Origin of the sequence: Paracoccus wurundjeri (genome assembly GCF_030678915.1) — a bacterium.
GTDB lineage: Bacteria > Pseudomonadota > Alphaproteobacteria > Rhodobacterales > Rhodobacteraceae > Paracoccus > Paracoccus onubensis_A.
Map to the genome: position 1 here is coordinate 1 of NZ_JAUUTZ010000019.1, position 56,970 is coordinate 56,970.

Annotated in this window: 53 protein-coding genes (1 of these 53 only partly in view); 27 read left to right on the forward strand and 26 right to left on the reverse strand. The window is 60.5% G+C overall.

The window, feature by feature from the left end:
- Positions 1-199: 199 nt before the first annotated feature.
- From Q0601_RS17040 to Q0601_RS17065, 6 genes are all read right to left on the reverse strand, one after another.
- Positions 200-2,014 (reverse strand): ABC transporter ATP-binding protein, encoded by a 1,815-nt coding sequence (locus Q0601_RS17040; RefSeq protein WP_305291084.1) that lies wholly within the window; start codon positions 2,012-2,014, stop codon positions 200-202.
- Position 2,015: 1 nt separating this feature from the next.
- Positions 2,016-2,861, reverse strand: a complete 846-nt coding sequence (locus Q0601_RS17045) for an ABC transporter permease (protein ID WP_305291085.1) — start codon at positions 2,859-2,861, stop codon at positions 2,016-2,018.
- Positions 2,858-3,808: an ABC transporter permease gene (locus tag Q0601_RS17050; RefSeq protein WP_305291086.1), complete on the reverse strand. Its 951-nt coding sequence runs from the start codon at positions 3,806-3,808 to the stop codon at positions 2,858-2,860. The genes Q0601_RS17045 and Q0601_RS17050 overlap by 4 nt, the downstream gene beginning before the upstream one ends.
- 5 nt (positions 3,809-3,813) lie before the next feature.
- Positions 3,814-5,331, reverse strand: a complete 1,518-nt coding sequence (locus tag Q0601_RS17055) for an ABC transporter substrate-binding protein (RefSeq protein WP_305291087.1) — start codon at positions 5,329-5,331, stop codon at positions 3,814-3,816.
- A 2-nt stretch (positions 5,332-5,333) separates the two neighbouring features.
- A complete protein-coding gene (locus Q0601_RS17060; protein ID WP_305291088.1) occupies positions 5,334-6,848 on the reverse strand; it encodes a M81 family metallopeptidase in 1,515 nt (504 codons plus the stop codon).
- 404 nt (positions 6,849-7,252) lie between these two features.
- The gene (locus tag Q0601_RS17065) at positions 7,253-8,341 is read right to left on the reverse strand and encodes a D-TA family PLP-dependent enzyme (protein ID WP_305291089.1); all 1,089 of its coding nucleotides are present in this window, start codon (positions 8,339-8,341) and stop codon (positions 7,253-7,255) included.
- Positions 8,342-8,500: 159 nt separating this feature from the next.
- Between Q0601_RS17065 and Q0601_RS17070 the strand changes: the two genes are divergently transcribed.
- The gene (locus Q0601_RS17070; RefSeq protein ID WP_305291090.1) at positions 8,501-9,364 is read left to right on the forward strand and encodes a MurR/RpiR family transcriptional regulator; all 864 of its coding nucleotides are present in this window, start codon (positions 8,501-8,503) and stop codon (positions 9,362-9,364) included.
- A gap of 29 nt (positions 9,365-9,393) precedes the next feature.
- Entirely contained in the window at positions 9,394-9,780 is a 387-nt protein-coding gene (locus tag Q0601_RS17075) for a RidA family protein (RefSeq protein ID WP_305291091.1), read from the forward strand.
- Between the two features lie 145 nt (positions 9,781-9,925).
- Here Q0601_RS17075 and Q0601_RS17080 read toward each other — a convergent pair whose 3' ends face one another.
- From Q0601_RS17080 to Q0601_RS17140, 13 genes are all read right to left on the reverse strand, one after another.
- Complete coding sequence (locus Q0601_RS17080) at positions 9,926-10,696, reverse strand: ABC transporter ATP-binding protein (RefSeq protein ID WP_305291092.1); 771 nt, start codon at positions 10,694-10,696, stop codon at positions 9,926-9,928.
- Complete coding sequence (locus tag Q0601_RS17085) at positions 10,693-11,688, reverse strand: ABC transporter substrate-binding protein (protein ID WP_305291093.1); 996 nt, start codon at positions 11,686-11,688, stop codon at positions 10,693-10,695. The genes Q0601_RS17080 and Q0601_RS17085 overlap by 4 nt, the downstream gene beginning before the upstream one ends.
- Before the next feature lie 29 nt (positions 11,689-11,717).
- Positions 11,718-12,548 carry an ABC transporter permease gene (locus tag Q0601_RS17090; protein WP_305291094.1) on the reverse strand — a complete coding sequence of 277 codons (831 nt, stop codon included), beginning with the start codon at positions 12,546-12,548 and terminating at the stop codon, positions 11,718-11,720.
- Between the two features lie 15 nt (positions 12,549-12,563).
- The gene (locus Q0601_RS17095) at positions 12,564-13,916 is read right to left on the reverse strand and encodes an LLM class flavin-dependent oxidoreductase (RefSeq protein ID WP_305291095.1); all 1,353 of its coding nucleotides are present in this window, start codon (positions 13,914-13,916) and stop codon (positions 12,564-12,566) included.
- Between the two features lie 34 nt (positions 13,917-13,950).
- Positions 13,951-14,847, reverse strand: a complete 897-nt coding sequence (locus Q0601_RS17100) for a TauD/TfdA dioxygenase family protein (protein ID WP_305291096.1) — start codon at positions 14,845-14,847, stop codon at positions 13,951-13,953.
- Positions 14,848-14,940: 93 nt separating this feature from the next.
- On the reverse strand, positions 14,941-15,510 hold the full coding sequence (locus Q0601_RS17105; protein WP_305291097.1) for an NAD(P)H-dependent oxidoreductase: 570 nt from the start codon (positions 15,508-15,510) through the stop codon (positions 14,941-14,943).
- Positions 15,511-15,635: 125 nt separating this feature from the next.
- Positions 15,636-17,021 carry an FAD/NAD(P)-binding protein gene (locus Q0601_RS17110; protein ID WP_305291098.1) on the reverse strand — a complete coding sequence of 462 codons (1,386 nt, stop codon included), beginning with the start codon at positions 17,019-17,021 and terminating at the stop codon, positions 15,636-15,638.
- On the reverse strand, positions 17,021-17,173 hold the full coding sequence (locus tag Q0601_RS17115) for a hypothetical protein (RefSeq protein ID WP_305291099.1): 153 nt from the start codon (positions 17,171-17,173) through the stop codon (positions 17,021-17,023). Before Q0601_RS17115 ends, Q0601_RS17110 begins: the two co-directional genes overlap by 1 nt.
- Before the next feature lie 120 nt (positions 17,174-17,293).
- Positions 17,294-17,881 carry an RBBP9/YdeN family alpha/beta hydrolase gene (locus Q0601_RS17120; RefSeq protein ID WP_305291100.1) on the reverse strand — a complete coding sequence of 196 codons (588 nt, stop codon included), beginning with the start codon at positions 17,879-17,881 and terminating at the stop codon, positions 17,294-17,296.
- A 333-nt stretch (positions 17,882-18,214) separates the two neighbouring features.
- Positions 18,215-20,422, reverse strand: a complete 2,208-nt coding sequence (locus Q0601_RS17125; protein ID WP_305291101.1) for a HAMP domain-containing methyl-accepting chemotaxis protein — start codon at positions 20,420-20,422, stop codon at positions 18,215-18,217.
- Positions 20,423-20,554: 132 nt separating this feature from the next.
- A complete protein-coding gene (locus tag Q0601_RS17130; protein WP_305291102.1) occupies positions 20,555-21,541 on the reverse strand; it encodes a dipeptidase in 987 nt (328 codons plus the stop codon).
- A gap of 87 nt (positions 21,542-21,628) precedes the next feature.
- A complete protein-coding gene (locus tag Q0601_RS17135; RefSeq protein WP_305291103.1) occupies positions 21,629-22,162 on the reverse strand; it encodes a 4-vinyl reductase in 534 nt (177 codons plus the stop codon).
- Between the two features lie 115 nt (positions 22,163-22,277).
- Positions 22,278-23,648 carry an MFS transporter gene (locus Q0601_RS17140; RefSeq protein ID WP_305291104.1) on the reverse strand — a complete coding sequence of 457 codons (1,371 nt, stop codon included), beginning with the start codon at positions 23,646-23,648 and terminating at the stop codon, positions 22,278-22,280.
- Between the two features lie 145 nt (positions 23,649-23,793).
- Between Q0601_RS17140 and Q0601_RS17145 the strand changes: the two genes are divergently transcribed.
- The 4 genes from Q0601_RS17145 to Q0601_RS17160 all read left to right on the forward strand — a co-directional run bounded on the left by Q0601_RS17145 (position 23,794) and on the right by Q0601_RS17160 (position 28,844).
- Positions 23,794-24,699, forward strand: a complete 906-nt coding sequence (locus Q0601_RS17145; protein WP_305291105.1) for a LysR family transcriptional regulator — start codon at positions 23,794-23,796, stop codon at positions 24,697-24,699.
- A 127-nt stretch (positions 24,700-24,826) separates the two neighbouring features.
- On the forward strand, positions 24,827-25,282 hold the full coding sequence (locus tag Q0601_RS17150; RefSeq protein ID WP_305291106.1) for a nucleoside deaminase: 456 nt from the start codon (positions 24,827-24,829) through the stop codon (positions 25,280-25,282).
- An 11-nt stretch (positions 25,283-25,293) separates the two neighbouring features.
- The gene (gene codB / locus Q0601_RS17155) at positions 25,294-26,571 is read left to right on the forward strand and encodes a cytosine permease (RefSeq protein ID WP_305291107.1); all 1,278 of its coding nucleotides are present in this window, start codon (positions 25,294-25,296) and stop codon (positions 26,569-26,571) included.
- Between the two features lie 182 nt (positions 26,572-26,753).
- Positions 26,754-28,844 (forward strand): OmpA family protein, encoded by a 2,091-nt coding sequence (locus Q0601_RS17160; protein ID WP_305291108.1) that lies wholly within the window; start codon positions 26,754-26,756, stop codon positions 28,842-28,844.
- A gap of 83 nt (positions 28,845-28,927) precedes the next feature.
- On the opposite strand, the gene Q0601_RS17165 is transcribed toward Q0601_RS17160, so the two are convergent.
- The 3 genes from Q0601_RS17165 to Q0601_RS17175 all read right to left on the reverse strand — a co-directional run bounded on the left by Q0601_RS17165 (position 28,928) and on the right by Q0601_RS17175 (position 32,123).
- Complete coding sequence (locus Q0601_RS17165; RefSeq protein ID WP_305291109.1) at positions 28,928-30,070, reverse strand: HPP family protein; 1,143 nt, start codon at positions 30,068-30,070, stop codon at positions 28,928-28,930.
- Between the two features lie 259 nt (positions 30,071-30,329).
- Positions 30,330-30,920, reverse strand: coding sequence for an outer membrane protein (locus tag Q0601_RS17170; protein ID WP_305291110.1), 591 nt, complete (start codon positions 30,918-30,920; stop codon positions 30,330-30,332).
- 180 nt (positions 30,921-31,100) lie between these two features.
- Positions 31,101-32,123 carry a LacI family DNA-binding transcriptional regulator gene (locus tag Q0601_RS17175; protein ID WP_305291111.1) on the reverse strand — a complete coding sequence of 341 codons (1,023 nt, stop codon included), beginning with the start codon at positions 32,121-32,123 and terminating at the stop codon, positions 31,101-31,103.
- 97 nt (positions 32,124-32,220) lie between these two features.
- On the opposite strand from Q0601_RS17175, the gene bglB reads away from it, so the two are divergent.
- The 6 genes from bglB (at position 32,221) to Q0601_RS17205 (ending at position 40,369) form a co-directional block, all read left to right on the forward strand.
- The gene (gene bglB / locus Q0601_RS17180) at positions 32,221-33,306 is read left to right on the forward strand and encodes a beta-galactosidase BglB (RefSeq protein WP_305291112.1); all 1,086 of its coding nucleotides are present in this window, start codon (positions 32,221-32,223) and stop codon (positions 33,304-33,306) included.
- A gap of 109 nt (positions 33,307-33,415) precedes the next feature.
- The gene (locus Q0601_RS17185) at positions 33,416-35,971 is read left to right on the forward strand and encodes a hypothetical protein (protein ID WP_305291113.1); all 2,556 of its coding nucleotides are present in this window, start codon (positions 33,416-33,418) and stop codon (positions 35,969-35,971) included.
- Positions 35,968-37,245, forward strand: a complete 1,278-nt coding sequence (locus Q0601_RS17190) for an ABC transporter substrate-binding protein (protein ID WP_305291114.1) — start codon at positions 35,968-35,970, stop codon at positions 37,243-37,245. The genes Q0601_RS17185 and Q0601_RS17190 overlap by 4 nt, the downstream gene beginning before the upstream one ends.
- 3 nt (positions 37,246-37,248) lie before the next feature.
- A complete protein-coding gene (locus Q0601_RS17195) occupies positions 37,249-38,259 on the forward strand; it encodes a carbohydrate ABC transporter permease (RefSeq protein ID WP_305291115.1) in 1,011 nt (336 codons plus the stop codon).
- Entirely contained in the window at positions 38,256-39,311 is a 1,056-nt protein-coding gene (locus tag Q0601_RS17200; RefSeq protein ID WP_305291116.1) for a carbohydrate ABC transporter permease, read from the forward strand. Before Q0601_RS17195 ends, Q0601_RS17200 begins: the two co-directional genes overlap by 4 nt.
- 8 nt (positions 39,312-39,319) lie before the next feature.
- Complete coding sequence (locus tag Q0601_RS17205; protein ID WP_305291117.1) at positions 39,320-40,369, forward strand: ABC transporter ATP-binding protein; 1,050 nt, start codon at positions 39,320-39,322, stop codon at positions 40,367-40,369.
- A 201-nt stretch (positions 40,370-40,570) separates the two neighbouring features.
- Here the strand turns inward: Q0601_RS17205 and Q0601_RS17210 are convergent, their stop codons facing one another.
- On the reverse strand, positions 40,571-41,500 hold the full coding sequence (locus tag Q0601_RS17210; RefSeq protein WP_305291119.1) for a LysR family transcriptional regulator: 930 nt from the start codon (positions 41,498-41,500) through the stop codon (positions 40,571-40,573).
- A gap of 210 nt (positions 41,501-41,710) precedes the next feature.
- Here Q0601_RS17210 and Q0601_RS17215 point away from each other — a divergent pair, with 210 nt between their 5' ends.
- The 10 genes from Q0601_RS17215 to Q0601_RS17260 are packed head-to-tail and all read left to right on the forward strand — an operon-like array spanning position 41,711 to position 50,046.
- Positions 41,711-42,541 carry a transporter substrate-binding domain-containing protein gene (locus Q0601_RS17215; RefSeq protein ID WP_305291120.1) on the forward strand — a complete coding sequence of 277 codons (831 nt, stop codon included), beginning with the start codon at positions 41,711-41,713 and terminating at the stop codon, positions 42,539-42,541.
- A complete protein-coding gene (locus Q0601_RS17220) occupies positions 42,522-43,313 on the forward strand; it encodes an amino acid ABC transporter ATP-binding protein (protein WP_305291121.1) in 792 nt (263 codons plus the stop codon). The genes Q0601_RS17215 and Q0601_RS17220 overlap by 20 nt, the downstream gene beginning before the upstream one ends.
- Positions 43,310-43,993, forward strand: a complete 684-nt coding sequence (locus tag Q0601_RS17225; protein WP_305291122.1) for an amino acid ABC transporter permease — start codon at positions 43,310-43,312, stop codon at positions 43,991-43,993. Before Q0601_RS17220 ends, Q0601_RS17225 begins: the two co-directional genes overlap by 4 nt.
- Before the next feature lie 3 nt (positions 43,994-43,996).
- Positions 43,997-44,662, forward strand: a complete 666-nt coding sequence (locus Q0601_RS17230; RefSeq protein WP_305291123.1) for an amino acid ABC transporter permease — start codon at positions 43,997-43,999, stop codon at positions 44,660-44,662.
- A 10-nt stretch (positions 44,663-44,672) separates the two neighbouring features.
- Positions 44,673-45,599 carry an N-carbamoyl-D-amino-acid hydrolase gene (locus Q0601_RS17235; RefSeq protein WP_305291124.1) on the forward strand — a complete coding sequence of 309 codons (927 nt, stop codon included), beginning with the start codon at positions 44,673-44,675 and terminating at the stop codon, positions 45,597-45,599.
- The gene (locus Q0601_RS17240; RefSeq protein WP_305291125.1) at positions 45,596-46,222 is read left to right on the forward strand and encodes a flavin reductase family protein; all 627 of its coding nucleotides are present in this window, start codon (positions 45,596-45,598) and stop codon (positions 46,220-46,222) included. The genes Q0601_RS17235 and Q0601_RS17240 overlap by 4 nt, the downstream gene beginning before the upstream one ends.
- Positions 46,219-47,154, forward strand: coding sequence for a dihydrodipicolinate synthase family protein (locus tag Q0601_RS17245; protein WP_305291126.1), 936 nt, complete (start codon positions 46,219-46,221; stop codon positions 47,152-47,154). The genes Q0601_RS17240 and Q0601_RS17245 overlap by 4 nt, the downstream gene beginning before the upstream one ends.
- Positions 47,154-47,942 carry an SDR family oxidoreductase gene (locus Q0601_RS17250; RefSeq protein ID WP_305291127.1) on the forward strand — a complete coding sequence of 263 codons (789 nt, stop codon included), beginning with the start codon at positions 47,154-47,156 and terminating at the stop codon, positions 47,940-47,942. Before Q0601_RS17245 ends, Q0601_RS17250 begins: the two co-directional genes overlap by 1 nt.
- 2 nt (positions 47,943-47,944) lie before the next feature.
- Positions 47,945-49,405 (forward strand): dihydropyrimidinase, encoded by a 1,461-nt coding sequence (gene hydA / locus Q0601_RS17255; RefSeq protein ID WP_305291128.1) that lies wholly within the window; start codon positions 47,945-47,947, stop codon positions 49,403-49,405.
- Positions 49,402-50,046 carry an aspartate/glutamate racemase family protein gene (locus Q0601_RS17260; protein WP_305291129.1) on the forward strand — a complete coding sequence of 215 codons (645 nt, stop codon included), beginning with the start codon at positions 49,402-49,404 and terminating at the stop codon, positions 50,044-50,046. Before hydA ends, Q0601_RS17260 begins: the two co-directional genes overlap by 4 nt.
- Before the next feature lie 116 nt (positions 50,047-50,162).
- Here the strand turns inward: Q0601_RS17260 and Q0601_RS17265 are convergent, their stop codons facing one another.
- Genes Q0601_RS17265 through Q0601_RS17275 form a run of 3 tightly spaced genes read right to left on the reverse strand, consistent with a single transcriptional unit; the run spans position 50,163 to position 54,273 of the window.
- Entirely contained in the window at positions 50,163-52,409 is a 2,247-nt protein-coding gene (locus tag Q0601_RS17265; protein ID WP_305291130.1) for a xanthine dehydrogenase family protein molybdopterin-binding subunit, read from the reverse strand.
- Positions 52,409-52,897, reverse strand: a complete 489-nt coding sequence (locus tag Q0601_RS17270; RefSeq protein ID WP_119744941.1) for a (2Fe-2S)-binding protein — start codon at positions 52,895-52,897, stop codon at positions 52,409-52,411. Before Q0601_RS17270 ends, Q0601_RS17265 begins: the two co-directional genes overlap by 1 nt.
- Positions 52,894-54,273, reverse strand: a complete 1,380-nt coding sequence (locus Q0601_RS17275) for a cytochrome c (protein WP_305291131.1) — start codon at positions 54,271-54,273, stop codon at positions 52,894-52,896. The genes Q0601_RS17270 and Q0601_RS17275 overlap by 4 nt, the downstream gene beginning before the upstream one ends.
- Positions 54,274-54,697: 424 nt before the next feature.
- Here Q0601_RS17275 and Q0601_RS17280 point away from each other — a divergent pair, with 424 nt between their 5' ends.
- The 5 genes from Q0601_RS17280 to Q0601_RS17300 all read left to right on the forward strand — a co-directional run.
- Positions 54,698-55,483 carry a sterol desaturase family protein gene (locus tag Q0601_RS17280; protein WP_119744945.1) on the forward strand — a complete coding sequence of 262 codons (786 nt, stop codon included), beginning with the start codon at positions 54,698-54,700 and terminating at the stop codon, positions 55,481-55,483.
- 104 nt (positions 55,484-55,587) lie between these two features.
- Positions 55,588-55,959: a hypothetical protein gene (locus Q0601_RS17285; protein ID WP_305291133.1), complete on the forward strand. Its 372-nt coding sequence runs from the start codon at positions 55,588-55,590 to the stop codon at positions 55,957-55,959.
- A gap of 52 nt (positions 55,960-56,011) precedes the next feature.
- Entirely contained in the window at positions 56,012-56,203 is a 192-nt protein-coding gene (locus Q0601_RS17290) for a hypothetical protein (protein ID WP_119744949.1), read from the forward strand.
- A complete protein-coding gene (locus Q0601_RS17295) occupies positions 56,200-56,508 on the forward strand; it encodes a DUF6166 domain-containing protein (RefSeq protein ID WP_305291134.1) in 309 nt (102 codons plus the stop codon). Before Q0601_RS17290 ends, Q0601_RS17295 begins: the two co-directional genes overlap by 4 nt.
- Positions 56,509-56,587: 79 nt before the next feature.
- Positions 56,588-56,970: the 5' end (the start) of a Zn-dependent alcohol dehydrogenase gene (locus Q0601_RS17300; protein ID WP_305291135.1), read on the forward strand. The gene runs 727 nt beyond the window's last position; 383 of the gene's 1,110 nt are visible here — the first part of the coding sequence; the start codon lies at positions 56,588-56,590; the stop codon falls past the right edge of the window.

Consider the following 56,970-nt stretch of genomic DNA (forward strand, 5'->3'; position numbering starts at 1 on the left):
CATTGATCGGCGTCCGCCCCGGGGGGGGGGGGGGGTCGCTCCGCCCGGGGGGTTTTTGGGCGCCCCGGGGGGGGGGGCGGCGCCGCCCCCGCACCCCCGAGGTATTTGGACAAAGAAGAAGGGGAGAAGGCGAATCCGGGCGGGTGCGGCACGTACAAGAGATGCCGCAGCCTGTTCTTTGCGTTTCGTTGCCCCGGGCTTATGCCGCCCCGACATGATCGTCCAGTTGGACCATATGGCCGGGCGAGACCTCGCGGTATTGCCGGGTCGGGTGGATATAATCCATCGGGCGCACCGGCGAGCGTATTTCGGTGGAATCGGCGGGCTGCATGATCCCCCGGCGCGATGGGTCGGGGATGGGAACGGCAGCGATAAGCCGCTGGGTATAGAGATGTTGCGGGTTGTCGAAGATTGCGGCCCTGGGGCCGATTTCGACGATCTCACCGAAATACATTACCGCAACCCGATGACTGATCCGTTCAACGACCGACATGTCATGCGAGATGAACAGATAGGCCAGATCATGTTCCGCCTGAAGATCCAGAAGCAGGTTCGAGACCTGCGCCTTGACCGAGACATCCAGCGCCGAAACGGCCTCATCCGCGACGATCACCTGCGGGCTAAGCGCCAATGCGCGGGCAATCGAGATGCGCTGCCGCTGGCCGCCCGAAAATTCATGCGGGAAGCGTTCCGCCATGTCGGGCGACAGGCCAACCTGCGACAACAGGGTCGCCACCCGGTCCTTTGCCTCTGATCCGGACATCAGGCGATGCGACAACATCGGTTCTTTGATGGCATCGCCGATCTTGATGCGCGGGTTCAGCGAAGCGAAGGGATCCTGAAAGATCATTTGCGCGGAACGCCGCAGCCGGCGCAGTTCCTGCCCCGAGATATCGGCGATATCCTTGTCGCCGATGAAGATATTCCCTTTGGTCGGCTTTTGCAGACGCATGATCGCGCGGCCGGTGGTGGATTTCCCGCAACCGGATTCGCCAACCAGCGCCAGAGTTTCGCCAGGATAGAGCTGAAAGGACACGTCCTCCACCGCGTGAACCCGCCCATGCGGCAGATCGAACCGGATGGACAGGTTCGAAACCGAGACCACCGGTTTCGCATCAGGGGATGTCCGGACCATTTCGATCCCTTCGCTTGCGATGCCGGTGGTCAGATCAACCTCAGGAAAGCGCCGCGGACCCTTGGCGTCGCCCATCGAGCCAAGACGTGGGATTGAGGCCAGCAGGGCCTTGGTATAGGGCCGGGTCGGGTTCGCGAAAATCCTGCCGGTTTCGCCGGTTTCGACGGTATCGCCGCGAAACACCACAAGGGTACGGTCCGCCACCTCGGCCACCACGCCCATATCATGGGTGATGAACAGAACGGCCATGTTCTCTTCTTTCTGAAGCTCGCGGATCAGCAACAGAATTTCGGCCTGAATGGTGACGTCCAGCGCGGTGGTCGGTTCATCCGCGATCAGCAGTTTGGGGCGGCAGGCCAGCGCCATGGCGATCATCACCCGCTGTCGCATCCCGCCCGAAAACTTATGCGGATATTCATGCAGCCGGTCTTTGGCGGCCGGGATCCGGACACGTTCCATCAGGCGCAGCGCCTCGGCCTCGGCTTCGCGCCACGACATGCTGCGATGCAGGACCAAAGCTTCGGCAAGCTGATTGCCGATGGTGAATACCGGGTTGAGCGACGTCATGGGTTCCTGAAAGATCATCCCGATATCGCCGCCGCGCACGCCGCGCATCTCTGACTCGCTGATCTTCAGCAGATCGCGGCCGTCCAGCAGGATCCGGCCCTCGATACGGGATTTGTCGCGCGGCAAAAGGCGCATCGTCGACAGGGCGGTGACGCTTTTGCCCGATCCGGATTCGCCGACGATGGCAAGGGTTTCGCCCGCGTTGATATGGAAGTTTATATCCCGGATGACGGGTTTCCAGCCGTCGCGGGTGTGAAACGAGGTCGTCAGGTTCTCGACCGCAAGGATCGGCTGGCTGTGAACATCATTCATATCAGCGTTCCTTCGTCAGACGTGGATCGACCAGATCGCGCAAACCGTCGCCAAGAAGTTGCAGCGACAGGACCGAGAAAACGATGGCAAGGCCGGGGAAAAGCATCAGCCAGGGCGCGTTGTTCATATATTCGCGCCCCGAGGCCAGCATCGTGCCCCATGTTGGCATATCGGTCGAAACGCCCACGCCAAGGAAAGACAGGCTTGCCTCGGCCAGCATCGCCGAAGCGAAGACGAATGTTGCCTGCACCAGGATCGGAGAGGCAAGGTTCAGCAGCACATGACGCAGCAGCAATTGTCGGGTGGGCAGCCCAAGCGTCACCGCGGCCTCGATATAAGGCATTTCGCGCAGGACAAGGGTCGAGCCGCGTACGATCCGGGCCAGCCGCGGCGCATAGGTGATGCCCAGCGCGATAATGACCGTTACCAGCGATGGTCCGAGCGCCGCGACCAATGCAATGGCCAGCAGGATATCGGGAAAGGACATCATGGCGTCGAGCAGTCGCGATATCGGCGTATCAAGACGCGGGAAGAAACCGGCCGCGACGCCAAGGATGACGCCCAGAATGGTGGACAGGATCACGACGCCAAGGCTGACCAGAAGCGAAATCCGGCCCGCATAGATCGCGCGGGACAGGATATCGCGGCCGAATTCATCGGTGCCGAACCAATGCTCGGACGAGGGGGGCAGAAGCTTGTTGACGATCGAAAGCTTGTTCGGCGCGTATGGCGAAATCAGCGGCGCAAGGATCGCGGCAAGCACGACGATTGTCAGGATGATCATGCCGATCACGACGGCGCGGTTCCGCAAAAGCGGGCGGATCGCGATGAGGAATCTGGAAATCATAGCCGCACCCTCGGATCAGCGACGACATAAAGCATGTCCACGATGAAATTGATCAGGACATAGATTGCCGCGACGACCAGCAATGTCCCCTGAATCACGGGATAATCGCGTCTTAGCACTGCCGAGACGACAAGATTTCCGACGCCGGGCAGGCCAAAGACGGTTTCCGTCACAACGGCGCCCGCGACCAGCATGGCGATGGACAGGCCAATGACGGTAATGATTGGCACCAGCGCGTTCCGGAAGGCATGTTTCAGCACCACCCGTCGCTCATTCGCGCCTTTGGCCCGGGCGGTGCGCACATAATCGTCGCCCAGAACGTCCAGCATTGCCGCGCGAGTAAACCGCGTGATCAGTGCCGAATTGACAACGCCCAGAGCGACGGCGGGCAGGACCAGATGACCTAACCGGTCCACGAAGGGCGTCGCGGGGCCGCCATAGCCCGAGGCGGGGAACCAGCCCAATTGCACCGCAAAGACCTGAATCAGGATCAGGCCCAGCCAGAAGCTGGGAACGCTGGCCGCCACCATGGTCAGGGTGACGACGATCTGATCGAAGATCGTCCCGCGCTTGACCGCCGACAGGATGCCCACCGGCAGCGCGATGGCCGAGGCGATCAGGATCGAGAACAGTGTCAGGAAAAATGTCGGCTCGGCACGGGCAAGCAAAGCCTGCCCCACCGATTGGTTCAGGAAAATCGAATGGCCAAGATCGCCCTTCAGCAAGCCCAGCATGAATTGCCCGTATTGAACGATCAGCGGCGCATTGAGCCCCAGCCTTTCGCGTAATTGGGCGATATCTGCGGGCGTGGCGTCAGAGCCAAGCATGACAGCGGCGGGGTCGCCCGGCGTGACCCGGACAATGATGAAAACAAGCGTTGCGACAATCAGCAGCACGATCAACATGCCGAAAAGACGCTTTGCGAAAGCACGAACGACCCGGTTCATGGCAATTACTCCGTTGGGGTGACGTTCCAGAAATGCGGCCAATAGGTCGGCTCGTAGCCGCTGACGGTATTGGCGACGCCGGACACACCATTGAAATTGCCGACCTTGAACAGCGGCGCATCGTCATAGATCGCCGTCTGGATGCCAGCCCATGCCGCGATTTTATCTTCGTCCGAGGTCGCCTCCATATAAGTGCCTACGGCCTGCGCCTTCTGATCCGAGACATACCAGCCCGGATAGTTGTCATTGATCGTATTGATCGTGGTCGGGTCGCCGGGGAAATTCGAATGGGTGATGAAGATATCCCATTTGCCCGGATCGGCGCGGCGCTCGGTCAGGGTTGCCCAATCCACCACCTGCAAATCGACCTTGAACCCCGCCGCTTCCAGATAAGCCTTGGCGACTTCGCCGATCTTGTAATGGAATTCATACTGGCGGCTGGTCAGCAGACGGATGGGCGTGCCGTCATATCCGGCATCGGACAGCATTTTCGCCGCCCCTTCGGGATCCGCCTCGTCATAGCGGGCGACGCCTTCCTCCGTATGCCAGATATAACCTTCCGGGAAGATCGAGCCATCCACACTAAAGAACCGCTCATCCCCGAAAGCGGCAAGCATCATGTCGTTGGGATCAAGCGCAAGTTGAACGGCCTGACGCAGTTGCTTGTTCGTCAGGGGGCCTTCCTGCATATTCATGTTCATCGAGGCCCAGCCCGAGTTCTCGAAAATCACCGGCTTGGCATTGTCGCTGGCCTCTACCCGTTCATAGGCACTGACCGGCAGAGAGTCCGCGAAATCGAACTGCCCGGAAATCAGCCCTTCAACGCGGGTATTCGCATCGGGAACCGGGACGAAATGAATTTCCTTCGCGATAGCCTCGCGTTTGCCGGCATAGTTGCTGACCTCACCCTTGGGCGATTTATAATCCTCGAAACGGACAAGCTGTGTATATTGATCCGGCTTGCGCTCCTTCAGCAGATAGGGACCGGTGCCGACGAATTCCGTCAGCTCATCCCCGATTTTCTCCGAAGGCAGGATGATCGCGGCTTGCGAGATGGTGGCAAGCAGCGGCGCATACCGGGATATCAGCTTGAAAACCACGACATTGTCGCCATCGGCCGTCAGGCTTTCGACAATCTCGGCGACCTCTTTGCCCTTGGAGTTGATCTTCATCCAGCGTTCAAGCGAGGCAACCACGTCGGCGCTGTCGAAATCGCTGCCGTCATGGAATTTCACCCCTTCGCGCAGCGGAATGCGATAGGTCAGCCCATCCTCGGATATCTCGGGCATGTCCGCTGCCAGCAGCGGAACCGAGCGCCATGCCGCATCATAAGTGAACAGGGTTTCGAAGATATGCTGATCGATGGTCAGAACGATATCGGTCGGCGTTTGCATCGCATCAAGCGTGGGCGGTTCGCCAATGGTGGCGACGGTCAGGATACCTTCGCCCGGGTCGGCCAATGCGGTGCCCGCCAGTCCGGCGATCAATGCGATGGTACTTGTCGTGAGTGCGGATTTTTTCATGATTAAACTTCCTGTTGAGACGTTTCGTTTTTGGGTTCGGCTTCCAGCCCAAGCGGATCCTCGACCCGCGGCCATATGTCCCGGGGGGCCTTGCGATAATCGGTCTTTGCCGGATCGGTGGGGTAGGATGTCGGTGCGGCGATATAAACGATCTCGGATGTGATCGGCGCGAAACCGGCGTAGAAATGGTTGGTGGATTTCACCAGCAGGTAATCCTTGGCCGCGAAATCCATGCCCGCGTTGGTAAATATATCGGGCTCATAGGTCTGCGTCCGGCTGGTGATCAGGATAATGTCCAGTTGTGTGCCGACCGGGCGAACTACTGCAGCGCGCCCAAGCGTCACCCGGCTGTTGCGAAAGCTTTGCCAGCCCGCGTCCAGAACGCGCATCACCCTGACCCGCAGGTCCAGCGGCTCGCCCCCATGTGCGCAGGATTTACCGCCGATCCGCATATCCAGTTCGGCACCTTCGCCCGCCGCATGGGCGAACCCGGCGGCGATCGGATCCCAAATGGTCGCCACGCCAAGACTGGTCATGCCGCGCGCGATCATCTGGCGCAGGATATAGGTGGCATCCCCGGCCACGCCGCCACCCGGATTGTCCCAGACATCCGCGATCACCACCGGCTTGTCGGGATACCGATTGCGCAATGCCTGCGCGTAATCCAGACCGGCATCCGTATCCAGCATGGGCATCACGGTATCGCGGCGCATCAGATACAGCTCTTCGCCAAGCCGTTTCGCCAATGCGTCGCCACCCGCAGGGTCATTATCGGTGACGACGACGATCCTTGTTCCCATTTCAGGGACATCGCCCGCCATGAAGCCGTGAATGACCGAGATGGACAGAACACCGTCCTTGCCCTGCATGTCGGCCAGCCTGTCCACATAGGACCGCATCGGTTCGCGGCTGGTGGGATAGATGGTGATCATCCGGCAATCGAAACTCGAAATGACCGGTTTCACCTCACCCCGCAGCGCGCGCAGGGAAAGCTCGACCACATGCTCGCCGCGCTCTTCGAAATCGGTATGCGGGAATTCCAGAAAGGCGGCCATCAGGTCAAGATTGCGCACCCGCTTCGGGGTCAGATGGCTATGCGGATCGAATTCGGCCGAGATCAGGACATCCGGGCCGGTGATCTCGCGGATATGTTGAAGCAGATCGCCTTCGGGATCATCGTAATCCTGCGCCACCATCGCCCCGTGCAGCCCAAGGACGATCCCGTCGACCGGCAAGGCGGCGCGAAGCTGATCAAGGATCTGATCCCGCAATTCCTCATAAGTCGCACGCTGGATCAGCCCCGCCGGTTCCGCCCAGCAAGAGGTGCCTTCGATGACGGTAAAGCCCTCTTGTTTCCCGCGCCTGCGCAGAATCGGCACGACAGCAGAACATAATGTCGGCGTTTCGGGGTGCTGCCCCGGAGTGGCGAAGAATGCCGCGCGAAAGGCATTCATGTCGGTCGGCACCGGTGAGAAGGTGTTGGTTTCGGTCGCAAGGGATGCGGTGAAGATGCGCATGATCAGACCGCGAGAATAAAGATGCGGAATGGCCGGCGAGCGACTGTCGCTGGGGGCGTTGTCACGGTGCCGGATGCGATCATCCTGTGATCGTTTGCCATTACAATACACCCCCTCATTCGTAAATAATTTACATTAATTACGGTAATCTGGCGAATCATGTCAAGAAAATTTGGAATTACCGAAATTTAAGGTAAATTCTTTTCATAAAATGCATCTGATGATACTAGGGCGATCTTTGATCGTGATCTGGTCGGATGAAAATTCGAAGGCGGAAATGTCCCGGGCGTAACGCCAAGTGGAGTCATCGGCGCCATGCGGTGAAAACCGCGCCGGTCACGGCAGAGAGATTTTCAGTCTGCATGGGCGCGGTCGGTGTTGACGGCCGACCGCGCCCGTCCTGTTCACCAGACCGTACCGCGCGCCGCGACGTCTTCGACCCGGGTCACGACACCATCGCGGTGAAAGACCATCCGGTCGAACAGGTTACTGACGACACAGGTATGATTCGGCACGATTCGCACGACCTCGCCCAAGGATGGAAACTCCCCTGAATGCCCGCTCAGATCCACCACCGCATGTTCTTCCGACAGGCCGGTGATCCGGGCGCCTTCGGCCCCGAAGATTTGCCCGTAATCGCTGAACCCCAGCAGATCCGAGGTCAGGGCTTTCGATCCCGAATCCAGCACCGCCCGATCCGCGGCAGGGCGCGAGATGACGGTTGCCAGAATAGTCATCGCCAGATCATCGGATCCGCATTGCCCGGCGCGCACCATGCTGCGGTCGTTATAGATATAGGTTCCGGCCCGATGCTCGGTCGCCGAAGGCACCAGATGCGCCTTGTAAAGATCGGGCGATCCGCCGCTGGAACGGACCGGGCAGGGGATGCCTTTCGCGTCCAGCCCCTGCATGGCGGTCGCAAGGAAGGACTCGACCTGCTCTGCCCCGCCGGGTGCGGGATAGGTCATCAGCCCGACAAATTCGAGCCCCGGTGCCGCAACGATATATTCGGCCAGTTCAATCGCGGCTTGTGCGGTTTGCACGCCGCAGCGCTTCCCGCCGGTATCGCATTCGATCATGACCCGCAAATGATGCGATGTGTCGAATGTTGCGGCCAGCCCGTCAATCACCGCCTTGCTGTCGGCCACGACCGTCAGCCTGGCGACCCGGTCGTTCAGCAACTTCAGCCGCGCCAGTTTTGCGGGGCCGAGAATGTGATATGTAAGCAGGATATCGTCGATCCCGGCATCCGCGAAAACCTCGGCCTCGGTGATTTTCTGGCAATTGATCCCTTTCGCGCCGGCAGCAATCTGCTGGCCCGCAAGCGCCGGGATCTTGTGGGTCTTGATATGCGGGCGGAAGCTTTTGCCGCATTCATCCAGATATTTCTGTGCCCGCGCGATATTCCGTTCAAGTATCGTTTCGTCGATAATCGGCATTGGCGTCGGAATCTCGGAAATCGGGGTTCCGGGCTTGGGCCATGGATAGCTCATGTCATGTCCTTCGTGTTTGTGGAGGCGCGATCGGTAATGTTTATAATTTTCATATTTCAGCGTAGATTCGGATAAAATACCAGCAGATTTGCTTGACTGCAGCATAATTATGTAATTAATTTTCCTTATCGGCCGATTACACCAATCAGGAATATCCCTGTGGACCTGTTTCATGCCCTGACCGACGAAGAGCGCAGCCGATCCAGGCTTGACGCGAAAATCACCGCGCTGGTGCTGGATGACGTGGATTTCGTCACGGGCTCGACAATCAACGAACTGGCCGAGCGTGCCGGGGTATCCCCGCCGACGATCACACGGTTTTGCAGGCGTCTGGGCTGTGCGAGCTTTGCGGATTTCAAGGTGCAGCTTGCGCGGATGACCTATGTCGGGCTGCGCTATCTGAAGCCGGAAATGCCGACAACGACGGTGTCGGAAGTCATCGACGATATTGTCGCCAAGGCGCAGGATACGCTGTTTTCACTGCATAATCAGCTTGATCACGACCGGCTGGAGGATGCGGCGCGGCTTCTGCGCGGTGCCGGCTTCATTCAGGCGGTCGGCGCGGGCGGGAATTCTTCCATGATCGCGAATGAGATTCAGAACCGCCTGTTCCGGCTTGGCTGTCATGTGCAAAGCACCAATGACAAGGCGATGGCGGTCATGCTGGCGGCGGCGGCAACGCCTGATACGGTCGCGATCGTGTCGTCAATGACGGGCCGGGATGTGGAACTGGTCCGGTGCCTTGATCTTTACCGTCACCACAACGTGCCGACCATCGCGCTTACGCAAAGCGGATCACCGGTTTCCGAGCGGGCCTCGGTCGTGATTCCGATTGATCTGCCCGAGGGTGTCAATATTTATCGTCCGACCTCGACGCGCTATGCCTATCTGGCGGTGATCGATATTCTTGCCAATCTGGTAGCTTACGCCGACCGCCAGAAATCGCTGCAATATCTGCGGCGGATCAAGGAAGAACTGGTCAGCAATCGCGATGGCGACGACCGCCAGCTTCTGGGCGATTAATCAATAACCCTGTTAATATGGAGAATAGCATGACGATCAAACGCCACGGTGTCGGGGCTTCGAAAGGTTCGGGACAGAAATCGCTGCCCTTCGCCAAGGCGACGGAAGCGGATGGCTGGCTTTACGTTTCGGGCCAGACCCCGATGCGCGACGGCGAAGTCACTGGTCACGGCATTACCGAGCAGGCCAATATCGCCATCGAGAACATGCTGCAGATCGTCAAGGATGCCGGTTATGGCGTCGAAGATATCGTCCGCGTCGGGGTCTGGCTGGACGATGCGCGCGATTTCTGGAGCTTCAACGGCGTCTTCGAGAAATATTTCGGAGACCATCCGCCCGCCCGCGCCGCAGTACAATCCTCGATGGTGGTGGATTGCAAGGTCGAGGTAGATTGTATCGCTTATAAGAAGAAATGAGGGCAGGGCCGGGTCGCCTGAACCCGGCCCGGAACCGGCGGGAATGTTCCTGATATGAAAAGGGCGGCGACATGCCGCCCTTTCGAGAATTATGCTGCATCCCGATGTGAAACTTCCGGCCAGCCATCCGCCGGCCCGAGCCATTTCAATGAAGTCCGAATTCCGCCATAAGCTGCCGCCGGTTCTGTACGAAGTCGGGATCGCTGCGGTCTCTGGGATGGGGCAGATCGATATCGATCAGGCGGATGGCAGTATCCTTCGTCTTTGGCAGGACCAGCACCCTGTCGGCCAGAAAGATCGCCTCTTCAAGATCATGGGTGACAAGCACCATGGTCACGCTTTCTTCCGTCCAGATGCGAACAAGCTCTTCCTGCATCGTCATCTTGGTCATGGCGTCAAGCGCGCCAAGCGGTTCGTCCAGCAACAGGATCTCGGGCTGAACGGTCAGTGCGCGGGCGATGCCGACCCGCTGGGCCATGCCGCCCGAAAGTTGCCGGGGCCATGCCCCCTCGAATTCGGCCAGGCCCACAAGGCGGATATAATGCCGCGCCCTTTCCGCGGCCTGGTCGCCTGGGATGCCCTGAACCTCCAGCCCGAAGGCAACATTTCCAAGCACCGTGAGCCAGGGCAGAAGCCGGGGTTCCTGAAAGATCACCGCGCGTTCCTTGCCAAGCCCGTGGACCGGTTCGCCATCGATCAGAACGCTGCCGGAATCCGGCTCTGTCAGCCCGGCCAGCACGCGAAGTAAGGTCGTTTTGCCGGAACCGCTGGCGCCCACGATGGCAAGGCTTTCGCCGCCGGAAATGTTGAGATTGATGTCTTTCAGAACCGTCAGGCTATCGCCGTCGATCCGGAAGGATTTGGAAAGGTCGCGGATCGTGACCTCTCCTTTCGCGGAAATCTGTGCAACGCTCATGCGCCCGATCCCTTGTCGGTCTTTTCCTCCTCGCCCGTGACCAGAAGAATGTCGGATACGTCAAGCTGTCCTTCGGATAGGGCACCTTCGCGAACCAGAACATCGATCCAGAACTGCACGTCGCGCTCTACCGGCAAACCGCCTTCGCGGATGCCATAGCCTGCGAAATACTGTGCCACCTCGGGATTCTCGCCGCGCTCTTCAAGCATGCGGGCCATGATCTCGCGGGTTTCCTCGGGGTGTTCGCGCGCGTAATCCAGCGCAAGGGCCGATTTCTCGATAAAGGCTTTGGCCGCTTCGGAATGCTCATCCGCCCAATCCCGGCGCAATACGGTAAAGCCGCCGGCGATATCGCCAAGAATATCGGTATCGTCGAAAACCGCCCGCAGCCCGCCTTGCGTGCGGGCAACCCCTTCGAATGTCGTCTGCCAATAGCCGAATGCGGCGATATCGACCTGTTTCGAGCGCAGGACCTGTTCAAGCTGCGGGCCCGGCGCCACGATCAGATTGGCGGCGTTCTGTGGCAGGCCAACCGAATGCAGCGCCTCGCGCACCGTATAGTCAAGATGCGCGCCAAGCGTGTTCACCGCGATGGTCTTGCCTGCGATATCCTCGATCGAATGGATCGGGCTGTCCTCAAGCACATAGAAAATGGATTGCACCTCGTCATTGATGCCATTGCTGGGGTAAGCCGCCACGAAATCATTGCCGCTTGCGATGGAATTGAGCACGGCGGAGGTCGCGGCCGAGCCGATATCGACGTCCCCGGAGGCAAGGGCAAAAAGGGATTCGGGGCCGCCGCCGGCATAGCCGATACTTTCGACGCTGACGCCGGTGCCTTCGAAGTAGCCAAGTTCCTGGGCCAGTTCATGCGCGGCGATGCTGCCATGGCTCGCGAGGAAGCGCATGGTGACATCCTCGGCATGTGCCGCGCCGGCCAGAACGATCGTGGCGCCCGCGGCGGAAAGAAGGTTTCTGAACCTGTGGGTCATGGGTCTATCCTAATTGTGAAATCCGGAGATCACTGGTTGACGACGCTCCAGCGGCAAAGACGCCGCTGCAGCAGCACCAGAACCGCGTTCGCGGCAAGGCCAAGAAAGGCCAGCAGGAAGATTGCGGCGAACATCAGGGGGATCTGGAAATTGTACTGGGCATTCATCACCTGAAAACCGATCCCCTTATTCGCGCCGATCATCTCTGCCGCGATCAGCAGCAGAAGCGCCGTCGTCGCCGAAAGCCGCAGGCCCACGAAGATGGACGGCACGGAAGCGGGCAGGATGACGCGGCGAAAGATGGTCGCGCGCGAGGCCCCGAAACTGCGGGCCATCTCGATCAGTTTCGCATCGACTTCCTTGACCCCGCCGATCGTGGCCAGCAGGATCGGGAAGATCGTCGCCCAGAAGATCAGAAACACTTTCGAGGTTTCACCAAGCCCAAGCAGCAGGATGAAGACCGGATAAAGGGCAAGTGCCGAGGTTTGCCGGAAAAGTTGCAGGATCGGGTCAAGCGCACGCTCCACCGGTTTGATCTGTCCCATGACAAGGCCAAGCGGGATCCCAAGCCCGACGGCGGCAACAAAGGCAATGCCCGCCCGCTGGATCGAGATCGCGATATCATCAAGCAAAGCCCCCGAGGTGATCCCGCCCCAAAGCGCTTGCGCCACGCGGTCAAGCGGAGGAAAGACCGCCGGATTCAGCCAGCCGACCGTGCTGGCAATCTGCCAGCCTGCGAAAAAGGCGAAGATCAGGCCATAATCGGCAGCCGCCTTGCCAAGCACAGGCGAAATACCTTTGGCGCCAATGGTCCATTTCGGCCGCACACGCTGCGCGGCACCGGTCAGGTCATAGGTCATTGATATTCGCTCCTGTCATTCTGCGGCCTGGGCCGTTTTACGACCTGCCACATATCCATTGACGGGGATGGGCAGGCCAAGATTTTCGCGCAGGGTCCGGCCTTCATAGGCGGTGCGGAACAGACCGCGCCGCTGTAGCTCGGGGATTACCAGATCGACGAAATCGTCAAGCGATGTGGGAAGCCAGGGCGGCAAGATGTTGAAGCCATCTGCGGCTTCGCTCTCGAACCACTCCTGCAGCATATCGGCGATTTGTTTGGCTGTACCGATGATCGTGTAATGCCCGCGCGCCGACGCAACCCATTGGTAAAGCTGACGGATCGTGAAGCCGTTCTCATCGGCGATCTGGCGAAGCAGCACCTGACGCGACTTGTTGCCCTCGGTCGGAGGGGCGGGCGGCAGGGGGCCGTCGAGATCATGGCCCGTCAGATCCAGTGTTCCCCCGGTCAGGCCGTTCAGAAGCGCGATGCCGTCCTCTTCCAGGATATAGGAGGTGAGGCGTTCGTATTTCTCCTGCGCCTCTTCCTCGGTTCGTCCGACGAAGGGCGACACACCGGGCATGATCAGCACATGATCGGGATTGCGCCCTTCGGCGGCGGCGCGGGTCTTGATGTCGCGATAAAATTCCTGCGCGGTGTTCAGCCGCTGATGCGCGGTGAAGATGACTTCCGCCGTCGCGGCGGCCAGTGATCTTCCGTCCTCGGACTGACCGGCCTGAACGATGACGGGATGACCTTGTGGGGAACGGGGCACGTTCAGCGGGCCATTGACCTTGAAATGTTCACCCACATGATCCGCGAAATGCATCTTGCCGGTATCGTAAAAGACACCGCTTTCCTTGTCGCGAATGAATGCGTCATCCTCGAAACTGTCCCAAAGTTTCCTGACGACCTCGACATGTTCCCGCGCGCGGCGATACCGCGTTGCATGCGGCGGCTGTTCGGCAAAGTTGAAATTCCGGGCCGCGGCGTCGCTTGCCGTCGTCACCACGTTCCAACCGGCCCGACCACCAGAGATCAGGTCGAGAGACGCGAATTTGCGGGCGATGTTATAGGGTTCTTCGTAACTTGTGGAGGCCGTCGCGATGAAGCCGAGATGTTTTGTCAGCGGCGCCAAAGCAGAGAACAGGGTCACCGGTTCGAAGCCTGCGACCTTGGCATTGCCGCCCTCGGTCCCGCCGCCGAATGAGACGGCAAGACCATCGGCAAGGAAATAGGCATCGAACAGCCCGCGCTCCGCTGTTTGGGCAAGTTGCTTGTGAAACTCGAAATTCGTGGCGCCATCGGCGGGCTGATCGGGGTGACGCCAGGCAGCCACATGCTGACCGCCGCCAGGCAGGAATGCACCAAGTTTGATCTGTCTGGTCATGATTGCGGGTCCTGTGAGATGTGAAAGGTCATGGTCAGGAGAGTTTGACGCTCCTGCGGCCATCGATGCCTACGGGCGTATCGCCCTCGGTGGTTACGCGCCGCACGACGCGATGGGCGTCGCCATAATCGTTGATTGCCACATGCTGGGTTGCGCGGTTATCCCAGATCGCAACGTCACCGACACGCCAGCGCCAGCGAACCGTGTTTTCAGGGGCGGTGATATAGTCTTGGAACAGCTCGTAAATCTTGTGGGTATCGGATCGCGACAGCCCGTTAATGCGCTGCACGAAACTGCCCAGCAACAATGTCCGTTCTCCGGTTTCGGGATGCACGCGCACCACGGGATGCTCGGCCTGGAAGACCTTGGACGAGAAGACCTCGCGGTAATGTTTCTTTTCGACCTCTGTCGCTTTCGGACGCTGGGCCGCGTAGTCATAGGAATTGCTGTGAACCGCCCGCAGGGACTCGGCCAGCTGCTTTAACGCGGGCGGCAGCGCCTCATATGCGGCGCTCGTATTGGCCCAGATCGTGTCCCCGCCCGTTTCGGGGATGACGACGCCACGCAGCACCGAATATTTGGGATAGGCCGGAACGAATGTAATGTCGGTATGCCACTGATCGGCCCGGCCACCATGAGACGAATCCAGTTCCAGAAGGCTTGTCGTTCCCTTGCGCACATGCTGGGTCGGATGTGCCACCAATTCGCCCAGCCGCGAGGCAAAGGCTTCCTGACCGGCATCGTCGAGATGGTGCTGATCGCGGAAAAACACGACCTTGTGGCGGGCGATAAGCGTCTTGATCTCGTCGACGACCAGATCGTCAAGGTCCCCGGATAGCTGCACGCCCCGGATCTCGGCGCCAATGACCGGCGTGACCTGATGCGTCTCAAGGACCGGGGTGCCGTGGGTAATGATATCTTGCTGAGTCATGGGAAAAGCTCCTTTCAGTGAGCACAGGCCCGCCGTTGCCGGTTCAGGGATGAGCCGGATCGGGAACAGGACGGACTGATGAGGTTCTGGTTCTCAGGCTGGACTAAAGACAGGTTCGCGCTGTCGGGCAGCTGTGCGCGCAGAGATGGCCGAAGCCAGTTGCGCCGCCGCATCTTCCAGCCGCTTGGTCAGGGTCAGTGATGTCGGCAGACCATCGGTAAAGTCTTCGGAAGAGGCGTAAACGCCGGTTGCAACTGTGGTGGCCTCGAAAAAACCAAGCAGCGGACGCAATTGATGCTCGATGACAAGCGCGTGGCGATGCCCGCCGCCCGTGGCAGTCAGAAGGACCGGCTTTCCTTTCAATGCTTCAGGTTCGAGCAGATCGAAAAGATGCTTGAAAAGGCCGGTATAGCTGCCCTTGTAGACCGGGCTTCCAACCACAAGCGCATCCGCGGCGATAATCCGGTCAATGATCGCACGGGTCCTTGAATCAAGCTCGGCCAGCGTATGAACGGCCCCGAACTGGCGGCCAAGGTCGATCAAATCGAAGGTCGCGCCTTTCATTCCTGACAGATCCGCGCTTCGTTGTGTCGCCAGGTCAACAAGCGCTCTGGTACGAGATGGGATGCTGACACTTCCCGCAAAGCCAATGATTTCCGCCATTTTATCCTCTTACACGATCATTCCTGTCGTGATTAAGGTATAAATGACGGAAGGCTTCTACTCCATTCTAAAGATTCTCGCACAGAGAGAGTAAACAACTTGCTCGCTACGCTTCCGGGAGAAACTCAGACCCTTTCGCCGACATGGATATCGCTTGGCCCAAAGAAGTCCTGCGCCAGATTGGCGGTTTGTTCGCGGATGTCGGGAATCGCCGTGATCTCCCACAATGCGCCTCGTGCGGCGGGGCCGACCGCATAGATCCGCTGCGATGTCTGGCCGGATGCGTCGATCACTTGGGCCGAGGTGGTCGTATCCAGGCCAAGGCCAAGCGGATCAAGCCGTGCGGCACGCCGCAGCAGCAGATCGCGAACCACCGGGACCGCATGTTCGACCGGGTCGCGGCGAATGCCGCGGCAGTCGATCACATGATCGGCGACCAAGTGTTCGGGGCTGCCGCTTTTCCGTGGAACAATCCGCATCACTATGCGCCCGTCGTCACGTTCCTTAGCGCTTTGGAAATGGCCGCGAAGGATGGAAAGCTGCCCGCTTGCTGCTGCCCGCGACATCCGATTCGCCGAAACCGGAGGCATCCGGTGGCGGTGCACTTCCCACCAGGCGGCGGCGTGGCGCAGGAATCTGGCGCGGTCTTCCAGAGACCAGGCGCGCCATATCTTCGCAACATGGGGCCGGATCGCATCTACCGCGTCCCGCCAGGTTCCGCCCTGCGCCTCGGCAAGCCGGACCAATCCGCGAAGCCAATGCATCGTCTTGCTGACCGATGCGCCCAGCGGAATCCTGTGCTGTTCAAGCCCAAGCGCATATGTGTCCGCATGGGGCTGCGGCAGCAGGCCGCGACGCGACAGGCAATAAATCTGCCCCCTGTGGCCGGCCCCCAGAAGCGTCGCGACATGGTCGACCATGCTCAGGCCGGTTCCGATGATGGCAACGGTCGCATCCGCATCGGCGGGCGGATTGAAATCCCATCCGCCACGCAAAGGGTAGGGCGGCTCTGACGGGACGGCATGGCCTGTCGCAAGAATGGCCCGATCCGCCCGGACGGTTCTGCCGTCATCAAATTCGGCAGTCACCCCGTCATCCGTCTCGAGGATACGCAGGCACTCGCCGCGCATGCAGTGAAGCCGCCCACTTTCCGCACCCTCTTCGCGCCATGGAGCAAGCAGGCTGGCCAGATAGCGGCCATAAGTGCCGCGATCGACAAAGCTCATGCCGCTGACGGGAATACCCTCGCCGGTCAGCCAGCGCTCGAAATGGTCCGGCTGATCCGGGAATGCGCTCATCTGCGAGGCGCGGGTATTCAGCAAATGATCGGGATCATCGGTGCCATAGGCGATGCCGCAGCCAAGCAGTTCCGCCCTTTCGATGATCGTGACCCTGACCTTCCGGGTCGGAAGCCGCAGCAGATGGGTAGCCATCAGCACGCCGCTCGCGCCGCCTCCGACGATCAGGACATGCTGCCCATCCCGATGATCTTGCCTGTATGCCCCGTCCATCACGATACCGCCATCACAAGGCCGATGGTCCAGACCAAGGCCAGAAGGGCGACGGCAACGGTCAGGGCGCAGTGATCGGGTGCCGGTTCAATCCCGTCCTTGTCCATGGCGAACAACAGAAAGTTCGGATCATACGCACAACAGGGAAACATCGGAGTTTTCCTCTCAGTTTGGTGGTAAATACAGGATGAATGCCAGCAGGATGAGATAGCAGGTCCCAAGGAAGAGTGCCGGTTCGGCCTGCCGGATCATTATCGCGGATCGTTGTGTCATCAGCGTATCTCCACGGCTTTCGGAGCGCGCTCGACCGGCAGGAAAACGCGCGGCCGGGCGGTTCCTTTTTGTGGCCAATGCTGTTCACGCAGGGCCTTGCCCTGCGCCCAGGGGCCATAGCCTGAGGCGATATTGATATGGCCGGCATCGCCCATGTCGATGAAATCGGCCTTCCAGCTATCCGCCAGGCTGCGCGCCTGTTTCTGATCCATCCATGGATCGTTCCGGCTGGCGGCGACGATCACCTTGTCATGCAACGGTCGTTGCGGAATCGGACCGAAGGATGCGGTACGGGCACTTTTCGAGGGTTCTGCCGGCGCGACCAGCAGGGCACCCGCAATCTTGATCTGGGGCCAGGACGAAAGCAGGCGGACAATGGCGATAGCGCCCAGCGAATGACCGACCAGAACCGAATCGGGATAGATCAGCGTCGCCGCGGCAATCTCGGTAAGCCAAGCTTCCGGCGATGGCTTGGACCAGGAATATTGCTCGACGATCTTGGCAGTGGGATCGGTCGCCGCCCACCAGTGCTGCCAATGTGCGGCAGGTGAACCGTCGAGACCGGGAATGAGGAGGGTTTTGATCATGACGAAACTCCTTTCCCATAAAGACTACCAACTTAGTCGTATATTGTTATTCCAAATATTTCCGGATCTGAAGAAAAATAATCCTCATCGGCGCGATTCCTCCGAAACAAGCAGGTTCCGGGGCGCTTGATCAGGGCTTGCGCCCCTTGATTGAAAAAGAATCAGAACAGCTTGACACTCGTTCCAGGGCGTTCCGCGGATATCCGCTGACTGGCCCGCCCGATGTCGGGCTCAACCTGCAAGGAATATGAAATGCAAAAGAGACCGGCGGGTATCCACCGATCTCTTTCACATGACATGAAGCCGGTTCTTCACCGGCCCCAGAGAAGCGGATCAATATCTGACGAATTCGGCATCCGATATCTGATCTTCTCCCAGATCAAGCACGACGCCACCGGATCGCCCGTTTCCGTTCGCAACCCGTTTTGCCGCCGGAGCGGTTGCCATGGCGGGCGCGTCGTTATTCGCGCGGCGCGTAATGGAAGAAATTTCCGCGCTTTCCATCACCGGGCTAGCGGCCATTTCATGAAACGACGCGGAGCCGCTATTGCCCAGCCGGAAGAATGAAATGACGCCGCGAAGCTGTTCGGACTGCGTTGCCAGATTTGCAGAGACGTTTGCCGCCTCGGTCGATGCTGACGCGTTTTGCTGGATCACCGTATCGAGTTCGCGAATTGCCTGATTGATCTGCTCCACGCCGATATTCTGTTCGCGTGCCGCGGCACTGATCTCTTGCACGAGATCCGCGGTTCTCTGGATCGAGGGGACCAATGCGGACAGCATTTCGCCGGCTTTCTGGCTGACCTCCAACGTGCGGCCGGACAATTCGCTGATCTCGCCGGCGGCCTGTTGGCTGCGTTCGGCCAGTTTGCGCACTTCCGAAGCGACGACCGCAAAGCCTTTGCCGTGCTGACCGGCGCGCGCGGCCTCGACTGCGGCATTCAGGGCAAGCAGATCCGTCTGCCGGGCGATTTCCTGGATGATGTTGATCTTCTCGGCAATGGTTTTCATCGCGCGTACCGCCTCATCCACCGCCTCGCCGCTTTGAGCGGCCTCTTTGGCGGATTGTGTGGCGATCTTTTCGGTCTGCGCCGCATTGTCCGAAGATTGGCGGATATTCGCGGTCATTTCTTCCATGGAGGCGGATGCCTGTTCCGCGGCGGCGGCCTGCTGGGTCGAGCCGTGGCTGAGTTCTTCCGCGGTGACGGACATGGCCTGCGCACCTTCGGCGACGCCATCCGAACTCACATTGGCATTCGCGATCACGTCGCGCAGTTTTTCAAGCATCTGCTCCAGCGCGATTCCAAGGGAATCCTCTTCTGACCGGGGTTTGATATCCACTGCCAGATCGCCGTGGCTGATCTTTTCCGCCGCGCCGGTGATATCACGCATCGAAGCGTTCATCCGATCCATTGCCCCCAGCAAATCGCCGATTTCATCGTTGGACGTGGGCTTGGCGTCGACCGAAAGATCGCCCTTGCCAACCCCTTCGGCCACAGCAACCGCGCGGCCCAGACCGCGGCTGACTATCATCGAAATCCAGAAGGCGGCGGCAATACCAATTGCGGCCGCACTTCCCGCACCGATCAGTAGAAGAACACGGCTTGCCTGATATTCGTCGGCCGTTCGAGAGACCGAGTCCTTCATGCGTGTATTGCTGCGCTGTGCATATTCTTCAAGCAACTCTTCATTGGCCCGGGCCAGCGGCAAAAGTGTTTCGGTCACCAGTTCCCTGGCGCGCTCTTCGCTGTTGCGCAGTCCAAGACTGACGATCTCTGCAATTGAACTGTTCAGAGTTTTGACCGCATCGCGCAGCCGGGAAAATTCCGCTTTTGCGTAACCATTGGCCGCTGCTTGCATAGCATCTACGGCTGCCGATGCCGCAATACCGGATTGGACGGCTTTCTCGCCCTGTTCCGCAGCCTCGGCTTCATCCGTCATCGTAATTGTATAGGCCCCCCGGCGCATCGTGTTTCGCAGATGCCCTTTGATCTCATTCGTCAGAAGGCGCATTTCGGGTGAATTGACCGATGGATTTCGCGATGTTGCCGCAACAACGGCATCTACGGCAGTCTCTGCGAGACGCAGGGCTTCCCGCGCGTCATTATGCAGCAGTTCCGCAGCATGCGTACCTGTGTTTTCCAGCGCCAGTGCGAAGACCTCCTGCAAAGTATCCGCAACCCGTTTCCGATTGGCCGAAAAATCTTCGAGCAGCCCGAGACCGGTTTCAGTGGTCAGGGGAACAAGCTGATTATAAGATTGTTCGACTTCCTGATTATACATTTCTGCTTGGGCTATACCGGCCCGTTTTGCTGCCTCATCCTGCGCCATCATGACAATGCCGACGGAACGACCGACTTGCGCCTCGGATTCCTGCATTTCAAGTGAAAGTCTGACCCGTTCATGATAAACATTGATTAATTCCTCCGTTCGCTCGTTTGCGGCGGATAGGCTGGTGATCGCCAGCCACACCACCGCCCCCAACGTCGTCAGGACGGCAGCGAACGCGATGGCCAGTTTGGCTTTGATGGTAATGCGCATGATGATTCCTCGCTAAGGGATGTGATGTTGTAGCGAGGTTGTTCCTAAGAAATCGTTTCGGACCCGGGCATTCACCATGCGCCTGCCCAAGGAATATACTGAAAATTTGACTTATCGCTTGCCGGCCCGCTTCTATCCGTCCCAGACGCGATCAAGCAAATTGATCCAGTTGAGCCCAAGAACCTTTTCGATCTTTGTCTCTGTCCAGCCCGCTTGCGCCATTGCATCGGCGATATTCGGAAAATCACGCAATTGCCGGAAACCTTCCGGGTTTACGATCTCGCCGAAGCTGGTCAGTTTCCGGCCGAATCCCTTGTCATGGGTGATCCAGTCGAAGAATTCCGTGTCATAGCCCTGCGTGAAATCCGTGCCGATGCCCACGGCATCTTCGCCGACAAGATTGATCACATAATCCATCGCATCGACATAGTCCGAGATCGTCGAGTTCGTGCCCCTGGCAAGGAAAGGCGGGAACATCGTCACGCCGACAAATCCGCCCTTGTCGACGATATAGCGCAGTTCCTCGTCCGATTTGTTGCGGGGATGCGCCTTCAGCCCTGACGGCAGGCAATGGGAATAGGCGACGGGGACCGAAGATTCATCGATCACATCCCGCGACGTTCTGGGCCCTACATGGCTGAGATCGCACAGCATGCCCACGCGATTCATTTCTGCGACCACCTCGCGCCCGAAATCGGAAAGCCCGCTGTCGCGGCTTTCATAGCATCCGCTGCCGACCCAGTTCTGCGTGTTATAGGTCATCTGCACGATGCCGACGCCCAGCGTTTTGAGAACCTCGACATAGCCGATCCGGTCCTCGAAGGCAGAGGTGTTCTGCATCCCCAGGATGATCGCGGTCTTTCCGTCGGCTTTGGCCTGCCGGATATCCGCGACGCTTTCGGCCTTGACGATATGATCCGAATATTCGCGGAACCAGCTGTTCCACTGCGCAATGTTGCCGACCGTATCCGTGAAGTTTTCCCAAACGCTGCAGGTGCAATTCGCGGCCGTCAGACCGGCCTGCTGCATCTCGCTGAAAAGCTCGCCGCTCCATTTCGAGATGATAAGCCCGTCCACGACGATCGAGCTTTCATAGATGCGGGTTGCGCTGTCCTTCATGATATTCTCCGTTTCATATGTCCTGAGCGGCGGGGACCGCGCGCCGCACGGCGTTCGCGATCCGGTGGTTTCGGTTGGGGTGATGGGTCAGCCGGGAAGCTTGTAGATAACCTCGAACCGGCATTCCGGGGCGCCGGTGGCTGCGCATTGCGTTTCGCGGCAAGAGATCGTGTCGGGTCTGATGCCCCTCGCTGCGCAGACGAATTGCATGGCGCCGATCAGGAAACCCTCGAACATGTAGCAGGTGGGGGCGGTGGCCCGGTCCCGCGCTTCCAGCACATAGATGGAATCCCGAAGCGTGATTTCCGCGGTCAATCGGTTCAGATCCAGGATTTCGACGGTGAACCGGCCCCAGCCACGCTCTGAAAGCCGCTTCAGGTAATGTTCGAACACCTCACTCTCCGAGGCGCCTAACAGTTCGGCCTGACGCTCGCACCAGTGAAAGGCGGATTTCGCGCCGGAACGGTCCAGAACGGCGCCATAGGCCACGCGCCCCAATGACGCCTCGATCTCCCTGTGCATGTTCACCATGAAATGCCGTGGCACGTATAGCATGGGCATGCCATCGGTGCGCCAGACGCCACTGGCCTCATCCACCTCGATTTCAACAGCGGGCTGCATTGCGTCATCCTTTCGGTTTCAGGTTCCCGGCCATGCCCTTGGGTGGCCGGCGGATATCCGGTCTTCCCGAACCATTGAATGAACGGGAAGGCCGGGGTGGTCATCGCGTGGATCGCTATGCCGAATTGGGCAGCGCGTCTGCTTCCGCTTCCTCGGTAAATCCATCGACCAGCGATATGCGGTGTGTCTCGCGCAGCGCCAGTCCGCCTGCCGCGGCCAGTACGGTAATCAACATCAGATAGATCGCAGGTGAAAGATTGTTGTCGGTGACATCGATCAGCCATGTCGCCATCAGGGGCGCGGTGCCGCCGAAAAGCGTATAAGAGATATTGTAGGTGAAGGCCGAGGCCGTATAGCGGGTGCGCGTCGGGAATGTTTCCGACATCAGCGTCGCTGTCACCACATTGCTGGTAAGCGCGCCGACCGCCAGAAGCAGGACACCGGGGACCGCCTTCAGGAGTTCCCCCGAGCTTGCAAGCAGGAAAGCCGGTATGGTCATCAGCAGAAACCAGGCGCAGACGAAGCCGATCGTCCTCCGGCGGCCGAACCGGTCCGAAAGCGCCCCTGCGACCGGGCAGAACAATGCGGCGAAAACAAGCGCGATGAGCGAAACCAGCAAGGCGCCCGGACGGGTGAGACCACCGACCACCTGCAGATAGGTCGCGAAATAGGTGGTGAACGTATAAAAGGACAGTGCTGTCAGCGAGATGAAAGCCCCCAATCGCAGGATTGAATGAATCTGGCTTTTCAGGGTTTCCCGCAGGGGTGAATGCGCATGAGTGCTGTCTTCCGCGGCCAGCGCCTTGAATGCGGGGGTCTCTTCCATGCGCCACCTGAGGTAAAGGCCGATCAGCCCCAGAGGCGCGGCGATCAGGAACGGCACCCGCCAGCCCCAGCCGGCCATAGCCTCGGGCGTCAGACTGTTTTCCAGCGCAAAGACCAACAGTGCCGCCGAAGCGAAAGCCGTGAAAGTCGAAACCGGGATAAAGCTGCCATACCATCCGCGCTTGTGCCGGGGCGAATGCTCCATGACATAGGCGATGGACCCGGCATATTCGCCGCCCGCCGAGAAGCCCTGCAAACAGCGCAGGACGGTCAGCAGGATCGGGGCGGCAATTCCCAGGCTTTCATGTGTCGGCAGCAATCCGATCAGCGTTGTCGCCCCTGCCATGAGCAGAATCGTCAGGGACAGGATGCTTTTCCGGCCAATCCGGTCGCCCAATATGCCGAAGAATATCCCTCCCAGGGGGCGCATCGCGAAGGCGACAGCGAAGACGCCGAAGGTCTTTAGCAGCCCCAGACTGACGCTTTCGCTGGGAAAGAACTGGTTGGCGATAACCGTCGCCAGAAAGCCGTAAACCGCGAAGTCGAACCATTCGACGAAATTCCCAATGGCTGCCGCACTGATGACTTTGCCAAGCGTGGGTGGTGCGTCGCTTTCCGCCAGACGGTGCCCGTCATGCTGCGATCGCTGATCACTTGTCATTACGTGAACTCCCTGAAAATTTGTGCTGTCGTTCTGTCAGGTTCTGTCGCCTGTCAGAGGTGATGATCCGCTTAGCCATCAGCGTTGTAAAATATCATTTTTGGCTTTATTAATAATTGTAAGGAAATAATCGAAGGGACCGGCAATGAGTCTGGATCTTCGCCATCTGCGCGCCTTCAGCACGCTTGGCCGTGAATTGCACTATCGCCGCGCATCCGAGAGCCTGCGCATCGCGCAACCTGCCTTAACCAAGACGATCCAGCAGCTTGAAGAGCATATCGGGGCACCGCTGCTTGTCAGGTCCACGCGCCGCGTCGAACTGACCGAGGCCGGGCGCGTGTTCCTGAATGAAATCTCGAACGTGGCGGCCCAGATAGATCTCGCGGTCGAGCGTGCGAGGAAGGCGGCCCGTGGCGTGCGGGGCGAGTTGCGCATCGCCTATACCGATTTCGCGATCAACGGTCTCCTTCCGCATTTCCTGCGAGAGTTCAACACGGCTCATCCTGACATCTATCTTGATCTGATCTTCATGCCGACGATCCACCAGCATGAGGCGATCCTGCAGCACCATATCGATATCGGTTTCCTGTACGGCGTCTCGGATCAGCAGCCGATCAGCAGTCTGACCTTTGACGAAAACGACTATGTGGCCATCCTGCCGGAGAACCATCATCTGGCAGGGCGGGCACAACTGACCCTCGGCGATCTGAAAGCCGAGAAATTCGTGTTCGGAACCGGTGACAGCTGGATCATCTTCCGCAAGCAGGTCTTTGCGGAATGCAGGGCCCGGGGGTTCTTTCCGGATATATCGCTTGAGGCGACAAGCAGCGACGGTATCTTCGGTCTGGTTATCGCGGGCGCCGGCGTGGCGATCTATTCCAGCTGCATCGGAAATATGCCGCGACAGGGCATCGCGATCCGGCAACTGGTCGACATGGAGGCAAAACTGCCCATCACCGCGGTCTGGGAGCGCGGCAACAACTCAGAAGAACTGAACATCTTCCTGCGGTTTTTGCGCCGCACCCGGCCGCTCATTTCCGCAGCAAGCTGAATATACGAGCCAAATTCCGGGCATCGGATAAAAACCTGACATCGGGTTGGTTCTCGTGGTCACGATTGCCTTGTGTTATCACATAAGCTCCGTGATGTTTGGAACAACAATAATCCTGGGGGACGGAATGACGGAAGATGCGGATCGACAATTCATGGCGCTGGCGCTGGACGAAGCCCGGCAGGGGATGGCAGATGGCGGCCTGCCCATCGGTGCGGTGCTGGTTCGGAACGGTAAGGTCGTCGCCTCGGGTCACAATCAGCGCGTTCAGCATGGCGACCCCATCGCGCATGGCGAAATGGACTGCCTGCGCAAGGCGGGACGACAGCGCAGTTATCGCGACACCGTGCTTTATACCACGCTTAGCCCCTGCATGATGTGCAGCGGCACGATCCTGCAATTCGGCATTCCCCGCGTCGTCATCGGCGAGGCCGAGAATTTCGAGGGCGACATCCCCTTTCTGCGTGGCCGTGGCGTCGATATCACGTTGATGGATGACGAGGGCTGCAAGGAGGTGATGCGGCATTTTCTGGCTTTGCCCGGCAATCTGGAGCTGTGGCATGAAGACATAGCCGAGGATTGAGGGGCGGCGGCATGGATCAGAAAAGCCAGGATTACCCGCTGTCCGAAGTGCCGCAAGCGGCCCGCAAGAGCTTTGGATCGCTTGCTGTCGTACTGCTGGGGTTCACTTTTTTCACCGCGACGATGTTCGCCGGCGGTCAGATCGGCACGGCCTTTCCGCTATGGCCGGATCTGGTGGCGATCATCGTGACCGGCAACCTGCTTCTGGGCGCCTATGTCGCGGTGCTGGGGATGATCGGCGCGCGCACCGGGCTGAACACGGCGCTGCTCAGCCGTTTCAGCTTTGGCCGGATCGGGGCGAAGCTGCCCGATCTGCTGTTGGGGTTCACGCAGATCGGCTGGTATGGCTGGGGTACGGCGACCATGGCCGTCGTGCTGCTGCGCTTGATCGGGATAGATGCCGAGACTCATTCGGTTCTCGCTTACGCATTGATGATCCTTTTCGGCTTCGCTTTCTGCTGGACGGCCTATATCGGCTATCGCGGACTCGAGCTTCTGTCGATCGTCTCGGTGCCGCTGATGGTCCTGCTTCTGGCGGTATCGCTGTGGATTGCGGTCGAAGATGGCGCGGGCGGTCAGGGGCTGATGGCGATCCAGCCCGGCCATGCGCTTGGCATCGGCACCGCCATCACCATGGTTTTCGGCACTTTCGTGTCAGGCGGCACGCAGGCGACAAACTGGACCCGCTTCGCAGCCAGCCCGCGTCAGGCCGTCTGGGCTTCTTTGGTGGCTTTCTTCATCGGTAACGGGCTGATGATCACGACCGGAGCAATCGGGGCGCTGGTCTATCAGCAGCCCGATATTGTCGATGTGCTGGTGATTCAGGGGCTGACAGTGCTGGGTATCCTCATGCTGTTCCTGAATCTGTGGACCACGCAGGACAACACCATCTATAATTTTTCGGCTGTGGGCTGCACGGGCTTTGCCACCGACAAGCGGCGGATGGTCACGGTCATCGGTGCGGCGATCGGAACGGTTCTGGCGCTTCTCAGGATCGATCTGTATCTGATCCCGTTCCTGCTACTGCTGGGCACCTTCATTCCGCCCATCGGCGGGGTCATCATGGCCGATTATCTGGTCAAGCGCCGCGGATCCTATCCGCCAATCGCCTCGGCCGATCTGCCGGATTTCAACAAGGCGGGTCTGGCAGGTTATGTGGTCGGGTGTCTTGCGGCCTATTTCAGCCCGGGTATCCCGCCACTTATCGGCATCATCGTTGCAATCGTTACCTATGTGATGGTCGATCGGGTGCTGTCGGAACGGGATAAGCCGGCGGCTGGCTCGCCCTGAAAATATACAGCAGGCAAGGATTGATACATCCGTTGCGTCCGGCCTGTTTCCAGGGGCCGGATTGCGGTGCCGGTACAGGTCGCGGCCCTGTGTTCACGAAAGGGTCATGCGGTTGTCGGGAACCGGCAGGTATACCGCTCGTTGTTCATCACAGCACAGAACATAGCTTGTGAGGAATACAGATGCGCCGGATCGTTCATAATACAACCGCCATCGTCGCGTGCTTATCGCTTATGGCGCCCCATATCGCGATGGCTCAAACCAATATCCCCGAGGCTGCAGCGCAAAAGGATGCCGACAAGTTGCCGGCCAATGCCGATGTGCTTGCCCAGGCCGAAGCAGAGCCTGTGCCACCGGCAGAGGCAGAAACAGCCGCCCCGGCGGAGGCAGAGGCTGAAGTGCCGGCAGAGGCAGAGACAGCCGCTCCGGTAGAGGCCGAGGCTGAAGCACCGGCAGAGGCAGAGACAGCCGCTCCGACAGAGGCTGAGGCCGAAGCACCGGCTGAAGCTGAGACAGCCGCTCCGGTGGAGGCAGAGGCTGAAGCGCCGGCTGAAGCAGAGACGACCGCTCCGGCGGAGGCTGAGGCCGAAGCACCGGCTGAAGCAGAGACGACCGCTCCGGTGGAGGCTGAGGCTGAAGCGCCGGCTGAAGCAGAGACGACCGCTCCGGCAGAGGCAGAGGCCGAAGCACCGGCTGAAGCTGAGACAGCCGCTCCGGTGGAGGCTGAGGCTGAAGCGCCGGCGGAGGCAGAGACAACCGCTCCGGCAGAGGCAGAGGCTGAAGCACCGGCTGAAGCTGAGACAGCCGCTCCGGCAGAGGCTGAGGCTGAAGCGCCGGCTGAAGCTGAGACGACCGCTCCGGCAGAGGCAGAGGCTGAAGCGCCGGACAACGCCGCGTCCGAGGATCAGGACGCCCTCGCCGAAGCTCTGGCCGAGGAAGAGAAAGCATCGGAAGGGGAAGCTCAACCGGACGATGCCGCAGCCTCTGAAGATCCCGCGTCCCCGAGCGAGGATGACCTGGCCGACGCCTTGGCCGAACAGGAGAAAAAGGCCGAGGAAGCCGGGCAGGAGGACAGTTCGCAGCAACCGGCCGATGCCGAAGGCGAGACAGAGTCCGATGACACAGCCGCCGGGAGTGGCAGCGAAACCGAGGGCAGCAGCGAAACCGAGGCCGCCAAAGAGGCTGCGACCGAAACCGAAATTCCCGAACTTTCCGCTCTGACTTCCGAAGAGGGCGAAGGCGAAGTGACCGAAGAAGAAGTGACCGAAGAGAATAGTCGTTCCTCCTCGGAAGATTTCGGAACCAGCCTGACTGACGCCTTGTCCGGGCTTGCCGGTCAGGAAGCGCAGCAGTCGGATGATGACAGTAAAGACAACGACAAGAGTGATCTGACCAAGGCCGTGCTGCTGGGGCTTGGCGGGCTCGCTGTCGGTTCGATGCTGAGCAATAACCGCGAAGTCGAACTCAGCACGCCAGATCGGCTTGTCGTAACGCGTGCGGATGGCAGCCGGGAGGTGATCAAGGATGAGACCGTATTGCTGCGGCAGCCGGGTTCGACCGTGGCGACGGAGAATTTCGACGACGGCTCGTCGCGGACGACGGTGACACGTGCGGATGGCAGCAAGGTCGTGACAATCCGCGACGCCAATCTGCGGGTTCTGCGCCGTACCCTGATCACCGCGGATGGCGGCTCGATGCAGCTGATCGACGATACGACAAGCGCCGAGCCGGTTGATATCGCGAGCCTTCCGGCCCCGGCCGAGCCCATCGAAACGTCGGGTGGTTCCCTGAGCGAAGAGGAATTGCGCGCCGCATTGCTTCGGGAAGTCGATGCCGGACGTTATTTCACCCTTGGCCAGATCCGGAATATTCCGGAAGTGCGCGCCTTGGTCGCTCCGATCAATATCGACGCGATCACGTTCGATACCGGTTCGGCAGCGATCAAATCCGATCAGGCGGAGCAATTGTCGACGCTTGGCAAGGTCATCCAGCAGACTATTCAGGAAAACCCGCGCGAGATCTTCCTGATCGAGGGTCATACCGACTCGGTCGGAGATGCGGCAATGAACCTTGCCCTGTCCGACCGGCGGGCTGAATCGGTCGCGCTTGCGCTAACCGAGTATTTCGACGTACCGCCCGAGAACCTTGTCACGCAAGGTTATGGCGAGCAGTTCCCGAAGGTGAGTGGCGAGGGTGATCTTCGCGAAAATCGCCGGGCTTCGGTGCGCCGTATTACGGATTTGCTGCAAACGGCATCGACCGAATCCGAATAGGTCACTACCCACCATAAATAACCGGCAGGGTAACAGCTGCCGCTTCCCGAACTGCCCGACGCTTTTCAAGTGTCGGGCAGTTTTCATGCGCGCTGCACGCTTTGATGGGCCAGTGCGGCGATAATATCCGTTCGGGTGACGATGCCGACAACGCGCGTCCCGTCGAGAACCGGCACCGCATCGCAATGACCGTCGGACATAAGCGGCAAAAGCGCGGAAACCGGCGTTTCGGGGGCAGCACGGGGAATCCGGACATCCATGACGTCCCGTGCGCGTGCCCCCGAACCATGGCCGATCAATCGCCCCATTGCCGAAAGAAATCCGCCGACACGGCGCTGCGCGCGTTCATCCGCGTGACGGATCAGGTGAAGCTGGAAGATCACGCCGTGAAACTCATTCCCGTCGCCAACGACCGGCAGAGAGGTGAAGGCGTGGCGGCGGAAAAGCTCGGCAACTTCGAATAGCGGCGCGTCGGGGCCAACGGTTATCAGGTCGCGCGACATGATATCGGCCGCGGTCGAGCCGGTCCCGCGATGCGAGGCGATGACCATTTCCGCCGCGCCGATCAGCCGGGCAAGGTCCGCCACGCCCAGGTTCATCGTCTGGTTATACCGTTCGAGTATGCTGACAAGTTCGTTTTCGTTCAGACCGATCCGTTTCACCGGATCCAGATCCCCGGTGCCATGAGGATTTTTTTCCTCGAACTGACGGAAAGGATATCGCCGGCCGGTGATGCGCGCATAGATGACCGCGATCAGGATCAGGGCTAGGGTGCCACAGGCCACCGGAGCGAATGCAAAGCTCCATCCAAGTTCCAGCGTCGCTTCGGGGTTCAAGGCCGCTGTCATGGCCACGGCGCCACCCGGAGGGTGAAGCGCGCGGATCAGGATCATGGCGGTAATCGCCGCGCCGACGGCAACCGCAACGCGCAGGACAGGATCCGGGATCAGCATGCAGGCGGCAATCCCCATCAGGGCAGAGGCCAGATTCCCCATGATCGCGGACCAGGGCTGGGCCAACGGGCTGTTGGGCGCCGCGAAAACCAGAACCGACGTGGCTCCGAAAGGTGCGATCAGATAAAGGCCCAGACGGCTGTCGATCGAAGGCGCAAGCAGGAACAGCCCGGCTATCAGCAGGCCCAGCAGTGCGCCCACCCCCGCCCTGACCGCCTCTTTCGGCGAGGCATGGGGGACGGCCGGGCCGACCGATCGCAGAAAATGGGTCATGGGTGTCGGCATCCGGGCTTCCCTGAATTACAGCGCCGTGTGGCTACTCCTGGTGATTGCGAGATGCAATTCCACAAACAGCCGGGCACAGATAAAGTCGGAGATGCAGGGCAGGTTTCGAATGCCGGATTTCGCCGGCCGACTGGCTGTCATCGTTAGAGGTTATGGTGACTCCGGGCGCTTTCCGGTTATCGCGCTCATATGTAAAAACGCGGACCTTTTCAGATCCGCGTTCGCACTCGTCAAGAACAGGTTCGGCTCAGAAGCGGAAGGTTCCGCGGATCTGTGCCAGTTCGGTGTCAAAATCGGCGCCACCGATATCATCCACATCCGAGAAATCGTTGCGGGTGTATTCGAAGCCGACCGAAAAGCGGTCATGCACAAGGTAATCGACGCCGACGCCATAAGTGACACCGGTTTCAGAGACATCGGTAGTCCCGTCATCGACCGAAATCTTGGCGACACCCAGGGCCAGATAGGGCTGGATTTTGCCAAAGTCGTAACCGGCGCGGCCGCGAAGACGGATCAGGTCGCCGTCGACATCGGCATCATCGAACTCGACCTTGTTGTAATCGAGTTCACCGCCAAGCACATATTTACCGAAATCATGCAGGTAACCGGCATGGACACCATAGCCGTCAAAATCGGCGTCACCATTTATGCCGGAAACTTCGGCATCGCCCTTGCCGTATTGCAGACCGGCATAGAAGCCCGTCCAGTCGGTTCCGGCTTCCACAGGTGCGACGGGCGCAACCACGGGGGCGGGTTCGACAACCGGCGCGACATAACCACCGGCAAAGGCACCCGTTGCGGCAAGCGATGCGGCGAGAGACAATATAACAGTTTTCATAGCTGTTCTCCTTCTTGTTCTGGGATAGAGCTAGGATTGCAGAATGTGCAATTCCAGAACTCGGCAAGATGGATATGGCGGCATGTGGCAAAAATGATACTGCGTGTAACATGTACGTTACAGTGCGGAACATCTGCTTGATCGGCCTTGAATATAAAGGGGTGCGCGCCCCGCTGAAAATCAGTCGGTGGGGCCTGTCGGCAGGGTCGGTGCGGGGCCGGTCGATCCGCGTTCGACGATGCGGCAGGCCAGTTCCACGCGGCGGGGCGGCAGGCCGGGTCCGGCGATGATCTCGCCCAGAAGATCGAGGGCAAGGCTGCCTATTGTGCGCATCGGGATCTCGACGGCAGAAAGCGGCGGAGTCTGCAGATCGCATTGCGGCAGCCCATCGAAACCCAGCACGCTCACCTCACCCGGTACATCGATGCCGGCCCTGGCCAGGGCAAGAAGCGCCCCGACAGCAAGGCTGTCTCCGGCCGCGAGGATTGCCGTGAAATTCCGGGGGCCTTCGGTCAGACGGCGTGTCATTGCGGCGGCGGCGGCATCGGGCAACCAGTCATCGACTTCAACGACCAGCGAAGATTCAGGGGCGATTCCTTCGGCTGTTAACCGGTCCGCCCAGCCCTCGCGGCGGCGTTCGATGGTGCGGCGGCCGGGGCGGGTCAGAAACAGGATGCGCCGGTGCCCGTGCTTAAGCAGAAGTTCGGTCGCCCGCGCCGCGGCGGTGCGGTTGCAAGGCGCGACCGAGGATAACCGCATCATCGGGTCGTCGGCATTGACAAGCACCACCGGCCGGTCGAGCGCAGCCGCCTCGGCGATCACGGCATCGCTTTCGGGCGTCAGCAGCACATAGCCCGCCGCATCCTCGTCAGCCGCGAGATTCGCGGCCAGCGGTTCCGTGGCAGTGCGGGTTTCGAGGGTCATTCCCAAAGCCGCCGCGCGGTCGCGCATACCGTCAAGAACATGCAGCGTGAACTGGCTTCGGGCATAATCGACCATGGCCGCCTGGCTTGCCACAAGGATCGCCTTGCGCCCTGCCACCGCTGACGGCATCGCATATCCCAGCAGTGCCGCCGCATCGCGGATACGGCGGCGCAGTTCGGGCCGGACGCCAGGACGATCCGCAAGAACGCGGCTCACCGTGGCGACCGAGACGCCGCAGCGTTCCGCCAGATCCTCCATCCTGATGCGTCGCCGTTCCATGACCAGCTTTCTTGATGCCCGAACCAAGACTGCAAAAAATTTACATATTGTGCAAACAATTTTCCGTCAGTTAACCTTGCGCCAGGGGAGGAACGTGATGCGGGACGATTCGGTCGTTCGTAATGCCTTGACGCGCGTTGTCGACGGTCTGACCGCGCTGCGCGACACCGGAAGGTTCGACGAGCCGAATCTTGACGGCACGGTCGGGGATTATATCAGCTTTCAATCCTGGGAATGGCCGCAGGGCATCGGGCTTTATGGCCTTGCCCGGCTTTGGCGCGACACCGGGGAAGAGCGGCTGCGCACCGTGCTGGAGGATTGGTACGCCGCACAGGAAACCCGCGGGCTGCCCTTGCTCAATGTCAACACGACGGCGCCGATGCTGGCACTGACCCTGCTTTGGGATCGCACGCGCGATCCGCGATGGGAGGCGATGCTGTCCGGCTGGGCTGACCGCGTGCTGGCCGAGATGCCGCGTACCCCGGAAGGTGGATTTCAGCACGATGTGTCCGACAAGATCAATGAGGGTGAGCTTTGGGACGATACGCTGTTCATGGTGGCGCTTTTCCTTGCCGCCTATGGCGAAGCTTCGGGCCAGCGTGCGCTGGTAGATGAGGCGCAGCACCAGTTTCTGGTACATGCGCGCTATCTGGCGGATCCGGAAACCGGGCTCTGGTTCCACGGCTGGAGCTTTCCCCGGCGCAGCAATTTCGCCCGGGCCCGCTGGGCGCGGGGCAATGCGTGGATCACTGCGGGGCTCGCCGATCTGCCCGAACTTTGCCGCCTTGATCCGCCGGTCGCACGTTATCTTGACGGGGTGCTTCGCGCTCAGATCGCGGCGCTTTTACCATTGCAGACCGCGAACGGCGCATGGCGGACCCTGCTGGACGATCCTTCATCATACGAGGAAACCTCGGCCACGGCAGGGATCGCCTATGGTCTGATGAAGGCCGCGCGTCTCGGGCGCGCATCGGATGAGGCGCGGCGGGCGGGACGCCGTGCGGTCAATTATGTGCTGAGACAGATAGATGCCGATGGTATCGTGGGCGGTGTGTCCTATGGCACCCGCATGGGCCATGATCTGCAATTCTACCGCGACATCCCGCTGCAACCCACCGGTTATGGCCAGTCGCTTGCCATCCTGTGCCTTGCAGAGGCACTTAACGATCCGGAGTTCCGATGATCTCAGACACCCGATATGGTCCCGCGCCACTGGCGATCGGCGGAGCGAAGGTTCCGGTGTTTTGCGGCATGCGTTTCTTTGTGAGTTCTGTTCCGGCCGGGGCCTTCAGATGAGCCGCCTGTCCCGCCCGCTTGAAGCCGGTATGCCCATCACCCTCTGGCGCGTATCGCCCATCTCGGAACAGCCGTTCGATGTGTCCGAACGCCCGATGGAGGGCGAGATGGATCCGTTTTTCTTCCTGACCAAGGAGAAGAATTTCATCCCGCACGAATATCCCTGCCGGACTGATTTCGCGCAGCGTTTCCGGGGCCGGCGCCCCGAAGAGCGGGCTTTGGCCGCCCCGGACCGGGTCTGGCTTGGCTTCGGATCGCCACGGCTTGACCTCTCAGGCTTCTGGTTTCGCGCCACGCGTCTGGCGGCACGTGCCGAGACGCTTGTCATCGCCAGGATCGCGGGGCGCGCCACGCTGCGTCTGGCCACATGCGGAGGGGCGATACTGCGGGTGAATGGCCGGGAAATCCTTTGGATGGCGGAATACCGGCGCAATTTCGAGACTGCCGTCGAAATCGGGGTCGATCTCGTGGCGGGCGAGAACCGGATCGAATTGTTCCTCGACGATCTTGCCGAGCGGGATACCCGTTTCTATGCGCAACTGGACTATGCCGATGGTCCTCCGGCGCAGCAGGCGATCCAGATCGAAGCAGATGCCGCGCATGCACGCGAGATCGAGACCGCGCTGGAAACCATGCATTTTTCCCGAAGCAGTCACGATGGCGGGCCGGTCCGGCTGACTCTGCCGCATGCGCTTTCAATACCTTGTCATGCCGAGATCCGGGTCGAAGGCGATTTCATGTCCCACGATCCGTTTCCTCCGATGCGGATTGCGCTTACCGCGGGCGCGACCGAGATCGATCTTGGCGATGCCGATGCGCTTCCGGCGGATTTCCGGCATGTCGTGGTGCGCCTTGCGGTGGATGGTTTCGCGGCTGAACGAATCTATGGCACCGAGATCGCCCATAGCGCGAAACAAGGGGCGGCACCTGCCGCCAGAGCCTCTCGCGTGACCGAGGCCCTGACCGCCGTTGCGACGGGGGGCGAGGCCGATACCGTGCGGGCGCTGGCGCGGCTGGCATTGCAGGATGGCGGCGCGGAAACCCGGAGCATGATCGAGGCGGCGCTGCCGCGGATCGACGCCTGCTGGGATTGCGCGGATTTTGCGCTTGTGCCGCTGATCTGGTGCCGGACAAGCTGGCCCGAACTGCTGGGGCCGGATCTCTGCGCGCGCATCGACCGGACGATTTGTGGTTACCGGTACTGGATGGATGAGCCGGGCAACGATGTGCAGTGGTATTTCTCTGAAAATCACGCGTTGCTGTTTCACACCGCCGCGCATCTTGGCGGGGCGCTTTTACCAACCAGGACCTTTCTTCGCTCGGGGCGCACCGGCGCCGAGCAGTCCCGGACAGGCGCCGAAAGGCTTGCTCGCTGGTTCGACCATTTCGAAAAATGGGAGATGGCCGAGTTCAACTCTGCGCCCTATTTCCCAATCGATCTGAAGGGGTTGACGGCGCTTTACGCGCTTTCGCCCGATGCCGGTTTGCGTGCGCGTGCCGAAAGCGGGATCCGCCGGCTGATCGGGATCGTGGCCAACTCCTCGCATAAGGGCGTGCTGACTGCCGCGCAGGGCCGAAGCTATGAACACACGCTTCGGGCTTCGATGACGCTGGAGCTTTCGGCGATCGCGCGGCTTCTGTGGGGGGCCGGAAGCTACGGCACCCGGTTCCATGCGACGCCGCAGCTTGCGGTTTGCCTCAGGGATCACGGGCTGGTGCTGCCCGATGAGACGGATCGCGCCATCATGACGGGCGATCAAGCGCAGGAATGGCGGTTCGCGCAAGGTCAGGATGCGATTGCAAAGCTTTACCATTACAAGACCGCCGATCATGCGATGGGCAGCGCCGTGGCCTATCGCTGGTACGAATGGGGTTATCAGGAAACGCTGATCCATGCGCGGCTTGGCGAGAATCCGAATGCGCAGATATGGATCAACCATCCCGGCGAGGTGACCCATTCGGGCTATGGTCGGCCCTCTTACTGGGGCGGCTCAGCGTCGATTCCGCGCGTTCAGCAATATCGCGATCTGGCCCTTGTCCGGTTCTCCGGGGTGGCCTCGCAACCGGCATTTACCCATGCCTGGTTTCCCACCGGGGATTTCGACAATGCCCGGATCGACGGTGACAGGGCTTATGCCCGGTCCGGGTCGGCCTATCTGATGCTGCGCGGCTCCCTGCCGTTCCGTCTGGTCGACAACGGCCCGTCCGCTGGGAACGAGCTGCGCCTTTCCGGACAGGAAAACTGGTGGCTCTTGCGGCTCGGGTCGGCCCGTGCCCACGGGGACGAGGGGGCATTCGCGGCGCGATTTGCCGCATTATGCCCCGAAGAGGGGGCGACGGCGATCAAGGTTGTGGATCCGGATTACGGGCGTGTAACCTTCCATGATGACGGCTCGGTGGCGGCAGAGGGCCGGCGGATCGATCCGGCCGATTTTACCGTTTCGGGTCAGCGGGAAATCCTGCCCCGCGTTCCGTTCGTTACGCCGCAGGACAAAGCAAGGACCAAGGTCGATACCGGCCCGGGACCATTGACAGGGAGGAAGACCGGATGAAGTTCACGATGACATCGTTTGTGGCGCTGGCCGTGGCTGGGTTCGGCTCGGTGGCGTTCGCTCAGGGCAGGACCGAGATCCGCGTGATGTGGTACTCTGACGGGATCGAGGGCGAGGTGATGCAGGATCTGCTCGACCGGTTCGAAGAAAGCCATCCCGAGATCGACGTGGTTCTGGACAATGTCGCCTATCAGGTGATTCAGGAGCAATTGCCGATCCAGCTTGCCTCCGGTCAGGGGCCGGATATCGCCCGGGTGACGAATCTCAAGGAACAGGCCGAGCATTGGCTGGATCTGCGTGAATATGTCGAGGATCCAGCCTATTGGGAGACGAATTTCGGCGACCGTTTCGACTGGATGCGGCCCGACGGCTCGGATGCGATCCCGGGCTTCATGACCCAGCTTACCCTGACCGGCGGTTTCGCCAACAAGACGCTTTTCGAACAGGCCGGCGTGGAAATGCCCGGCGAGGGCGCGACCTGGGACGACTGGATTGCGGCCTCGAAAGAGGTGATGGAAAGCCAGCAACTGCCCGCCGCCTTTGCGATCGACCGGTCGGGGCATCGTATCTCGGCGGGCACCGCGTCCTATGGTGCGAATTATATCGGCGATGACGGGATGCCCGCGCCGATCGACGACGGCACCATGAGTTTCGCCACGAAGCTTGTCGAATGGACCGAAGAAGGGCTGATGCTGCCCGAGGTATGGGTTTCGGCTGCCGGAACCACCTATCGCGCTGCGACGGACGATTTCATCAATGCCCAGATCCCGTTCTATTATTCCGGCTCGTGGCTGATCGCGAATCTCTCGACCAAGATCGGCGACGCCTTCGACTGGGTTGCCACCGGCACGCCTTGCGGGACCGAGGCTTGCGCCGGTCTTGCGGGCGGGGCGGGTCTTGTGGGGATCAAATATACCCAGCATCCCAAAGAGGTCGCGGTGGTAATGGACTATCTCGCGTCGGAAGAGGTTCTGCGCGAATTCACCGAACGTACCCTGTTCCTGCCCGCCCATAAGGGTGTGGTCGAGGCGGGCGGCCTGAATTTTCAGACCGACGATCCGAATGTCGCGCCGGCGCTCGAGAAATTCATCGCTGCCTCGGGCGAGTCCTCGCCGCTTACGGATGCCTTGCCGGCGTGGAAATGGGGGAATGCCTATTACGGTACGCTCGTCACCCGTATCAGTCAGGTCATGGCGGGCGAGATCAGCCTTGACGAGGCCCGCAGCATGATGGACCAGGACATCGCCGATCAGGTCGGCGCGGCGTCGCAATAAGCGATGGCCGGGCTTGGCGAAACCCTTGGACGGGCAGCCACCTGGCCGTTCACCCTTATGGCAAGGGCCGTCGATCCGCCGCTAAGGGTCTGGCAGCGCTGGACTGGCACCGGTGGCATGGCAGCCGTGTTCCTTGCGCCCAATCTTGCGATTTTCGGCGTATTCGTCCTGATTCCACTGGTCCTGAATTTCGTCTATTCGATGACCGGCGGAACCGGAATCCTGCTTGATCAGCGTCCTTTCATCGGGATGGAACAATATGGGCGCCTTCTTGAATGCGAGGATTACACCCGCCGTATCACCTGCCGCGAGGATCAGTTCTGGACGGCGGTAACCAATACCGCGGGTTTCGTGATATTCCAGGTTACGCTGATGGTGGTGGTCTCGCTGATCACAGCCCTGATCCTTAACCGCAACATCCGGGGCCGCGGTTTCTTTCGCGCGGTGTTCTTCTTTCCGGTTCTTCTGTCGCCTGTCGTCGTCGGGTTGATCTGGCGCTGGATTCTGCAGCGGGAAGGACTTTTGAACCTGATCGCGGTTAATCTGGGGCTGGAACCCGAAATCTGGCTGAATGACCGGTTTTATGCCTTTGCCGCCACGATCGGGGTGTCGACCTGGGCGCATATGGGATTCTATACGCTGATCCTTCTGGCCGGGCTTCAGGCGATCCCGCGCGATCTTTACGAGGCGGCCGAGATGGACGCGACCCCGCCGTCGCGCGTGTTCCGGCGCATCACGCTGCCGCTTCTGGGACCGAATTTCGCCGTCGTGCTGGTGCTTGCACTGATCCGCAGCGTGCAGATCTTCGACGAGGTCTATGTACTGACCGGCGGCGGGCCCGGAACCTCGACCCTCTATCTCACGCAATATATCTATGAGGTCGGTTTCGCCTCGATCCTGCGCAATCCGGGATTGGCGGCGGCGGCATCGATTCTGATGGGGGCCGTGCTCGTGGTGCTGACGCTTCTGCAACTCTGGCTCTCGCGCCGGGCAGAAGGAAGGCGGGCGCGATGAGCCGGATCCTTGCCTTCATCTTCCGGCGCAGGGGCCATGGCGGGGGCTGGCACTGGACCGACATTGCCACCTGGATCTGGCTGATCGGCGGCACGATCCTGATGTTCGGCCCCGCGCTCTGGCTTGTCGCCTCGTCGTTCAAGGGGCCGGCGCAATTGGCGGAATTCCCGCCGACGCTTTTGCCCTATGTCCAGCAGACGGCAATGGTCGAGGGATATGACGCACCGCTGCCGCTTTACACGGCGACGCAGGAAGACGGTTCGACAAAAGTCCTGGCAGAGATCCGGCGTATCGGCGTCAATTCGCAAATGGTCGATCCCGGGAACCCGGATGAACGGATCAACGTGAATATCGCCGATCGCAGCCCCGTCCGCGAGATCGGGCTTGCAACCGGGAACTATGCAGAGCCGCTTGTGAAGAACAATTTCCTGCGGTTCCTCTGGAACTCGGTCTTCGTGACGGTGATGGCCACGCTGATCACGCTTTTCACCAATTCCATGGCCGCATTCGCGCTTTCGAAATACCGGTTCCGCGGCCGCGACGGGGTGATGCTGCTGATCGTCGCGACGCTCATGGTGCCGCTTTCGGTGATCCTCGTGCCGCTTTACTCGGTGGTGAATGCGATGGGGCTTCTTAATTCGCTCTGGGGGGTGATCCTGCCCACCGTGGCGACACCCACGGGAGTCTTCCTGCTCAGGCAATACATGCTTACCATCCCCGACGAGCTTCTGGAGGCCGCGCGGATGGACCATGCCAGCGAATGGCAGATCTACTGGCGGATCGTCCTGCCGCTTGCCGCGCCCGCGCTTGCGGTTCTTGCGATCTTTTCGGTGGTCTGGCGTTGGAACGACTTTCTCTGGCCGCTGATCGTGTTGTCACAGCGCGAGCATTATACGCTGCAGGTCGGGCTCAACACTTACGCGGGCGAGTTGAACGTGCAATGGCATTATATTCTCGCCATGACCGTGGTGACGATGATTCCGGTGATTCTGGTCTTCCTGTTCCTTCAGCGTTTCATCACCACCGGAATCGCCGGGGCTGGCATCAAATAGGGGGACGCATGGGACGGATTGCCTTGGAGGGGATCACCAAGAACTTTGGCAATGTCGAAGTGATCCACGGCATCGATCTTGAGATCGGCGAGGGCGAACTGGTCGTTTTCGTCGGTCCCTCGGGCTGCGGAAAGTCCACGCTGCTGCGACTGATCGCGGGCCTCGACCAGCCGACGACCGGCAGCATCCGGATCGACGGCAAGGACGTCACCCGCGTCTCCGCCGCCGATCGCGGTCTTGCCATGGTGTTTCAGTCCTATGCGCTATACCCGCATATGACCGTGCGCCAGAACCTGTCTTTCGGGCTGGAAAACACCCGGATGCCAAAACCCGAGATCGCCAGCCGGATCGACGAGGCAGGGCGGATGCTTGAGATCGGTGACCTGATGGAGCGCCGCCCGACCCAGCTTTCCGGCGGCCAGCGTCAACGCGTCGCGATTGGTCGTGCCATCGTTCGTAACCCCTCGGCGTTTCTTCTGGACGAGCCTTTGTCGAATCTCGACGCCGAACTGCGCGGGACGATGCGGGCAGAGCTTGCGCGGCTGCATGAACGGCTGGGAACGACGATGATCTATGTCACCCATGATCAGGTCGAGGCAATGACGCTTGCCGACAGGATCGTTGTCCTGCGCAAGGGCATTGTCGAGCAGGTGGACACGCCGCTTGGGCTTTACAACCGGCCGCAGAACCTTTTCGTCGCGGGCTTCATCGGCGCCCCGAACATGAATTTCTTTCGCAGCCGCGCCAGCGCCGGCGCGGCCGAGTTGCCGGGCGGCCTGAAGATTCCGGCGCCATGCGACGGCGAAATCACGATCGGTATCCGCCCGCAGGATCTGAAACTTGCCGGTGACGACGCGCCGGCTCTGGAGGGCGAGATCCGGCTTATCGAGGCGCTTGGCGCGGAAACCGTCATCCATGCCGATGCGGTGGATGGAACGCCGCTGGTGACGGTCCTGTCCGGTCAGCCGATCCTTGGGACCGGCCAGCGCATCAGGCTGACTTTCGACGGATTGCCGCATCTGTTCGGAGCAGACGGAAAGCGGTTGAACCAGGATTAAAGCATGTCGCTTCCCCTTCCTCTCTTTCTTCTTTGCGGTAAATACCTCGGGAGTCCGGGGGCAGCGCCCCCGGCCATCGCGGGACGCAGGTAATCGGCCTGCCCGCTTCAGCACGACATGCTGCGGAAATGCTCCGGAATTCGGGTCAGGGCAGGATATCGTCTGTGGCACGGGCCATGCTTTCGTTGGCGCGAAACCGTTTCAATGATCGCGGCCGGGCATCTCGCCTCCGAATTCCTGAAGCGCTGTCAGCGTCGGTGACCGTCGCAATTCGGCAAGGAAATTCGCCTGAATGCGCTTGGCCGGTTCACCCTTCCGGGTAATGAGGCAGATCGGTACTGGCTGGCTGGGAAAAAGCGGCCGGGCCGACAGGCGGTATCGGTCGCCGACCGAGGCGGTCAGCGAATCCACGAAGGCCACGCCCATCCCCACCTCGGCCATCAGGCAGGCCACCGAGGAATAACGCACTTCGGCAATCGCCTGTGATCGCAATTCCGCGGTCAGGATATCGCGGGATATGGCAAGATCGAGGCTGGAATTCTGTTCGTAAAGGATCAGCGGCACGCCGGTAAGATCCTGCGAGGTGAGGGCAAGCTTGTTCTCAAGCGGATGGCCCGGGGGGAAAACACAGACCATCTGCGCCATTGCCAGCACTTCATAGGCCAGCCCCTCGCGCTCGGGCGGGTTCAGTCCCAGCCCGATATCCGCGGTTCGGGTCTGTACCGATTCCAGCACTCCGGTGATTCGCCGCGTGTCCAGATGCACCCGCACTGCCGGACGTTTCGACACGAATTCCTTCAGGGCCCGGGGAATCAGCGCATTGGCCATCGGCGGGGTGCCGACGACCCGCAAATGCCCGCTTTCGCTGCGCTGACGAGCCTCGATCCTATGGGTAAATGCCTGATATATCGAAAAGATCGAATCGCTGTCCTGATAGATTTCATCCGCATCCGGTGTCGGCACCAAGCGGTTGCCGAAGCGTTCGAACAGCGGAAAGCCGATTTTCGTTTCCATCTGCCGGATCATGTTCGAAACCAGCGGCTGCGATACGTTGAGCGCCTTGGCTGCGCCGATGGTGGTCCGGGCGCGGACGACTTCGCGGAAGATTTCCAACTGCCTCAATGTGAACATGGAAACTCCTTAAAATGCCGGGTTCGGCGGCATTATAATGAAATATTATTTTCTGATCCAATAATTAATAACTTACTATATTGCGCGACCCGCCATGCCCATGCTGAACTTGACGTAACGGAGTTCGCGGTCGCGTCGTTTCATGCTTCTCGGCCTGATCGCCGATTGGACCGTTTTGGTCCCAAGACAAACCAACAGAGGGGAAACAACATGAAATACCTGATCAGCGGGCTGGCATTATCTCTGGCACTGGGTGGCCCCGCATTGGCGCAAGACAAATATGTCGTCGCAGTGGACGGAACCTTTGCCCCACATGCCATGCCGACGATGGATGGCGGGCTGGAAGGCTTCAATATCGATTTGATCAATGTCATCGGCGAACGGCTTGGTGCCGAAATCGAGATCGTCGCCACCCAGTATTCGGGCATCCTGCCCGGGCTTCAGGCCGGAACCTATGATTTCGTGATCGCTCCGACCACGATCACGCCAGAGCGGGCCGAGGCCTATTATTTCTCGGAAGGTTATCTGAATACCGATTTCCAGTTTCTGGTGAAAGCCGGCGGGCCGGAAATCACCGAGCTCGAGCAATTTGAGGGGCAGGTGATCGCGGTCAACAAGGGTTCGGCCTATGACAGTTGGGCACGCGAGTTGGCCGATGAGATCGGCTGGACCGTCGAAAGCTACGGCACCGCGACCGATGCGGTTCAGGCGGTCGTCTCGGGCCGGGCCTTCGCGACCGTGGCGGGCAATACCGTCATCGCATGGGCTGCCAAGCAGAACCCGGCAGTGCAGCTAAGCTATCTGCATTCGACCGGCCTTGTCTGGGGCATGCCCTTCCGCAAGGGCGATGACGAACTGCGCGAGAAGATAGAAGGCGTCATCGAATGCCTGAAAACCGACGGCACGATCGCCGAGCTGCATGTGAAATGGTTCGATTCCGAGCCCGCCGAGGATTCCGCCGCCGTCACGCCGCGCCCCGGCTGGGGAGAGCCCGATCTGCCCGGCTATGTCGAGGACGATCATGAGCCCGGTTGTGCTTGATTCATCGTTAAATCAGGGCAAGGCCGCGCCTGTTGAAAAGCGGCCCACGCTGGAGGTCATCGGGCTGAAGAAATCCTTCGGCACGGTAGAAGTTCTGAAGAATGTCAGCCTGCAGGTGGCGAAGTCCGAAATGGTTTTCGTGCTCGGCCGTTCCGGTTCGGGAAAATCCACCATGCTGCGTTGCTGTAACCGCCTGGAGGAACCCAATTCGGGCGACATATTGCTGGAAGGCGAAAAGATCACCGGGCGCGGCGTGAATCTTGACCGGCTTCGCCGCCGCATCGGCATGGTGTTCCAAAGCTTCAACCTCTATCCGCATCTCGATGCCCGCGGAAATGTCACGCTGGCCCTGCGCAAGGTGCTGAAGCTGTCGCGTGACGAGGCCAGAGCGCGCGCCGACACCGCGCTGGCCCGGGTCGGGCTGGCCGATAAGGCGGAAAACTATCCCTCGCAACTTTCGGGCGGCCAGCAGCAGCGCGTCGCCATCGCCCGCGCCATCGCGCTGGAACCGGCAGTGATGCTGTTCGACGAGCCGACTTCGGCGCTTGATCCCGAACTGGTCGGCGATGTGCTGGGCGTCATGCGGGAACTGAAGCAGGACGGTATGACCATGCTGGTCGTCAGTCATGAAATGGCCTTCGCGCGCGAAGCCGCCGATCGCGTCGTCTTCATGGCGGATGGCGAGATCGTCGAAGAGGGACCGCCCGAAGATCTGTTCGGAAACCCGCAGCACGAACGCACCCGCGCCTTTCTTGCCCGTTACAGCCAATGACCAATCTGGACCGGTTTATCGAGACTTTCCTGAACGGGACGGTTCTGGCGAAATATGCGCCGGAAATCCTGCAGGGTGTCTGGGTGACGATCGAGCTGTCGGTGCTGATCGTCATCGCGGGCACGCTTTGGGGCGCGTTGCTGGCCTGTATCCGCGCCTATCGGATCTGGCCGATCTCTTTCCTGATCGTCATCTATGCCGATATCTTCCGCGCCCTGCCGCCGCTGGTGCTGATCCTGCTGGTCTTTTTCGGTTTGCCCAATCTGGGGGTGACCCTGTCCAGCTTTGCGGTGCTGTTCGTCATCCTTGGCCTGACGCTTGGCGCCTTTGCCGAAGAGATCATCTGGGCCGGCATCACCGCGACCGACAAGGGCCAGTGGGAAGCTGCGCGTTCGACCGGTCTCGGCTTTACCCAGACCCTGGGCTATGTGGTGCTGCCGCAGGCGGTGCGGATGGTGATCCCGCCGCTGACCAACCGCGCCATCGCCATCACCAAGATGACGGCGCTGGGCACGGTGATCGGGGTGCCGGACATCCTGAATCAGGCCACCACGGCGCAAAGTTTTTCGGGCAATGCCTCGCCGTTGACGCTGGCCGCGCTGGCCTATGTGGTGCTGTTCCTGCCTTTCGTGATCCTGTCGCGCTGGCTGGAAAGCCGCTTTGCCTGGAAAAAGGGCTGAGCCATGGATCAACTGATTTTCCAGTTCTTCAATCTCGCCATCATGGCGGACGCGCTGCCGACCATCCTGCGTGGCCTTGGCATGACCGTACTGATCTGCTGCGCGGTCATCCCGCTTGGGCTGGCCGGGGGGCTGGCCGCCGCGCTGGCCTCGACCGCCCGGTCGCGCTGGCTGCGCTGGCCCGCCATGGCGCTGGTGGATCTGTTCCGCGCCATCCCGCCGCTGGTGCTGCTGATCTTCATCTATGCCGGATTGCCCTTTTCGGGCATCCGCCTGTCGCCTTTCGTTGCCGTGGTGCTGGCTTTCCTGCTGAACAACTCCGCCTATTACGGTGAGGTTTTCCGTGCCGGGCTGATCTCGGTGGGAACGGGGCAATGGGAGGCCGCGCGCTCGACCGGTCTCACGCAGCGGCAGACCCTGACCCATGTGATCCTGCCGCAGGCGACGCGCAACGTGCTGCCCGACCTGATCTCGAACACGGTCGAGGTGGTCAAGCTGACCTCGCTTGCCTCGGTGGTGTCGCTGGGAGAGCTGCTGCACGCAGCCAGCCTTGCCCGCTCGGTGACCTATAACGCCTCGCCGCTCACGCTGGCGGCGGCGATCTATCTCGTTCTGTTATGGCCCGTGGTGCGGCTGCTTAGCCGTTACCAGCGCCGTCTTGTCGTCTGAAAGGAAGAATATGCGAAAAATTGTCATCGGAGCCGCCCAGATGGGCCCCAACCAGAAAGCCGACAGCCGTGAAACCATTGTCGCCCGGATGCTCGCGCTGCTGGAAGAGGCCGCCCGGAAAGGCTGCACGCTGGTCGTCTATCCCGAACTGGCACTGACAACATTTTTCCCACGCTGGTACATGGAGGATCCGGCCGAGATCGATCGCTGGTTCGAGTCCGAAATGCCCAATGCCGCTACGCAACCGCTATTCGACAAGGCTCGTGAATTGCAGGTTGCGATCAGCTTTGGCTATGCGGAACTGACCGAGGACGGGCATCATTTCAACACCCAGATCCTGACCGACCGTGACGGCAATATCGTCGCGAAATATCGCAAGATCCATCTGCCGGGGCATTCCGAATGGGATGACGAACGCGCCTTTCAGCATCTGGAGAAGCGCTATTTCGAACCCGGCGATCTGGGCTTTCCCGTGTGGCGCACACAGGACGCCATTGTCGGCATGCTGATCTGCAATGACCGCCGCTGGCCCGAAGCCTATCGGGTCATGGGACTGCAAGGGGTCGAACTGGTGATCCTGGGCTACAACACGCCCTCGGTGAACAGTCAGAACAGCGGCGAGGGCGAAGAGAAGCGGCTTTATCATTCGGAACTGTCGATGACCGCCGCCGCCTATCAGAATTCCACCTGGGTGGTTGGGGTCGCCAAGGCGGGGGATGAGGACGGGCATCCGCTGATGGGCGGCTCGATCATCGTCGATCCCAATGGCTATGTCGTGGCGCGGGCCAAGACCGATGGCGACGAATTGCTGGTTCATGAATGCGACATGGATCTGTCGGTCTTCGGCAAGGAAACCATCTTCGACTTCGCCCGCCATCGCCGGATCGAGCATTACGGCCTGATCACCAGCCAGACCGGGGTGGTGCGCAAGGTATGACCACGCAGCTGGACCTGACCGCGCTGCCGCCGCAAGAGCGTTACAAGCTTCTGACGGCGGTGGTGATCCCGCGCCCGGTCGCATGGGTCACCACGCAGGACAGCCTTGGACAGGTCAATGCCGCGCCGTTTTCCTTTTTCAATGTCTTCGGGCAGGATCCGGCGCTGGTGATCCTTGGGCTGGAACATGCCCGCGACGGCAGCGGTCCGAAGGACACGGCCCGCAATATCGCGGAAACCGGGGAGTTCGTCGTCAATATCGTGACGCCCGATCTGATCCTGCCGATGGTGGAAACCGCCGCCTCCTATCCGCCCGGGGTAAGCGAGCCGGAGGCGCTTGACCTGGCGCTTGCCCCATCCGGCCAGGTCGCGCCGCCGCGACTGGCTGCCGCGCCCGTCGCGATCGAATGCCGGCTAAGGGATACGCTGCGCTATTCCGATGAACGCGATATCGTCGTGGGAGAGGCGCTGGCGCTTTCCGCCCGCGACGGGCTGATCGATACCGACAGGATGCATGTCGACTGGGGCGGAGATTTTCCGATCGCCCGGCTTTTTGCCGACCGCTACGCGCGGCTTGAAGAGATCGCCCGCCATCCCATTCCCGAACCCAAGGAGCAGCCATGACCGAACTGATTCACCGCAACTCTTCAGGCGTGTTCGTGATCGCCGCCACGCCTTTCACCGAGGATGGGGCGCTTGATCTCGGGTCGGCCGACCGGATGGTCGATTTCTATCTGGAGTGCGGCGTCACCGGCATGACCATCCTTGGCATCATGGGTGAGGCACCGAAACTTTCGGATGCTGAATCGCGCATTTTTGCCAAGCGCGTTCTTGACCGTGTCGGCGACCGGGTTCCGGTTATCGTCGGCGTTTCGGGGGGCGGTCTTGATCCGATGCGTAGCCTGACCGCCGATGTCATGGCGGCGGGCGCGGCGGGCGTCATGGTCGCGCCCATGCAGGGCATGGGGCCGGAAGACCGGCTGGAAGGCTATTTCGCACAGGTCTGCAAGGCGCTTGGCCCGGATGTGCCGGTCTGCCTGCAAGACTATCCGCAGACCTCCAACGCCCGCTTCTCGGTCGACAGCATCCTGAGGATCACGCGGGACAACCCTCAGATCGTCATGCTGAAGCATGAGGACTGGCCGGGTCTTGCCAAGTTGTCGCGGGTGCGTGCCGAAACCGGCACGGCGGATCAGCCGCGCCTGTCGATCCTGACCGGCAATTCCGCGCTATTCCTGCCGCAAGAGATGCAGCGCGGCGCGGATGGCGCGATGACCGGCTTCGCCTTTCCCGAGATGATGGTGCAGGTTGTCGAGCTTGCTTTGAAAGGCGATCATGACCGGGCTGAGGATATCTTTGACGCTTATCTGCCGCTGGTGCGCTATGAGCAGCAATTGGGGCTGGGTCTTGCCATCCGCAAGGAGACCCTGCGCCGCCGCGGGGTTATCGCCTGTGCCCGGGTGCGCGCGCCGGGTCCGGTCATGAGTAAGACCGACCATGATGAACTGACGCGGCTGACATCGCGTCTTGAAAAACGACTGAAGGAGCTGGGCTGATGGATCTGGGACTAAAGGGCAAACGCGCATTGGTCATGTCGTCGTCTCGGGGGTTGGGGTTGGGCATCGCCCAGGCCCTGGCTGAGGAAGGTGCCGATGTCCTGCTGACGGGGCGCAGCGCCGACAGACTGGCGCAGGAGGCCGGGGCGATCACTGCGAAGGGTGCAGGCAGGGCCGATTGGGTGACCTGCGACCTTGCGCAGGAGGATGCCGCCGACAGGCTGGCGCAGGCGGTCAAGGAAAAGCTGGGCGCGGCGGATATCCTTGTGGCCAATACCGGCGGGCCGCCTCCCGGAAAGATGGTCGATGCCGATCTTGCGGCCCTTGGCGCACAGTTCAACCAGATGGTGCTGCGGGTGATGGAAACCGCCGACCGGCTGCTGCCCGCGATGCGCGCCGCAGGCTGGGGCCGTATCCTGACCATCGGTTCTTCCGGTGTGGTCCAGCCGATCCCGAATCTGGCGATGTCGAACACACTGCGCTCGGCGCTGGTGGGCTGGTCGAAATCGCTGTCCAACGACCTTGCGGCAGAGGGGATCACCGTCAACATGCTGCTTCCGGGCCGCATTCATACCCAACGAACGGATGAGCTGGACGCAGCCGCCGCCAAGCGCACTGGAACTTCGGTAGAGGAGGTGCGTGCCGCCTCGGTCAAAACCATCCCGGCGGGTCGCTATGGCAGGGTTGAGGAATTCGCCAAGACCGCTACTTTCCTTGTCTCGGAACCCGCCAGCTATATCACCGGCAGCCTTGTGCGCTGTGACGGCGGCTCGATCAGATCGGTGTGACCATGGAACTTGATCTCGTCATCACAAACGGAACCGTCGCAACTGCATCGGATACGTTCCGTGCCGATATCGGTATCCGCGACGGGCGTATCGCCGCCATCGCCGACAATCTGCACGGCACGCGCGAGATCGACGCACGCGGCAAGCTGGTCCTGCCCGGCGGGATCGAGGCGCATTGCCATATCGCGCAGGAAAGCGCGACCGGCGGCATGACGGCAGATGATTACCGAAGCGGGTCGATCTCGGCGGCATTCGGCGGCAATTCCTGCTTTATCCCCTTCGCCGCCCAGCATCGCGGCATGGGCGTGACCGAGACGCTGGATCTTTACGACAGCCGGGCGCAGGGCAATTCGGTGATCGATTACGGCTATCACCTGATCGTCGCCGATCCGACCGAGGAGGCTTTGCACAAGGAACTTCCGCAGGCATTCGCCCGTGGGATCACCTCGTTCAAGGTGTTCATGACTTATGATCTGATGAAGATCGACGACGGGCAGTTCCTCGATATCCTGTCGGTGGCCAAGACGCATGGCGCATTGACGATGGTCCATGCCGAGAATTCCGGCATCATCCGGTGGATCTCGGACAGGCTGGTTGCGGCGGGTCATACGCAGCCGCGCTATCACGCCATAAGCCACCCGGCGGCGGCCGAAACCGAGGCGATCAACCGTGCGATCACGCTGGCGCGCTTTGTCGATGCGCCGCTGCTGATCGTGCATGTCTCGACACCCGAAGGTGCGGGAATGGTGGCGCAGGCGCGGCTGGAGGGCGCGAAGATCTTTGGCGAGACCTGCCCGCAATATCTGTTTCTGACCAAAGAGGATCTGGACCGCCCCGGCATGGAGGGGGCCAAGTTCATGTGCTCGCCCCCCGTCCGCGACACCGAAACGCAAGAAGCACTTTGGCGGCATCTTCAGGCAGGCACATTCTCGGTCTTTTCCTCGGATCACGCGCCCTATCGCTTTGACGAAAGCGGCAAGCTGGCGAAAGGCCCCGATGCGACATTCAAGCAGATCGCCAATGGCATGCCGGGGCTGGCGCTGCGCCTGCCGCTGCTGTTCTCGGAAGGTGTCCGGGCCGGGCGGATCACGCTGAACCAGTTCGTGGCGCTTGGCGCGACCAATGCCGCCAAGCTGTACGGGATGCATCCCGAAAAGGGCACGATCGCCATCGGTGCGGATGCCGATATCGCCATCTGGGATCCCGAAGAGACCCGGATCGTCACCGTGGCCGATCAGCATGACAATATGGATTATACGCCCTTCGAGGGCCGGCAGATCACCGGCTGGCCAGTCACCGTGCTGTCACGCGGGGAAACCGTGATGGATGGCGGCAAGCTGGTGGCGCAGCCGGGGCGCGGTAAATTCATCGCCCGTCGCCCGCCGGATTTCACCGGCTATCCGGGCACCCGGACGCCCGAACTTGATCCGGCGCGGAATTTCGGGGCGGAGATCGCGCCATGACCGGTCCCATCGTCGTCATCAATCCCAATTCGAACCAGGCGGTGACCGATGGGCTGGAACAGGCGCTGGCGGCTTTTCGCTGCGGAGTTGGGATCGATTGCGTGACCCTGAGCGAAGGACCGTTTGGCATCGAAAGCCAGTATCACGTCGAACAGGTCGCATTACCATTGGCCGCGCTTGTGAAAAGCCGGGCCGATGCCTCGGCCTTCGTCATCGCATGCTATTCGGATCCCGGTCTGGATTTGTGCCGCGCGACCGCGACCGTGCCGGTCTTGGGCATTCAGGAATCCGGCGTGCTGACGGCGCTTGCGCGCGGCGACCGTTTCGGCGTTCTCGCCATTGCCGAAGCGTCAATCCCGCGCCATCTGCGCTATCTGCGACGGATGGGCGTCATCGACCGGCTGGCGGGCGAGCGGGCACTGAATATGAGCGTCGATGAAAGCGCGCGTGGCGAAGGCACATTCGACCGGCTGGTCAAGGTCGGTCATGCCCTGATCTCGGATGGCGCCGATGTCCTGATCCTTGGTTGCGCGGGGATGGCCCGCCATCGCGCGGCGCTTGAAGCGAAGCTGCATCGCCCGGTGATCGACCCGACTCAAGCCGCCGTGGCGATGGCGCTTGGCGCGGTGCTGAATGGCTGACATCACCCCGGCCCGGATGAATGGCGTCGCCGCAATGGTATGCCGCTTTGATATATACGCGCGACCCGTGACCGCCGAACCGCCGCTTGGTGGCGCGCATTTCACGGGTTCGGGCTTCAGACGCCCAGCACCGTCTTCACCCTTTCGCGGGTGAAGGGCAGATCATAGATGCGCTTGCCTGTCGCGTGCCTGAAGGCATTGCCGATAGCGGCCCCGGTCGGCCCCTGGGCCGCTTCGGCAACGCCAAGATAAGGTGTCCCCGGATTATCGACCACCACCACATCGATACTGTCGGGAATGGCGCTGAACCGCGCGATGGGATAGGCTGACCAATCCGGCGACTGGATGCGGGTCCGGTCGAATTGCACGGCTTCGTATAGCGTCCAGCTCATCGATTGAATAATGCCGCCCTCGGTCTGGTTGATGATGGCATCGGGCGCAACCGCCTCGCCGCAATCGACGGCGCAAGCGACATGCGAGATTTTCACGATCCCGGTTTCCCGGTCGACCGCCGCCTCCAGCGCGATCGCCAGATAGGCGGCGTGGTTTTTATATTGGGCGAAAGCGAAGCCCCGTCCGCGCCCTTGCGGCAGGGGATCATCACTCCAGCCGAATTTCTCCGCTGCGGTCTCGATGACTGTTCGGGCCCGCGGATCCGTCATATGCCGCAGCCGGAATTCGACCGGATCGGTTTCGGCAGCCTCTGCCAACTCATCCATGAAGCTTTCGAGCGAAAAGATATTGCAATAGGCGCCCAGACCCCGCAGCGCGGAAACCCGCACCGGCATATCGGGGACGAAATGCCAGTTCACCCGCTGGTTGGGGATATCATAAAGCGGAATGGCATTGCGGTCGCCATTGCCTGACGGCGAGATCTGAAGCTTGGCCGGCTCAAGCTGGAAATGCCTGCCCATCAGCCTGGCGGCGATCAGCGATCCTGCCGAGCCCGGCCGGGTGCTGTGGCTGTTGCTCCACAGATCGTACCGCCAGTCGACAATCTTGCCGCTGTCGTCGAGCGTGGCACTGACGCGGGTCAGCATGCCCGCTCCATAGGGTTCCCAAAGATGTTCCTGCTCGCGCGTCCATTGCACGCGGATGGGTTTCCCCGGCAGCCATTTGGCGATGAGCGCGGCATCCGCCGCCGCGTCATCGGCGCCGTTATGACCATAGCAGCCCGAGCCTTCGACATGAATGCAGCGAACCTTCTCGGGCGGAAGGTCAAGCATCTCGGCAAGCGCGTCGCGGTCGGGATAAACGCCTTGCGTATGAGTCCAGACCGTCATTGCGCCATTCTCGAACTGAGCTATCGCGGCAGAGGGGCCGATCGATCCGTGCATCTGGTAAGGACGGGTGAACCGGGCCTGCAGGGTCCTGGCTCCGGAAACGGATTCCGCCCCGACCGAAGCGACCGACCCGGTTTCGGACACCGCGCTTTCCAGAAAGGCGGGAATGTCGTTCTGGTCCGGCAGGTTTTCCTTTTCGTCCCATTTCGCCGTGGCATAGGCTGCCCGCATTGCGGTGATGGCCTGAAATTCCTGTTCGGCGATGACGGCCAGGAAATCGCCGTCGCGCACCAGCGTTACCACGCCCGGCATGGATGTGATCGCATCCTCGTCGATTTCTGCCAGCCGTGCGGTATAGGCGGGCGGCCGCACGATGCGCGCATGCAGCATGCCCTCGGGCCGCAAATCCTGCACGAATGCCGCGCCGCCGGTGACCTTGGCGGGGATGTCTACCCGCGCGAAGAGTTTGCCGATGGCATGATAGCTGTCGGGCGATTTGAGCGGCACGTTACCGGTTGCGTCGACATGCAGAAGATCGTCCGCGACGATCTCGCCATAGCCAAGCGTGCGGCCATCGGATGCGACGATCCGGCCATTCTCGGCCCTGAGATCCTTTGCCGGAATGCCAAGCTTTTCACTTGCCTGCCGGATCATGATCTCGCGCACCTCCGCCGAGGCGTGGCGAATGGCCGTGCCGCTGTTCTGGATGGTCTGGCTGCCCGCGGTATATCCCTCATTCGGGGTCTGTCCGGTATCGGCGGTGATCAGCTCGATAGTGGCCGGATCCATCTCGAGCTCTTCCGCCGCGATCTGCCGAAGCGCGGTTTTCGTGCCTTGCCCAAGCTCTACCTTGCCGGTGAAGACCGTCACCTTGCCATTCGCATCGATCCTGATCCACGCGTCAAGCGAGGGTGTCTCGGCGAGACTGCCGGGCAGCTCCGGATTCTGCGGTGCGGGAGTGGCGGGCGTCGCCACCTCGCCTTCCTGCGCCACGGCGGGGATCGCGAAAGAGACGACAAGCGCGCCTGTCCCGGCAAGGAAACCGCGGCGCGTGGCGTTCAGAGGAGTCGAAATATTCATCATGCCCTCTCTACGGCAGGCGCGGCGGATGCTGATTTCATCAGGGTGCGGGCTTTGGATACGGCGCGCAGAATGCGCATATGGGTGCCGCAACGGCACAGGTTGGGTTCAAGACCGTGGCGCAATTCATCATCGGTTGCGTCCGGATTGGCCTCCAGGATCGATTGCGCCCGCATCATCATGCCGGGGATGCAATAGCCGCATTGCGCGGCCTGCTCTTCGATGAAGGCCGTCTGCATCGGGCCGGGATTGTCGATCGTGCCCAGCCCCTCGACCGTCTTGATCTCGCGATCCTCAAGAAGCATTACCGGCGTCAGGCAGGAAAAGACCGCTTTGCCATCGACCATTACCGTGCAGGCGCCGCACTGGCCCAGACCGCAGCCGAATTTGGCGCCGTTGAGTCCCAGATCGTTACGCAAGACGTAAAGCAGAGGGGTGGAGGGATCCGCATCGACCTCGTGGGCCGTGCCATTCACGGTCAGTTTCATTGGTCTTTCGCTCCTACATTGTCGGGGCCGCGTTCGATGCCGTCGGAAGGCCGCACGCTGACGTGATATTTCCCGCTTCTGGTATCGGTCAGCCGGCTTGTGACATCGTCCCAGTCGGGCTGTTGGGCGAATTCCTCGCGCAGATAGGCAAGCAGATCGCCCACCTGCTGATCGTTCATGATCGCTGCAAAACCCGGCATGATCGAGCTTTGCCGCCCGCTTGCGGCCGGCAGGCCGAACAGGATGACATTGATTGCATTTTGGGAATCGGGCGCATTCAGGGCGCTTGAAAGATGGAGATTGCTTCCCCCGAAAGGCTGCGGGCGATTGCTGTCATGGCATGTCGCGCAGGCGGCGTAATAGATGGTCTCGCCGCGTGCGGCCGGGGTGTCACCCTGCGCGCCCGATGCCGCAGCCAGAACCGGCTCGGATGCCGCTGCCGCCGCTTTCAATGCCTGTTCACCGCGCTGCTCGCGTTCGGCCGACGGCGTGCCCATCAGCGAATCCAGATAGACCGCGATCGCCCTGATATCCGAATCCGGAAGCAGGCCAAGATTGCCCGTCACTTCTGCCATCGGGCCGTTGGCGACGCCGTGATCGGCATGCCAGCCCCGGCGCAGATAGGCGTAAAGACTGTCCGCTGTCCATGGCACGGGCGCGGGCGACGCCTCGTTCAAAGCGAAGGCCGACCAGCCTTCCGCCTCGCCCCCGGCAAGATATGCGTCGCGTTTTTCGGCGCCAAAGGCATTTCGTGGAGTATGGCAGGCGCCGCAATGGCCAAGCCCGTCGACCAGATAAGCGCCGCGATTCCACTCGTCGCTTTGCGAAGCGACATTCTGATGGGCACCTTCATCGAAGAACAGCAATTTCCAGCCGGCAAGGACGAAACGGATGTTCAGCGGAAAAGGAAGCTCGTTTGCCCGCGGCGATTGCTGCACCGCGGGCCGCGTCATGAGGAAGGCGTAAAGCGCTTTGTTATCCTCGTCTGAAACCCGGGTGAAGTGGTCGAACGGAAATGCGGGATAAAGATGCGAGCCATCGCGACTGACACCCTCGCGCATGGCGCGGCCGAACGCGGCTTCGGACCACTGGCCTATCCCGGTTTCCGGGTCGGGGGTTATATTGCTGGAATATATGATCCCGAAAGGCGTGGGCATCGGGAAACTGCCTGCGAATGATCGCCCGCCCGAATTGGTATGGCAGGCTGTGCAATTTCCGACGGCGGCCAGCTGCGCGCCTTTCTCGATCAGTGCCTGATCGAAATCGGCGCGTTGCGGCGGCGCGGCGGGATCAATCGCCGGCTTCCACGCATAGGCGAACAAGCCCGCTGCAACGATGGCAAGCAGAATGACAAATCTGATGATGAGGCGCTTCACGATATTGCTGTCCTGAACAGGGGGCTTAGCTTGAACGGCTTAGCTGCCATCAGTCGCGTGAATGGTATTATCTATACCTTATAGCCTCAACTATATGAAAATTCCAGCATAGCGACCCCGGCTGATTTCTCTGCGTACCTTCCGGCCCCTCGGCGATGCGGATCCGGGCCGGTGGTTTCATGGCGCGGCGCATGGCGTGGCTTTGCCATTCCGCCCTTGGCATCGCACCGATGCGAAACAGGATCAGCATGGTGCCGATACTCGCGCGGATGACGGGTAAAGCTTCTGTCCCACGAGCCGCTGGAAAGCGATTATTTCCACTAAAAATACCAAATTTCAATTGGTTAATTACTGATCAAAGCTTTGCTTGTAATTGATATATCAGTAAGATATCATCTCCGAGAATCGTCTAAGGGAGAGGGCAATGGAACTTCAGAACACCCAGATGTCTGAACGCCAGAAGAAGTACCGCGCCAATTATCGTCAGCGGGTGGCCGGCTGGTATAACGGCTTTCTGCATATCGTCATCATCTATGTGATCGGTCTGACGGCGTTCTATGTCTATGTGTCGAACATTCATGACGTGACGCCATTGGAATGGCTGACGATCCCGGTCGTCTTTCTGTTTTGCAACTTCTTCGAATGGTGGCTTCATCTTTATGTCATGCACCGGCCCTCGAAGAACCCGATCGCCCGGGCGGTCTATAACCGCCACACCCTGCAGCATCATCAGTTTTTCACCGAAGTAGAAATGCGCTTCGCGGATCACAAGGATTATCGCGTGACTTTCTTTCCGCCCTATGCGCTGGCGGCCTTCACGCTGATGTCGATCCCCGGCGCCATTGTTCTGGGCTATCTGTTTACGCCGAATGTCGGCTGGCTGTTCATCGCAACCACCACAAGCGTCTACATGATTTATGAATTCATGCATTTCTGCTGTCATGTCGAAGAGAACTGGTTCGTGCGGAACATGCCCTTCATCAATACCAACCGGCGCCATCATACCGCGCATCACGATCAGTCCCTGATGATGGAGCGGAATATGAACCTGACTTTTCCGATCATGGACTGGCTGTTCGGCACCTCTGACCTGAATCGTGGTCTGCTTGGCCATCTCTTTAACGGCTACGAGACGCGTTATGTCCGCCGCGACATGCGCAAGACCTCTCGCAAACCGGTTCAGGCATCCGGCTCGCATCCAGCCGAATAGACATCAATCGAAACAGGTAACGGGCGAAATACGTAACGGAATTCGCTGTTGGCGGCGTCCAGCCGCCGGTGGTGCCGTGTCCTGATCCAGGAGAAAGCAATACCATGGATATGATCGAACCGAACATCACCGGCCTTTTCATCTTCGCACTCCTTGCCAGCGTGGGAAGCCTGGGCGTGCTGGTTCTGAGTGGCGTCTTTCCTCTGGCCACCCGCCCGGAACTGAAACGGCCGGTGGGCATCGGACTTATCGTGCTGAACCTGCTGCTGCTGGCCGCCGTTCTCTATGGCACGATCAGCTTCGGACTGAACGAGCTTCGCTGGACCAGCATGGTCATCGTCGGCGGCATGGCGTTTCTGTTTACGCCGGGGCTTTTCAACGCCTGGCCGGGCAAATGGCGGGACGGAGTTGCCGGACTTGTCACGGTGACGCTGGGGCTGGGCGCGACGGCATATCTGCTTGGATCAATCGCCTGATCGCCACGCATATCCGGGGCTGGTCGCTTTATTCGTTACAGGAGGAACTTATATGCCCTTCCACATCAAATTTGGCTTGTCCGTGATGGTGGCGCTCGCCGCCTTGGCCGGATGGTTCTTTATGGGTCACCTTGGCCAGACAGGTCCGCAATGGGCACTGACATTTCTTGGCCCCTTCAGTGTCTTCTCCTTGTGGATTTTCCCCGAGGTGATGCGGGGTAAAGCGGATGGGAGGAAATCATGAAAACATATACCGGTGATCGCACCATTGACGGCGTCGTCGTCGAGGTGAACGGGCAGGAACTTCCCAGCCATACCGATATCAGGAAATTCACCAATGCGGATTACGAATGGGGCTATGAAGGGCTGGCGGCTACTCAGCTGGCTTTCGCGATGCTTTACGATCATACCGGCGATGCAAGTCTGGCCATCCGGCTTGCCACGGCCTTCATGGAAAAGGTGACGGCCAATTTCGGTAATGACTGGGAAATGACATCCGCCGACATGGACAGCGCGATCGATCAAATCGAACCCGTGCGCGCGGGTTGAACTGCAATGCTTACCATCGGGCAAAAGCATGCGACCGCGGCTGGCACCGCCAAACAGATATCGTCGAGGGAAACCCGCAATGAATTTGAGTTTCAGGGCATCGGTCCTTCATTCAGTGAACAGCCCGCTGAGGACCGAAACGGTAGAGGTCGCCGGGCTGGCTGCGCGGGATGTCCTTGTCAGGATCTGTGCCGCGGGACTATGCCACACCGATCTTGAGGTGATCGATGGCTCGCTTCGACAGCCTTTGCCGATCGTGCTGGGACACGAAGCCGCGGGGGTGGTCGAGGCAGTCGGTCCCGAAGCAGGCAAGGTTGCGGTCGGGGATCATGTGATCCTGTCGTGGAACCCCCATTGCGGTCATTGTTTCTACTGCGACCACAGCCTGCCGATCCTTTGCGAGACCTATCTTGCGAATACTCCGGCGGCGCTTGCCTTCGATGGCCGGCCACGGGCGCGGCT

What these genes read in the sequence shown, in the direction of transcription:
- Q0601_RS17040 (WP_305291084.1), bottom strand. Translation starts at nt 2,014, where the DNA reads ATGAATGATGTTCACAGCCAGCCGATCCTTGCGGTCGAGAACCTGACG.
- Q0601_RS17045 (WP_305291085.1), bottom strand. Translation starts at nt 2,861, where the DNA reads ATGATTTCCAGATTCCTCATCGCGATCCGCCCGCTTTTGCGGAACCGC.
- Q0601_RS17050 (WP_305291086.1), bottom strand. Translation starts at nt 3,808, where the DNA reads ATGAACCGGGTCGTTCGTGCTTTCGCAAAGCGTCTTTTCGGCATGTTG.
- Q0601_RS17055 (WP_305291087.1), bottom strand. Translation starts at nt 5,331, where the DNA reads ATGAAAAAATCCGCACTCACGACAAGTACCATCGCATTGATCGCCGGA.
- Q0601_RS17060 (WP_305291088.1), bottom strand. Translation starts at nt 6,848, where the DNA reads ATGCGCATCTTCACCGCATCCCTTGCGACCGAAACCAACACCTTCTCA.
- Q0601_RS17065 (WP_305291089.1), bottom strand. Translation starts at nt 8,341, where the DNA reads ATGAGCTATCCATGGCCCAAGCCCGGAACCCCGATTTCCGAGATTCCG.
- Q0601_RS17075 (WP_305291091.1), top strand. Translation starts at nt 9,394, where the DNA reads ATGACGATCAAACGCCACGGTGTCGGGGCTTCGAAAGGTTCGGGACAG.
- Q0601_RS17080 (WP_305291092.1), bottom strand. Translation starts at nt 10,696, where the DNA reads ATGAGCGTTGCACAGATTTCCGCGAAAGGAGAGGTCACGATCCGCGAC.
- Q0601_RS17085 (WP_305291093.1), bottom strand. Translation starts at nt 11,688, where the DNA reads ATGACCCACAGGTTCAGAAACCTTCTTTCCGCCGCGGGCGCCACGATC.
- Q0601_RS17090 (WP_305291094.1), bottom strand. Translation starts at nt 12,548, where the DNA reads ATGACCTATGACCTGACCGGTGCCGCGCAGCGTGTGCGGCCGAAATGG.
- Q0601_RS17095 (WP_305291095.1), bottom strand. Translation starts at nt 13,916, where the DNA reads ATGACCAGACAGATCAAACTTGGTGCATTCCTGCCTGGCGGCGGTCAG.
- Q0601_RS17100 (WP_305291096.1), bottom strand. Translation starts at nt 14,847, where the DNA reads ATGACTCAGCAAGATATCATTACCCACGGCACCCCGGTCCTTGAGACG.
- Q0601_RS17105 (WP_305291097.1), bottom strand. Translation starts at nt 15,510, where the DNA reads ATGGCGGAAATCATTGGCTTTGCGGGAAGTGTCAGCATCCCATCTCGT.
- Q0601_RS17110 (WP_305291098.1), bottom strand. Translation starts at nt 17,021, where the DNA reads ATGGACGGGGCATACAGGCAAGATCATCGGGATGGGCAGCATGTCCTG.
- Q0601_RS17115 (WP_305291099.1), bottom strand. Translation starts at nt 17,173, where the DNA reads ATGTTTCCCTGTTGTGCGTATGATCCGAACTTTCTGTTGTTCGCCATG.
- Q0601_RS17120 (WP_305291100.1), bottom strand. Translation starts at nt 17,881, where the DNA reads ATGATCAAAACCCTCCTCATTCCCGGTCTCGACGGTTCACCTGCCGCA.
- Q0601_RS17125 (WP_305291101.1), bottom strand. Translation starts at nt 20,422, where the DNA reads ATGCGCATTACCATCAAAGCCAAACTGGCCATCGCGTTCGCTGCCGTC.
- Q0601_RS17130 (WP_305291102.1), bottom strand. Translation starts at nt 21,541, where the DNA reads ATGAAGGACAGCGCAACCCGCATCTATGAAAGCTCGATCGTCGTGGAC.
- Q0601_RS17135 (WP_305291103.1), bottom strand. Translation starts at nt 22,162, where the DNA reads ATGCAGCCCGCTGTTGAAATCGAGGTGGATGAGGCCAGTGGCGTCTGG.
- Q0601_RS17140 (WP_305291104.1), bottom strand. Translation starts at nt 23,648, where the DNA reads ATGACAAGTGATCAGCGATCGCAGCATGACGGGCACCGTCTGGCGGAA.
- Q0601_RS17145 (WP_305291105.1), top strand. Translation starts at nt 23,794, where the DNA reads ATGAGTCTGGATCTTCGCCATCTGCGCGCCTTCAGCACGCTTGGCCGT.
- Q0601_RS17150 (WP_305291106.1), top strand. Translation starts at nt 24,827, where the DNA reads ATGACGGAAGATGCGGATCGACAATTCATGGCGCTGGCGCTGGACGAA.
- codB (WP_305291107.1), top strand. Translation starts at nt 25,294, where the DNA reads ATGGATCAGAAAAGCCAGGATTACCCGCTGTCCGAAGTGCCGCAAGCG.
- Q0601_RS17160 (WP_305291108.1), top strand. Translation starts at nt 26,754, where the DNA reads ATGCGCCGGATCGTTCATAATACAACCGCCATCGTCGCGTGCTTATCG.
- Q0601_RS17165 (WP_305291109.1), bottom strand. Translation starts at nt 30,070, where the DNA reads ATGACCCATTTTCTGCGATCGGTCGGCCCGGCCGTCCCCCATGCCTCG.
- Q0601_RS17170 (WP_305291110.1), bottom strand. Translation starts at nt 30,920, where the DNA reads ATGAAAACTGTTATATTGTCTCTCGCCGCATCGCTTGCCGCAACGGGT.
- Q0601_RS17175 (WP_305291111.1), bottom strand. Translation starts at nt 32,123, where the DNA reads ATGGAACGGCGACGCATCAGGATGGAGGATCTGGCGGAACGCTGCGGC.
- bglB (WP_305291112.1), top strand. Translation starts at nt 32,221, where the DNA reads ATGCGGGACGATTCGGTCGTTCGTAATGCCTTGACGCGCGTTGTCGAC.
- Q0601_RS17185 (WP_305291113.1), top strand. Translation starts at nt 33,416, where the DNA reads ATGAGCCGCCTGTCCCGCCCGCTTGAAGCCGGTATGCCCATCACCCTC.
- Q0601_RS17190 (WP_305291114.1), top strand. Translation starts at nt 35,968, where the DNA reads ATGAAGTTCACGATGACATCGTTTGTGGCGCTGGCCGTGGCTGGGTTC.
- Q0601_RS17195 (WP_305291115.1), top strand. Translation starts at nt 37,249, where the DNA reads ATGGCCGGGCTTGGCGAAACCCTTGGACGGGCAGCCACCTGGCCGTTC.
- Q0601_RS17200 (WP_305291116.1), top strand. Translation starts at nt 38,256, where the DNA reads ATGAGCCGGATCCTTGCCTTCATCTTCCGGCGCAGGGGCCATGGCGGG.
- Q0601_RS17205 (WP_305291117.1), top strand. Translation starts at nt 39,320, where the DNA reads ATGGGACGGATTGCCTTGGAGGGGATCACCAAGAACTTTGGCAATGTC.
- Q0601_RS17210 (WP_305291119.1), bottom strand. Translation starts at nt 41,500, where the DNA reads ATGTTCACATTGAGGCAGTTGGAAATCTTCCGCGAAGTCGTCCGCGCC.
- Q0601_RS17215 (WP_305291120.1), top strand. Translation starts at nt 41,711, where the DNA reads ATGAAATACCTGATCAGCGGGCTGGCATTATCTCTGGCACTGGGTGGC.
- Q0601_RS17220 (WP_305291121.1), top strand. Translation starts at nt 42,522, where the DNA reads ATGAGCCCGGTTGTGCTTGATTCATCGTTAAATCAGGGCAAGGCCGCG.
- Q0601_RS17225 (WP_305291122.1), top strand. Translation starts at nt 43,310, where the DNA reads ATGACCAATCTGGACCGGTTTATCGAGACTTTCCTGAACGGGACGGTT.
- Q0601_RS17230 (WP_305291123.1), top strand. Translation starts at nt 43,997, where the DNA reads ATGGATCAACTGATTTTCCAGTTCTTCAATCTCGCCATCATGGCGGAC.
- Q0601_RS17235 (WP_305291124.1), top strand. Translation starts at nt 44,673, where the DNA reads ATGCGAAAAATTGTCATCGGAGCCGCCCAGATGGGCCCCAACCAGAAA.
- Q0601_RS17240 (WP_305291125.1), top strand. Translation starts at nt 45,596, where the DNA reads ATGACCACGCAGCTGGACCTGACCGCGCTGCCGCCGCAAGAGCGTTAC.
- Q0601_RS17245 (WP_305291126.1), top strand. Translation starts at nt 46,219, where the DNA reads ATGACCGAACTGATTCACCGCAACTCTTCAGGCGTGTTCGTGATCGCC.
- Q0601_RS17250 (WP_305291127.1), top strand. Translation starts at nt 47,154, where the DNA reads ATGGATCTGGGACTAAAGGGCAAACGCGCATTGGTCATGTCGTCGTCT.
- hydA (WP_305291128.1), top strand. Translation starts at nt 47,945, where the DNA reads ATGGAACTTGATCTCGTCATCACAAACGGAACCGTCGCAACTGCATCG.
- Q0601_RS17260 (WP_305291129.1), top strand. Translation starts at nt 49,402, where the DNA reads ATGACCGGTCCCATCGTCGTCATCAATCCCAATTCGAACCAGGCGGTG.
- Q0601_RS17265 (WP_305291130.1), bottom strand. Translation starts at nt 52,409, where the DNA reads ATGAATATTTCGACTCCTCTGAACGCCACGCGCCGCGGTTTCCTTGCC.
- Q0601_RS17270 (WP_119744941.1), bottom strand. Translation starts at nt 52,897, where the DNA reads ATGAAACTGACCGTGAATGGCACGGCCCACGAGGTCGATGCGGATCCC.
- Q0601_RS17280 (WP_119744945.1), top strand. Translation starts at nt 54,698, where the DNA reads ATGGAACTTCAGAACACCCAGATGTCTGAACGCCAGAAGAAGTACCGC.
- Q0601_RS17285 (WP_305291133.1), top strand. Translation starts at nt 55,588, where the DNA reads ATGGATATGATCGAACCGAACATCACCGGCCTTTTCATCTTCGCACTC.
- Q0601_RS17290 (WP_119744949.1), top strand. Translation starts at nt 56,012, where the DNA reads ATGCCCTTCCACATCAAATTTGGCTTGTCCGTGATGGTGGCGCTCGCC.
- Q0601_RS17295 (WP_305291134.1), top strand. Translation starts at nt 56,200, where the DNA reads ATGAAAACATATACCGGTGATCGCACCATTGACGGCGTCGTCGTCGAG.